Origin of the sequence: Frondihabitans cladoniiphilus (assembly GCF_039544345.1) — a bacterium.
Lineage (GTDB): Bacteria > Actinomycetota > Actinomycetes > Actinomycetales > Microbacteriaceae > Frondihabitans > Frondihabitans cladoniiphilus.
The window spans coordinates 165,821-206,572 of the sequence record NZ_BAABLM010000012.1 but is presented as its reverse complement, the minus strand read 5'-3'; the positions used below and the strand labels follow the sequence as shown (position 1 = coordinate 206,572).

At 69.4% G+C, this 40,752-nt stretch carries 36 protein-coding genes and 2 pseudogenes (1 of these 38 running past the window's edge); 18 read left to right on the top strand and 20 right to left on the bottom strand.

Annotated features, from left to right (window positions below; translation table 11 throughout):
• Positions 1-64: 64 nt before the first annotated feature.
• The 9 genes and pseudogenes from ABEA39_RS18670 to ABEA39_RS18630 form a co-directional block, all read right to left on the bottom strand.
• Positions 65-2,098, bottom strand: a complete 2,034-nt coding sequence (locus ABEA39_RS18670; protein WP_345377481.1) for an ABC transporter ATP-binding protein — start codon at positions 2,096-2,098, stop codon at positions 65-67.
• 181 nt (positions 2,099-2,279) lie between these two features.
• Entirely contained in the window at positions 2,280-3,686 is a 1,407-nt protein-coding gene (locus ABEA39_RS18665) for an MFS transporter (protein ID WP_345377480.1), read from the bottom strand.
• A 291-nt stretch (positions 3,687-3,977) separates the two neighbouring features.
• A pseudogene (gene ribA, locus ABEA39_RS18660) lies at positions 3,978-4,583 on the bottom strand (GTP cyclohydrolase II); the annotation flags it as partial.
• Positions 4,584-4,609: 26 nt separating this feature from the next.
• Positions 4,610-5,611, bottom strand: a complete 1,002-nt coding sequence (ribD, locus tag ABEA39_RS18655; RefSeq protein ID WP_345377487.1) for a bifunctional diaminohydroxyphosphoribosylaminopyrimidine deaminase/5-amino-6-(5-phosphoribosylamino)uracil reductase RibD — start codon at positions 5,609-5,611, stop codon at positions 4,610-4,612.
• A gap of 163 nt (positions 5,612-5,774) precedes the next feature.
• Positions 5,775-6,353, bottom strand: a complete 579-nt coding sequence (locus ABEA39_RS18650; protein ID WP_345377479.1) for a GNAT family N-acetyltransferase — start codon at positions 6,351-6,353, stop codon at positions 5,775-5,777.
• 8 nt (positions 6,354-6,361) lie between these two features.
• Positions 6,362-7,366, bottom strand: coding sequence for a tryptophan--tRNA ligase (gene trpS, locus ABEA39_RS18645; RefSeq protein ID WP_345377478.1), 1,005 nt, complete (start codon positions 7,364-7,366; stop codon positions 6,362-6,364).
• A 54-nt stretch (positions 7,367-7,420) separates the two neighbouring features.
• Positions 7,421-8,266 (bottom strand): exodeoxyribonuclease III, encoded by an 846-nt coding sequence (locus ABEA39_RS18640; RefSeq protein ID WP_345377477.1) that lies wholly within the window; start codon positions 8,264-8,266, stop codon positions 7,421-7,423.
• 84 nt (positions 8,267-8,350) lie between these two features.
• Positions 8,351-8,620 (bottom strand): HPr family phosphocarrier protein, encoded by a 270-nt coding sequence (locus ABEA39_RS18635; RefSeq protein ID WP_345377476.1) that lies wholly within the window; start codon positions 8,618-8,620, stop codon positions 8,351-8,353.
• 86 nt (positions 8,621-8,706) lie between these two features.
• Complete coding sequence (locus ABEA39_RS18630) at positions 8,707-9,477, bottom strand: DeoR/GlpR family DNA-binding transcription regulator (RefSeq protein ID WP_345377475.1); 771 nt, start codon at positions 9,475-9,477, stop codon at positions 8,707-8,709.
• Positions 9,478-9,715: 238 nt separating this feature from the next.
• On the opposite strand from ABEA39_RS18630, the gene ptsP reads away from it, so the two are divergent.
• The 4 genes from ptsP to ABEA39_RS18610 are packed head-to-tail and all read left to right on the top strand — an operon-like array spanning position 9,716 to position 14,623.
• Positions 9,716-11,374 carry a phosphoenolpyruvate--protein phosphotransferase gene (gene ptsP, locus ABEA39_RS18625; protein WP_345377474.1) on the top strand — a complete coding sequence of 553 codons (1,659 nt, stop codon included), beginning with the start codon at positions 9,716-9,718 and terminating at the stop codon, positions 11,372-11,374.
• A gap of 59 nt (positions 11,375-11,433) precedes the next feature.
• Positions 11,434-12,996: a PTS mannitol transporter subunit IICB gene (locus tag ABEA39_RS18620; RefSeq protein ID WP_345377473.1), complete on the top strand. Its 1,563-nt coding sequence runs from the start codon at positions 11,434-11,436 to the stop codon at positions 12,994-12,996.
• 23 nt (positions 12,997-13,019) lie between these two features.
• Entirely contained in the window at positions 13,020-13,457 is a 438-nt protein-coding gene (locus tag ABEA39_RS18615; RefSeq protein WP_345377472.1) for a PTS sugar transporter subunit IIA, read from the top strand.
• Positions 13,454-14,623, top strand: coding sequence for a mannitol-1-phosphate 5-dehydrogenase (locus ABEA39_RS18610; RefSeq protein WP_345377471.1), 1,170 nt, complete (start codon positions 13,454-13,456; stop codon positions 14,621-14,623). The genes ABEA39_RS18615 and ABEA39_RS18610 overlap by 4 nt, the downstream gene beginning before the upstream one ends.
• Before the next feature lie 109 nt (positions 14,624-14,732).
• Here the strand turns inward: ABEA39_RS18610 and ABEA39_RS18605 are convergent, their stop codons facing one another.
• Positions 14,733-15,704, bottom strand: a complete 972-nt coding sequence (locus ABEA39_RS18605; protein WP_345377470.1) for a hypothetical protein — start codon at positions 15,702-15,704, stop codon at positions 14,733-14,735.
• Between the two features lie 181 nt (positions 15,705-15,885).
• Between ABEA39_RS18605 and ABEA39_RS18600 the strand changes: the two genes are divergently transcribed.
• Both ABEA39_RS18600 and ABEA39_RS18595 read left to right on the top strand, forming a co-directional pair.
• Entirely contained in the window at positions 15,886-17,130 is a 1,245-nt protein-coding gene (locus ABEA39_RS18600) for a DUF6177 family protein (protein WP_345377469.1), read from the top strand.
• Positions 17,131-17,132: 2 nt separating this feature from the next.
• Positions 17,133-17,477 carry a hypothetical protein gene (locus tag ABEA39_RS18595; protein ID WP_345377468.1) on the top strand — a complete coding sequence of 115 codons (345 nt, stop codon included), beginning with the start codon at positions 17,133-17,135 and terminating at the stop codon, positions 17,475-17,477.
• Positions 17,478-17,490: 13 nt separating this feature from the next.
• Here the strand turns inward: ABEA39_RS18595 and ABEA39_RS18590 are convergent, their stop codons facing one another.
• The 4 genes from ABEA39_RS18590 to sdhC are packed head-to-tail and all read right to left on the bottom strand — an operon-like array spanning position 17,491 to position 21,004.
• Entirely contained in the window at positions 17,491-18,243 is a 753-nt protein-coding gene (locus ABEA39_RS18590; RefSeq protein ID WP_345377467.1) for a succinate dehydrogenase iron-sulfur subunit, read from the bottom strand.
• 1 nt (position 18,244) lies between these two features.
• Positions 18,245-20,059: a succinate dehydrogenase flavoprotein subunit gene (gene sdhA, locus ABEA39_RS18585; protein ID WP_345377466.1), complete on the bottom strand. Its 1,815-nt coding sequence runs from the start codon at positions 20,057-20,059 to the stop codon at positions 18,245-18,247.
• A gap of 56 nt (positions 20,060-20,115) precedes the next feature.
• Positions 20,116-20,577 carry a succinate dehydrogenase hydrophobic membrane anchor subunit gene (locus ABEA39_RS18580; protein WP_345377465.1) on the bottom strand — a complete coding sequence of 154 codons (462 nt, stop codon included), beginning with the start codon at positions 20,575-20,577 and terminating at the stop codon, positions 20,116-20,118.
• 4 nt (positions 20,578-20,581) lie between these two features.
• On the bottom strand, positions 20,582-21,004 hold the full coding sequence (gene sdhC, locus ABEA39_RS18575) for a succinate dehydrogenase, cytochrome b556 subunit (RefSeq protein WP_345377464.1): 423 nt from the start codon (positions 21,002-21,004) through the stop codon (positions 20,582-20,584).
• Between the two features lie 145 nt (positions 21,005-21,149).
• Here sdhC and ABEA39_RS18570 point away from each other — a divergent pair, with 145 nt between their 5' ends.
• The 10 genes from ABEA39_RS18570 to ABEA39_RS18525 all read left to right on the top strand — a co-directional run bounded on the left by ABEA39_RS18570 (position 21,150) and on the right by ABEA39_RS18525 (position 31,471).
• Positions 21,150-22,271 (top strand): mannose-1-phosphate guanylyltransferase, encoded by a 1,122-nt coding sequence (locus ABEA39_RS18570; RefSeq protein ID WP_345377463.1) that lies wholly within the window; start codon positions 21,150-21,152, stop codon positions 22,269-22,271.
• A 177-nt stretch (positions 22,272-22,448) separates the two neighbouring features.
• The gene (locus ABEA39_RS18565; RefSeq protein WP_345377462.1) at positions 22,449-23,537 is read left to right on the top strand and encodes a BMP family lipoprotein; all 1,089 of its coding nucleotides are present in this window, start codon (positions 22,449-22,451) and stop codon (positions 23,535-23,537) included.
• Between the two features lie 70 nt (positions 23,538-23,607).
• On the top strand, positions 23,608-25,179 hold the full coding sequence (locus ABEA39_RS18560) for an ABC transporter ATP-binding protein (RefSeq protein WP_345377461.1): 1,572 nt from the start codon (positions 23,608-23,610) through the stop codon (positions 25,177-25,179).
• A complete protein-coding gene (locus tag ABEA39_RS18555) occupies positions 25,176-26,465 on the top strand; it encodes an ABC transporter permease (protein ID WP_345377460.1) in 1,290 nt (429 codons plus the stop codon). Before ABEA39_RS18560 ends, ABEA39_RS18555 begins: the two co-directional genes overlap by 4 nt.
• Positions 26,462-27,751 (top strand): ABC transporter permease, encoded by a 1,290-nt coding sequence (locus ABEA39_RS18550; protein WP_345377459.1) that lies wholly within the window; start codon positions 26,462-26,464, stop codon positions 27,749-27,751. Before ABEA39_RS18555 ends, ABEA39_RS18550 begins: the two co-directional genes overlap by 4 nt.
• Entirely contained in the window at positions 27,748-28,182 is a 435-nt protein-coding gene (locus ABEA39_RS18545) for a cytidine deaminase (protein WP_345377458.1), read from the top strand. The genes ABEA39_RS18550 and ABEA39_RS18545 overlap by 4 nt, the downstream gene beginning before the upstream one ends.
• Before the next feature lie 46 nt (positions 28,183-28,228).
• The gene (locus ABEA39_RS18540; protein ID WP_345377457.1) at positions 28,229-29,524 is read left to right on the top strand and encodes a thymidine phosphorylase; all 1,296 of its coding nucleotides are present in this window, start codon (positions 28,229-28,231) and stop codon (positions 29,522-29,524) included.
• 77 nt (positions 29,525-29,601) lie between these two features.
• Positions 29,602-30,747 carry an adenosine deaminase gene (locus ABEA39_RS18535; protein ID WP_345377456.1) on the top strand — a complete coding sequence of 382 codons (1,146 nt, stop codon included), beginning with the start codon at positions 29,602-29,604 and terminating at the stop codon, positions 30,745-30,747.
• A 2-nt stretch (positions 30,748-30,749) separates the two neighbouring features.
• On the top strand, positions 30,750-31,199 hold the full coding sequence (locus tag ABEA39_RS18530) for a PTS sugar transporter subunit IIA (RefSeq protein WP_345377455.1): 450 nt from the start codon (positions 30,750-30,752) through the stop codon (positions 31,197-31,199).
• Positions 31,196-31,471: a PTS sugar transporter subunit IIB gene (locus ABEA39_RS18525; RefSeq protein ID WP_345377454.1), complete on the top strand. Its 276-nt coding sequence runs from the start codon at positions 31,196-31,198 to the stop codon at positions 31,469-31,471. Before ABEA39_RS18530 ends, ABEA39_RS18525 begins: the two co-directional genes overlap by 4 nt.
• Positions 31,472-31,718: 247 nt before the next feature.
• On the opposite strand, the gene ABEA39_RS18520 is transcribed toward ABEA39_RS18525, so the two are convergent.
• The gene (locus ABEA39_RS18520) at positions 31,719-33,521 is read right to left on the bottom strand and encodes a phospho-sugar mutase (RefSeq protein WP_345377453.1); all 1,803 of its coding nucleotides are present in this window, start codon (positions 33,519-33,521) and stop codon (positions 31,719-31,721) included.
• On the bottom strand, positions 33,518-34,351 hold the full coding sequence (locus tag ABEA39_RS18515) for a purine-nucleoside phosphorylase (protein WP_345377452.1): 834 nt from the start codon (positions 34,349-34,351) through the stop codon (positions 33,518-33,520). Before ABEA39_RS18515 ends, ABEA39_RS18520 begins: the two co-directional genes overlap by 4 nt.
• Positions 34,352-34,417: 66 nt before the next feature.
• Between ABEA39_RS18515 and ABEA39_RS18510 the strand changes: the two genes are divergently transcribed.
• On the top strand, positions 34,418-35,854 hold the full coding sequence (locus ABEA39_RS18510; protein ID WP_345377451.1) for an NAD(P)H-quinone dehydrogenase: 1,437 nt from the start codon (positions 34,418-34,420) through the stop codon (positions 35,852-35,854).
• Between the two features lie 71 nt (positions 35,855-35,925).
• Here the strand turns inward: ABEA39_RS18510 and ABEA39_RS18505 are convergent, their stop codons facing one another.
• The 4 genes and pseudogenes from ABEA39_RS18505 to ABEA39_RS18495 form a co-directional block, all read right to left on the bottom strand.
• Positions 35,926-36,183: an endonuclease domain-containing protein gene (locus tag ABEA39_RS18505; RefSeq protein ID WP_345377450.1), complete on the bottom strand. Its 258-nt coding sequence runs from the start codon at positions 36,181-36,183 to the stop codon at positions 35,926-35,928.
• Positions 36,184-36,666: 483 nt separating this feature from the next.
• Positions 36,667-36,804: pseudogene (locus tag ABEA39_RS18860) on the bottom strand (type IV toxin-antitoxin system AbiEi family antitoxin domain-containing protein); the annotation flags it as partial.
• Between the two features lie 249 nt (positions 36,805-37,053).
• The gene (locus ABEA39_RS18500) at positions 37,054-38,814 is read right to left on the bottom strand and encodes an acetyl/propionyl/methylcrotonyl-CoA carboxylase subunit alpha (protein ID WP_345377449.1); all 1,761 of its coding nucleotides are present in this window, start codon (positions 38,812-38,814) and stop codon (positions 37,054-37,056) included.
• A 94-nt stretch (positions 38,815-38,908) separates the two neighbouring features.
• Entirely contained in the window at positions 38,909-39,577 is a 669-nt protein-coding gene (locus tag ABEA39_RS18495) for a Maf family protein (protein WP_345377448.1), read from the bottom strand.
• Positions 39,578-39,610: 33 nt separating this feature from the next.
• Between ABEA39_RS18495 and ABEA39_RS18490 the strand changes: the two genes are divergently transcribed.
• Positions 39,611-40,752 carry the 5' portion of a class I SAM-dependent RNA methyltransferase gene (locus ABEA39_RS18490; RefSeq protein WP_345377447.1) on the top strand. 88 nt of this gene lie beyond the right edge of the window, so only the first 1,142 of its 1,230 coding nucleotides appear in the window; the start codon lies at positions 39,611-39,613; the stop codon falls past the right edge of the window.

Genomic DNA, 40,752 nt, shown 5'->3' with positions numbered 1-40,752 from the left:
GCCGCCGCCCGCCGCCCGCCGGCCGCCGCCCGCCCGGCGCGGACGCGCCAGGCGCCCCGCGCCCCTACACGAGCAACTGGTGCTTGGCCAGGTCTTTGTAGAGCGGAGTCGAGAGGACGAGCTCGGAGTGCGTACCGGTGCCGATCACGCGGCCCTTCTCGAGGACGATGATCTGGTCGGAGTCGACCACGGTCGAGAGACGGTGCGCGATGACGATCAGCGTGCGGTTCTCCGCCACGGCGTCGATCGCCTCGCGGAGCCGCTGCTCGTTGATGCCGTCGAGCGACGACGTCGACTCGTCGAGCAGGAGGATGGGCGGTGCCGCGAGCAGGGTGCGGGCGATCGCGAGGCGCTGCTTCTCGCCGCCGGAGAGCATGACGCCGTCTTCGCCGACCTGGGCGTCGAGACCGTGGTCGCCGCGCTCGAGCACGCCGGTCAGGTTGACCGCCTCGAGCACCCGCCGGCAGTCGTCGTCGGAGGCGTCGGGGGCACCGAGCGTGAGGTTGTCGCGGATGGTGCCGGCCAGGACGGGCGCGTCTTGCTCGACGTAGCCGATCTGGGCGCGGAGCTCGCCGCGGTCGAGGGTGCGGATGTCGACGCCACCGAGGCGGACGACACCGGCGGCCGGGTCGTAGAAGCGCTCGATCAGGGCGAGGATCGTGCTCTTGCCCGCACCCGACGGGCCGACGAGCGCGGTGCGCTTGCCCTTCGGGGCGGAGAAGGAGACCCCGTGGAGCACGGTGAGGTCGGACGGCTCGCGGACTCCGGCGAGAGCGTCGATGGCGCTGCCGGCGACGAGCGACGGATCGGAGGCGTCGGCACCTCCCGGGTAGGTGAACTGCACGTCGTCGAAGCTGATCGCCGCCGCCTCGACGGACAGGCCCGAAACCGAAGCGGCGTCCGACCCCGTCGCAGACGCGGAGACAGGAGACGAACCCGAACCTGAACCTGAACCAGCACGGGCACCCGAGCCCGTCAGCGACGCGGCCAGGGCCTCGTCGCCCGACGTCTCGCTCGGGATCTCGATGATCTCCTGGATGCGGCCGAGGGCGCCCAGCGCGGAGTTGACACTGGTGACCGCCCCGAACGCCTGGCCCAGCGGCATGATCATCAGGAACAGGAAGAGGATGAACGACACGAGCTGCGAGATCGTGTCGGCGCCGCTCGCGACGCGGTAGCCGCCGACGCCCAGGACGACGAGGAACGACACCTGCATCGCGACGCTGGCGATCGGCACCACGACGGCCGAAGCGCTGGCGACGTCGAGGCCGCGGTCGTAGGCCTCTTCGGCGTCGCGCTCGATGGCTCGGACCTCGCGGTCGGTGGCACCGGAGGCGCGGACCGTGCGAATCGACGAGATCGCGCGCTCGACGGCGGAGGCGAGGTCGCCGACCTTCTTCTGCGCCCGCTGGCTGGCGACCCGGATGCGCCGCGACAGGCTCACGACGACGACCACCGAGATCGCGACGACCAGCACGGTGAGACCGAGGAGGACGGGGTCGATGATCGCCATGCCGACGATGGCGCCGAGGAAGGTGAGCGAGCCGCCGATGGCCTCGACGAGGCCCTGGGTGAGGACCGCGCGGAGGAGTGTGGTGTCGCTGCCGACGCGGGAGACGAGGTCGCCGATGCGCCGGGAGTCGAATTCGCTGATCGGCAGGTGCAGCAGGCGGGACACGAGGCGGCGACGGCTCGAGAGCACGACCGCCTCGCCGGTGCGCTGCAGCAGGTAGTGCTGGAAACCGCTGAGAAGGCCGGAGATGACGACCAGGGCGACGAGCGCGATGACGAGGATGCCCAGCGGCTTGTGCTGCTGCACGAAGCTGATGACCTGCTGCACCAGCAACGGTTGGGCCAGCGAGGCGGCGGCCCCGAGCACGCTGAGGACGATGATGACCGCCATCATCTTCTTGTTCTCGAGGATGTAGGGCAGGAGCTGCGAGAATTTCGCCCGGGGGCCCTCGACGATGAGCTTGCCGTCGCGCCCGTACCGCGGCCCGGACGGACGGCGCGAACGGCGTGGCTTCCGCCCCGAGGACGCGGCGGGCGCTGCGGGCAGGGAGGGATCGGCGGGACGCGTGGTGGTGTCGGAGCTCATGGTGCCTTTCGGGGCCGGGTCCCTCTAGAATCTCACCTTTTCGCGGGGGCCGAGCACCCGCATCCCCCGCTTGTGGACAACTCGCGACAGCGAGCCGCCTGGGGAGAAGTCACCCGACTCGACAACGCACGAGCCCCCCGCCGAGCCGAAGCACAGCGAGGGGCCCGAGAACGGAACGCGATCAGTTCAGATTCGTCGCATAGTCGACGTCGCGGGTCTCGCGGCTGATCAGCAGGGCGACGAACGTGATGGCGGCCATGGCGGCGAGGTAGATGCCGACCAGGAACGTGCTCCCATGCGCAGCCTGCCAGAGCGCCACGGCGATGAACGGGGCGACGGCGGCACCGAGGATGCTCGACACGTTGTAGCTGATGGCCGAACCGGTGTAGCGGACGTTCGCCGGGAACAGCTCCGGAAGCACGGCGCCCATCGGCCCGAAGGTCAGCCCCATCAGGATGAAGCCGATGATGAGCAGACCCTGCGCGCCGGCGAATCCGGCGGAGAACAGCGGTGCGAAGACGAACCCGAAGACGAGGATCGCACCGGTGACGACGAGCAGCAGGCGGCGGCGGCCGAATCGCTCGGCCAGGGGGCCCGAGACGAGCGTGAAGATGCCGAAGAAGGCGACGCCGACGATCAGCATGAGCAGGAAGCTCTGGCGAGAGTAGCCGAGGCCGGGCACGAAGGCGGCCGCGTTGAAGGGCTTCCCGGCGGCCTTCGCCGCGGCTGCTGCGGTCGAGGTCGAGGAGGCGGTCGTGCCGTAGGTCAGCGTGAACGTGGTCATCAGGTAGAAGAGCGTGTACGTCGCCAGCATGATGAACGTGCCGAGGATCAGGGGGCGCCAGCTCGTCTTGAAGACGCGGGCGATCGGCAGCTTCGAGACGTTGCCCGACTCCTTGACGGCCTCGAACGCCGGGGTCTCGACGAGCTTGAAGCGGGCGTAGAGACCGACGATCACGAGCACCGCGCTGCCGAGGAACGGGATCCGCCAGCCCCACGACGCGAAGGCCGCGGTCGACATCGAGACGTTCAGGATCAGGAACAGGCCGTTGGCGATCATGAAGCCGATCGGCGCCCCGAGCTGCGGGAAGGTGCCGTAGATGGCGCGCTTGCCCTTCGGAGCGTTCTCGGTCGCGAGCAGCGCGGCGCCGCTCCACTCTCCGCCGAGGCCGAAGCCCTGAGCGAAGCGGAGGATCACGAGGAACGTCGGCGCGAGCACGTGGAAGCCGGGCACGGTCGCGGCCGGCAGGACGCCGATCAGGACGGTGGCGATGCCCATCGTGAGCAGCGAGGCGATGAGGGTGTTCTTGCGGCCGATCCGGTCGCCGAAGTGGCCGAAGACGATCGAGCCGACCGGGCGGGCGATGAACGCGACGCCGAAGACGGCGAAGGAGGCGAGCAGCGCGACGGTCGGGTCGGCGTTCGCGAAGAAGAGCGTGGGGAACACGAGCACGGCGGCCGTCGCGTAGACGTAGAAGTCGTAGAACTCGATCGAGGTGCCGATGAGGCTGGCGACGATGACGCGTGCGCGCGAATTCGTCGGTGCGGGGGAAGGAGCTTTCGCCGTGGCGAGAGTGGACGTGGACATGTGTGGAGGATCTCCGGGATACCGGGAGCGCTGGCGGCTCCAGAACGGTGGGAGACACGAAGGGGAGTGGGCGCACGGTGATGCGGAGGACTCCCGCGCATCGTCGCCACCGGGTAAGTGATCGGCCGCTTGTGACGGCCTCCCGGTGATGTTACAGGAAGATTACGGAATGCGACACGCCCGGCGCGTGAAAACCGACACCGGTGGTCGAAAACGACGGCGGTCGCGAAACGGGGGATGCACGACCCGGCGCCCGGCCGAGCAGCGGCCCGGGCATCCCCCGTCTCGCCCCTAGCTCGCTTCGTACCCGGTGTCGAGGTGGTCCGGCAGCTGGTGCCCCATCCGGTCGCGCTTCGTGTCGAGGTAGGACTCGTTGAAGGTGCCGACGCCGACGACGAGCGGGACGAGCTCGGCGACCTCGATGCCGTGCGCGGTGAGCTGGTTGCGCTTGTCGGGGTTGTTGCTGAGCAGGCGAACGGACTCGATGCCGAGGTCGCGGAGGATGTCGGCGGCCGCGACGTACTCGCGGGCGTCGGCGGGCAGGCCGAGCGCGAGGTTGGCGTCGAGGGTGTCGAGCCCCTCTTCTTGCAGCTTGTAGGCACGGAGCTTGTTGATCAGGCCGATGCCGCGCCCTTCGTGGCCGCGAAGGTAGATCACGACGCCGCCGTGGTTGTGGATCGTGTCGAGGGCGGCGTCGAGCTGCGGGCCGCACTCGCATTTGAGCGAACCGAAGGCCTCGCCGGTCAGGCACTCGGAGTGGACGCGCACGAGAGCGCCGTCGGTCGGCTGACCGGACACGATGGCCACGTGGTCGGCCCCGGTGTCGAGGTCGCGGTAGGCGCGCATGCGGAAGGTGCCGTGGGTGGTCGGGACGGTGGTCTCGACCTCGAAGGTGACGTGCGGACGCACGGCGGGGGTGTCGGTCATTCGGGGCTCCGGCTCTGGGTGCGGGCGAGGATCGCGAGATCGTCGCCGAGAGGAGTGATGCTGTCGATGTGGAGAGGTCGCTGATCGCTGATCGTGCCGACGCCGAGGTCGCCGAGCGCAGTGCGCGGGCCGCCGAGCAGGGTCGGTGCGAGGTAGATCAGGAAGTCGTCGGCGAGGCCGGCGCGGATGAGCTCGCTGGCGACCGTGGGGCCGCCCTCGACGAACACGCTGCGGATCTCGCGGTCGTACAGGTCGGCGAGCACGGCGGCCAGGTCGCGGCTGCCGGTCTCGACGAAGCCGCGCGGATGCCGTCGGAGGGCCGCGTCGGCGGGCACCGGGCGGGAGCCGACCACGACGGGCAGCGGCTGGAAGGGCAGGAGTTCGCCCGCGTCGCCTCGGGCGGTGAGCGAGGGGTCGTCGGCGAGAACGGTGCCCGTGCCGACCAGGATCGCGTCGTGGGCGGCACGCTGCTCGTGGACGTGCTGACGGGCCGCGGCGCCGGTGATCCACTTGCTCGTGCCGTCGGCGGCGGCGGCACGGCCGTCGAGCGACGACGCCCACTTGACGGTCACGAACGGGCGTTTGAGTTCTTCGGCGAGGAGCCACCGGCGAAGGAAGGCGGAGACCTCGTCTCTCAGCACCCCCTCGTCGACCTCGACTCCGGCGGCGCGGAGGCGCGCTCCTCCGCCGCTGGAGTGCTCGCCCGGGTCGGAGACGGAGTAGACGACGCGTGCCACGCCCGCGTCGATGAGCGCTTCGCTGCACGGGCCGGTCCGGCCGTGGTGGTTGCAGGGCTCGAGTGTGACGACGGCGGTGAGGCCGTGAGCGGCACCCGGAGCCAGCTTCGAGAGGGCATCGATCTCGGCGTGGGGCGTACCGGCGCCGCGATGCCAGCCCTCGGCCACGACGCCGCCCTCGTCGTCCATCAGCACGCACCCGACGCGCGGGTTCACCCCGGTGACGGGCCCGTGCGCCGCGAGCGAGAGGGCATGCCGCATGGCGTGCTCGACGCGCGCAGGCGCGGGGGTCGTGGTGCTCACGGGAGAGTCCGATCGGAGTGAAGAAGCGGGGTCTCCTTCGACCATAACCAACGCGCGAGCGCATGACGTATTCCTGCCGAGTGGCGTAACAAGCTCCTCACATTCGAGGAACGCGCCGGACTCAGGACGCGCGAGCCGTGATGCTCTCGGGCGGCCAGCCCTCTTTCGGCCCGCGATCGTCGTTCTTCGAGAGGCGGGCCCGCCAGCAGAGCGGATGCTTGCGTTCACGGTCGGGTTGCAGCCCCGGCTCGGTGCCGAGATAGGTGAACCCCGCCCGCCGGGCCACGCCTGCCGAGGCCGTGTTTCCCAGATAGCCCTCCCAGACGATGTCGTCGAGCCCCTCGACGTCGAAGGCCCAGTCGGCGACCAGGCGCACCGCCTCCGTCATCAGCCCGCGGCCCCGCGCAGCCGGCGCCGACCAGAACCCGATGTCGCGGTGCTGGAAGCGGATGCTGATCATGCCCACCAAGAGGCTCGACCCGGGCTCGCGCAGCCCCCAGGTGTATTCGCGCCCGGTCAGCCAGCCGCGCTCGACGATCTGCGCCACGAAGAACTGCGCGTCGCCGAAGGTGTACGGCACCGGAACCGTCGTGAACTCCTGCAGCACGGGGTCTTGGCAGGCGTCGAAGATGGCGACCGTGTCGGCCGTGCGGGGAACCTCGAGGCGGAGCCGCGGGGACTGGAGTTCGAAGGGCTGCATGGAGGTCGTCAGACCTTCCGGACGAATCCGATGCGGTCGTAGACGGTCGCGAGCGTGGCATTCGCGATCTCGGCGGCGCGGTCGGCGTTGTGAGCCAGGACCCGGTCGAGTTCGGCCGGATCGTCGAGGAGTTCGAGGGTGCGCGCGCGGACGGGCGTGAAGACCTCGACGACGGCCTCGGCCACGTCTTTCTTGAGGTCGCCGTACCCCTTGCCCTCGTACTGCTCTTCGAGACGGGGGATGCTCGTGCCCGTGAACGCGGACAGGATCGTCAGCAGGTTGGAGACGCCCGCCTTCTCACCGCGGTCGAAGCGGATCTCCCGGCCCGTGTCGGTGACGGCGGAACGGATCTTCTTCGCCGTCTTGGAGGGTTCGTCGAGCATCCACACGATGCCGGAATCGCTCGCAGCGGACTTGCTCATCTTCGACTCCGGGTTCTGGAGGTCGTAGATGCGGGCGGTCTCTTTGAGGATGTAAGGCTCGGGCACGGCGAAGGTCGGGCCGAATCGGGAGTTGAACCGGTTGGCCAGGTCACGGGTGAGTTCGACGTGCTGCTTCTGGTCGTCGCCGACGGGAACGAGCTGCGTGTTGTAGAGCAGGATGTCGGCGGCCATGAGGATCGGGTAGGTGAAGAGCCCGACCGACGCCGAGTCTGCGCCCTGCTTGGCGGCCTTGTCTTTGAACTGGGTCATGCGGCTGGCCTCGCCGAAGCCCGTGAGGGTGTTGAGCACCCAGGCGAGCTCGGCGTGAGCGGGCACCTGCGACTGGATGAAGAGGATCGACTTGGCCGGGTCGATGCCGCCGGCGATGTACTGGGCGGCCGTGCGGCGCGTGGTCTCGCGCAGGGTCGCGGGGTCTTGCGGCACGGTGATCGCGTGCATGTCGACGACGCAGTAGAGCGCGTCGTGGGTGTCTTGCAGGGCGGCCCACTGCTGGAGCGCACCGATGTAATTGCCCGCGTGGAGCGAGTCGGCCGACGGCTGCATGCCGGAGAAGAGACGGGGGAGGGGCATGGTGTTCCTTTGCGAAACGGGAAGACGGAGGAGAAGAGAGGAGAGGGGAGCGGCTCAGATGTCGTAGTCGACCACGACGGGCGTGTGGTCGGACCATCGCTTGTCGTACGACGCGGCCTTGTCGACGGCGTAGTGCGTGACGCGCTCGGCGAGGGCAGGCGTCGCCATCTGGTAGTCGATGCGCCAGCCGGTGTCGTTGTCGAACGCAGCGCCCCGCCAGGACCACCAGGTGTACGGACCCTCGACGTCGCCCGCAGCCTCGCGGCCCACGTCGACCCAGCCGAGGCCCTTGCCGGTGGAGCCGTCCGCGCCCTCGACCTTCTTGCCCGCGGGGCCGAAGAATCGGTCGAAGTGGGCGCGCTCGCGCGGCAGGAAGCCGGCTCGCTTGACGTTGCCCTTCCAGTTCTTGATGTCGAGCGGGGTGTGGCCGACGTTGAGATCGCCCACGACGACGGCCAGCTCGTTGTGCTTCTCGAGCTGGGGGAGGCGCCTCGACATGGCGTCGAGGAACTTCCATTTCTCGTCCTGCTTCGGGGTGTCGGCCTCGCCGGAGTGCACGTAGGTGCTGACGACGGTGACGATCGTGCCGTCGACGTCGTAGTCGGCCTCGAGCCAGCGGCCGGCGCTGTCGAACGTCTTGGCCCCGAGATCGACGCGGTGGATCTCGGCCTTCTTGCGGCTGGCGAGCGCCACCCCTGCGCGACCCTTGGCCGTCGCCTCGTCGTGGAGCACGTTCCACTCGGGCCCGAGGAGCCCTTGGATGTCGTCGGTGGATGCACGGACCTCTTGGATCGCGAGGATGTCGACGTCGCGCCCGTCGAGCCACTCGCCCATGCCCTTGCGGAACGCGGCACGGATGCCGTTGGTGTTGATGGACGCGAGGCGGAGACGAGAACCCATGCCGAAACACTACCGGCGGCCGCCGACAGTGGGTGTCGGAGGCCGCCGGGAAAGGGGGCGATGCAGTGCGTGCGGGGCGTCGTCTCAGGCGTCGTGGTCGGTGCTGAGGAACTCCACCAGCGAGTCGGCCGTGGTCTCGGCGTCGTCGCCGTCGACGGTCAGCGTGACCTCGTCGCCCGTCTGCACGCCGAGGCCGAGCAGCGCCAGGATGCTGGCGGCGTTCACCGACTTCTCGCCCTTGGCGATCGTGACCTTGTGCTTCGACGCAGTGACGGTCTGGACGAACAGCGAGGCCGGACGGGCGTGGAGCCCGGAGGAGGAGGCGACGGTGACGGTGCGGGTGGCTTCGGACATTGAGGATGCTCCAGTCGGTTGGTGAAGAGGGAAGTCGGCAGGGAAAGCGTAGAGCGTGCGGAAACGGAACGAAACGGGCGCGGTGGTCACGCCCGTCCGGGCCAGAACACCTCGGTGCCCGCTCCTTCGACCTCGCGGACGAGGTCGAGGTTGACGGCGGGGTCGGTGATGATCGTGTCGATCGCGGCGATCGGAGCCACGCGACCGAACTCCTCGCGACCGAACTTGGTGTGGTCGGCCAGGAGGATGCTCCGGCGAGCCGCCTTGATCAGAGCGGACTTCACGGCGGCCTCGGCGATGTTGTGGGTCGTGAGGCCCCGCTCCGGGGTGATGCCGCCGACGCTGATGAAGGCCACGTCGACCGAGACCATGCCCACGAGCTGGTGGGTCCAGGTGCCGACGCCGGCCATCGAGTCCTTGCGGATGCTGCCGCCCAGGAGGTGCAGGTCGATGCCCGGACGATTGGCCACGGCCATCGCCACGGGAAGGCTGTGGGTCACGACGGTCAGGCCCCGGTCGGCCGGGAGGATCTGCGCCAGGAGGATGGTCGAGGTTCCGGCGTCGATGATGATCGACCCGTTCTCGGGGATCTCGTCGACAGCGGCCTGGGCGATGACCATCTTCTCCGCCGTGTTGATGGTGCCGCGGTCGCCGACACCCGGGTGGATCGTCATCCGCTCGACGGGGATCGCCCCGCCGTGCGCCCGGCGGACGAGCCCGCGTCGCTCGAGGCTCGTCAGATCGCGGCGGATGGTCTCGGGGGTGACGGCCAGCAGGTCGGCGAGGTCCTTGACGTCCACGCGCCCGTGCTGGCGGGCTTCCTCCACGATCCGGAGGTGGCGTTCGGGTGCGTACATCGGTCCCCATTGACGAGAAATGGACATTTGACGGCCCATGTCACGACAAATGCGGCTCGAAAAGGGCAATCAAGCACAAACGGAAGTTTGTTGGTGCATTTTTAGCTCTGATTTTGTTTGTTTGTCAATTCAGATCGTTGTATGGTCTTCCCAGCGCGACACCACCGCGCCCCGACGAAATCGTCATCGACGAACAGTCACCCAGACAGACACCCGTAGAGAGATGAAGGAGTCTCGGATGCCCGAACTTGCCGGAGTAGGCGTCGGACGAGGTACTGCGAGCGGACCCGTGCTGCGCATGGCCGATCCCCTCGGCGAACCCGATGCGTCCCCTCTCCAGGGCGACGCGGCCGCTGCCAAGGCGGAGGTCGGCGAGGCACTCGCGTTCGTGGCCGACGAGCTCGGCAAGCGCGGCGAAGCAGCGGGCGGGGATGCCCAGGCCGTCCTCGAAGCGCAGGCCCTGATGGCTCAGGATCCCTCGATCCTCGACGACGTGCACGCGCAGATCGACTCGGGCGTGAACGCCGAGCGTGCCGTCTACACGGCCTTCAAGTCGTTCCAGGACATCCTCGCCGGGATGGGCGGCTACATGGGCGAGCGCGCCGCCGACCTCGGCGACGTCGCCCAGCGCATCATCGCCCGTCTGCGCGGCGTCTCCGCACCCGGCGTGCCCGAGTCCGACACTCCCTTCGTGCTCGTGGCGCACGACCTCGCTCCGGCCGACACGGCCCTGCTCGACCTCACCAAAGTCCTCGCCCTCGTCACCCGCGACGGCGGCCCCACCTCGCACACGGCGATCCTCGCCCGCGCCAAGGGCATCACCGCGATTGTCGGCGTCTCCGAGGCCGACAAGCTGTCCGACGGCGACGTCGTCGTGGTCGACGCGGCCGCCGGCGTGGTCGTCACCGACCCGACCGCCGAGCAGGTCGCCGACGCCGAGCAGCGTCGCGTCGAGCGTCTCGCCGCCGCGTCCGCGCCGCTCACGCCCGGCACGCTCAAAGACGGCACGCTCGTGCCGCTGCTCGCGAACCTCGGATCTCCGAAAGACGCCGCCGCGGCGGTCGAGCTCGGAGCCGAGGGCGTCGGTCTCTTCCGCACGGAGTTCCTCTTCCTGGACGCTCCGTACGCACCCGACGTCGCCTCGCAGAAGGCCTCCTACAAAGAGCTCCTCGAGGCGTTCCCCGGCAAGAAGGTCGTCGTCCGAGCCCTCGACGCCGGCGCCGACAAGCCGCTGCCGTTCCTCACCGACAAGAACGAGGAGAACCCGGCCCTCGGTCGCCGCGGGCTGCGCGCCCTCCGTCACCACGAGGAGATCCTCCGCGACCAGCTCACCGCACTCGCCCAGGCCGACGCCGAGACCGAGGCCGACCTGTGGGTCATGGCGCCGATGGTGGCCGACCTCGAGGAGACCGTCTACTTCGTCGACCTCGCGCGCGAACTCGGCATCCGCACCGCGGGAGTCATGGCCGAGGTGCCGTCGCTCGCGCTCATGGCCGACCAGGTGCTCACCTCCGCCGACTTCGTCAGCATCGGCACGAACGACCTCACGCAGTACACGCTCGCGGCAGACCGCATGCTCGGCACCGTCGCGGCGTACCAGGACCCCTGGCATCCCGCCGTCCTCCGCCTCGTCGCCCAGCTCGGCGCCGCCGGCAAGGCTGCGGGCAAGGGCGTCGGCATCTGCGGCGAGGCGGCCTCCGACCCGATCCTCGCGGTCGTGCTCGTCGGCCTCGGCGCCACCACGCTCTCGATGACGCCGGCGGCCCTCGCCGACGTCCGGGCCGAACTCCTCGGGCACACGCTCGACGAGGCTCGCGCCATGGCGCAGGCGGCCCTCGCCGCCCCGTCCGCCGCAGCGGCCCGCGCCGCCGTGGCGTCCGTCAGCTCCGCTTCCTGACCCAGCCCCTCCCGACCCACCCCTCCCGCACCTCCCACCTCAGAAGAAAGATCCAGAAAATGACAACGACGTCTGTCGCCACACCCAAGAAGGAGTCCGGGGGCGCCCGCGTGGGCGTCCAGAAGTTCGGCGCCTTCCTGTCCGGCATGGTGATGCCGAACATCGCCATCTTCATCGCCTGGGGCCTCATCACGGCCTTCTTCATCCAGACCGGCTGGACCCCGGTCGGGATCCTCGGCGGCTTCGGCAAAACGGACGGAGTCGCCAACGTCGGCGTCGTCGGTCCGATCCTCACGTACCTGATCCCGCTGGCGATCGCCATCCAGGGCGGCCGGATGATCTACGACATCCGCGGTGCGGTCGTCGGCTCGGTCTTCACGATGGGTGTGATCCTCGGATCCGACTCCACCATGATCCTCGGCGCCATGATCTGCGGGCCGCTCGGCGCCTACCTCGCCAAGCAGATGGACCGCCTCTGGGACGGCAAGATCAAGCCCGGCTTCGAGATGCTCGTGAACAACTACTCGGCGGGCATCCTCGGATTCGGTCTCTTCATGGCCGGGTTCTTCTGGCTGTCGAAGCTGTTCGGCGTGATCGTCACCGCTCTCGGCAACGCCGTGCACTTCCTCGTCACCGAGCACCTCCTGCCCCTCGCCAGCATCTTCATCGAGCCGGCCAAGGTGTTCTTCCTCAACAACGCGATCAACCACGGCGTGCTCGACCAGCTCGGTGCGCAGCAGGTCCAGCAGTCCGGCAAGTCGGTTCTCTTCCTCCTCGAGGCGAACCCCGGCCCCGGTCTCGGCATCCTCCTCGCCTTCACGTTCTTCGGCGTCGGCGTGGCCCGCTCCACCGCTCCCGGTGCGATCCTGATCCAGTTCTTCGGCGGCATCCACGAGATCTACTTCCCGTTCGTCCTGCAGAAGCCGATCATGTTCATCGCCGTCATCCTCGGTGGCGCCACCGGCGTCGGCACCAACGTCGCCTTCAACTCCGGCCTCGTGGCGCCCGCCTCACCGGGTTCGATCATCGCGGTGCTCACCTCGACCTCGAAGGACAGCTACGTCGGCGTCATCCTCTCCGTCGTCCTGTCGGCCGCCGTGTCCGGTGTCGTCGCGTCGTTCTTCCTCATCGCCACCCGCAAGCGCGACCTCGCCAACGGCGGCGGCGACATGACCGAGGCCCTCGCCAAGATGCAGGCCAACAAGGGCCGTGACGCCAACGCCGCGACCGCCGGTGTGTTCGCCGGTGCCAGCGCCCCCGCCACCGACGAAGAGGTCGAGTCCTCCTTCGGCGGCGTCGGCAGCCCCTCGGCTCCCGGCAACACGACCACCGCCACTCGCGTCGAGAACATCGTCTTCGCCTGCGACGCCGGCATGGGATCGAGTGCGATGGGCGCGAGCGTCCTCCGCAACAAGATCAAGAAGGCCGGCATCGAGGGCGTGACCGTCGTCAACAAGGCCATCGCCAACCTCTCCGGCGACGAAGACCTGATCATCACGCAGGAGCAGCTCACCGACCGGGCCAAGGGCATGAACCCGGGCGCCCAGCACGTGTCCGTGGGTAACTTCATGAATGCGCCGCAGTACGACCAGGTCGTCGAGCAGCTCAAGTCCCAGCAGTAATAACCAGTAAGGAACCTCAGCCGATGACCACTTCCGTCCTCCAGAAGAGCCAGATCCGTGCCCAGGGCACGGCCACCACGAAGTTGGAGGCCATGCGCGAAGCCACTGACATCCTCGTGGAGGCGGGAGCGGTCACGGCCGAGTACCTGCCCGCCATGATCGAGCGGGAGAAGACCGTCTCGACCTACATGGGCAACTTCCTCGCGATCCCGCACGGCACGAACGAGGCGAAGGGGTCGATCCTCCGTTCGGCCCTCTCCTTCGTCCGCTACGCCGAGCCGATCGACTGGGACGGCAACCCCGTCCACTTCGTCGTCGGCATCGCCGGCATCGAGAACGAGCACCTCGAGATCCTCTCCAAGATCGCCATCGTCTTCTCCGACGACGACCAGGTGGCCGCCCTGCAGGCCGCCGCCGACGTCGACGCGATCTACCAGATGCTCGAAGAGGTCAACGAGTGAGCACGGAGACTCCCGGCACGGCGGTGCACTTCGGGGCCGGCAACATCGGCCGCGGCTTCGTCGGCCTGCTCCTGCACGACGCCGGCTACGAGGTCGTCTTCGCCGACGTCAACGCCGCCCTCATCGACGAACTGGCCGCGGCCTCCTCGTACACGGTCCACGAGGTGGGAACGGGTGCCGTCGACCACGAGGTCACGCGCTTCCGCGCTCTGAACAGCGCCGCGGACGAGGATGCGGTGGTCACCGCGATCGCGGAGGCCGACATCGTCACGTGCGCGGTCGGCCCCAACGTGCTCCGCTTCATCGCCCCCGTCATCGCCAAGGGCCTTGCGGCTCGCCCGGCCGATGCCGCCCCGCTGGCCGTCATGGCCTGCGAGAACGCGATCAACGCGACGGACCGCCTCGAGGAGTTCATCGTCCAGGCCCTGCCGGGCGGCGCATCCGACGAAGCTCTGTCCAAGGTCGTGTTCGCGAACACCGCCGTCGACCGGATCGTCCCCGCGCAGGCCGCCGACGCCGGGCTCGACGTCACGGTCGAGACCTATTACGAGTGGGCGATCGACCAGCGTCCCTTCGACGGAGCGACCCCGAGCATCCCCGGCGTGCACTGGGTGGACGGCCTCGAGGCCTCCATCGAGCGCAAGCTCTTCACGGTCAACACCGGTCATGCGACCACGGCGTACTACGGGTTCCTCGCCGGGGCCGACAAGATCTCCGACGCCATCGCTCTGCCCGAGGTGCGGGCCGCGGTCGAGGCGGTGCTGGCCGAGACCAGTGGGATGCTCGTGGCCAAGCACGAGCTCGATCCGGGCGTCCACGCCCAGTACGTCGCGGCCATCCTCGGTCGCTTCGAGAACCCGTACCTGCCCGACACCGTGACCCGAGTGGGGCGCCAGCCGCTCCGCAAGCTGTCGCGCGACGAGCGCTTCGTCTCGCCGGCCGCCGCGATCGCTTCGGGCGGGACGACTCCGGTCGCCCTCCTCGACGCGATGGGAGCCGCCCTGCGGTTCGACGTGGCCGACGACGAGCAGAGCGTCGAGCTGCAGGCACTGCTGGCCGACTCCGCTCGGAGCGACGTCGATCTCGCCACGACGATCACCGGGCTCGAGGAGTCGCACCCGCTGGTCGCGCCGTTCGCCGAGCGGGTGGCGGCGGCTCGCGGCTAGTTCCCTTTCACGCTGAACACCCGTCAGCGGCACGAACACCTCGCCTAGGAGGTGGACTCGCGCCGCTGGCGGGTGTTTCGTCTGTCCGGCCTGCTGCCGGCGCGCGCCGTCAGCCGCGCAGGCGGGCCGTGAGGTTCGAGCGCACCAGGTCGCCGATCACTCCGTAGACCCCTGCCTCGACGGCGAGCAGTGCGGGCGTCGAGTGGGCTCGGGCCGCCACGAGGGTCTCGTCCGCGTCGAGGGTCTCGCTGTCGGGGACGTCGGGGAGCAGCCGGAGCGCGACCGCTTCGGCATGCAGCCGGAGGAGCGTGGCGAGGCGGTGCGGCTCCAGCACGTCGGCGACGACCGCGCTCAGCACCTGCTGGCCCAGTGCATCCACCTGGCTCGCCCCCAGCGGGCCGTCGTGGCCGGCCGCGGCGAGGGCGGCCGTGGTCTGTTGGGCGACACCCGCGAGCACCCCGGGCCAGCCCCACGCCGTGCGCAGCGGTTCGTACAGCCCCGAGACCACGACATCGGTGGATGCGGCGCGCGGCCGAGCCCAGAGGGGCACGTACCGCGGCGAGCGGGGGTGGCGCGCGAGGTCGCGGGCGTATGCGTCGTCGTCGGGGACGTCGCCGAGCTGACCCGGCGCGAACGGCGAGGCGGGGTTGTCGTAGACGCGTCGGTCGTAGTTGAAGCGAGACGTGAAGGAGCCTCCGGAGGCCAGGGTCAGGGTCATCGAGAACCAGGCGCCCTTGTCGGGGTCGGTCATGGCGTCACGGAGTCGGCGGCCGAGCGCGTCGATCGACTCGGGCACGTCGTGCTCGCGGGCCACGCCGGTGGCGTCGACCGTCTCGAGCCGTTCCGAGGCGACGGAGTCGACTTCGGCCCAGAACAGCGTGCCCTCGGCCCAGCCCTCGTCGCCCAGCACCCGCGCCACTGCGGCAGCCATCTCGCTCTGGAGTTCCGGCCAGGTCGGCTCGGTGGGCGGCGTCGGAGCGGTCGCCGCCGCCTTCGCAGCCGCTGTCGGTGTTGTCGCCGCTGTCGCCGCGGGGGAGTCCGCCGCCGCCGGATCGCTCGTCACGTCGGTGTCCATGGCCATGGCCTCTCGGTCGCGGGGCCCCGTCGCCTGATGATCGGGGTCCGTCGAGCCTACCGAGGCTGCGTCGGCCGCGGCCAGAAGGCTTCGGCGAAGGTCACGCGGGCGAACGTCTGACGCGGCAGTTGCGAGCCGACACCGAACCACCCGGTCCGCCACAGCGGGCGCGGTGTTCAATGGCCGAGTGGGTATCAAGATCCGTCACCCGCTCGTCGACGAAGTCCTGAAGACGGTCGTCCGAGTCGACAGCCGAGCCAGCGTGGTCCGGCTCAGCCCGGCGCTCGCCGAGCTGCTGGAGCGGCGCCTGCCCGCACGGCGGACGGTCGTCCTCGTCACGCCCGAGACCTCCCGCCTCACGATCGGCCTGCGGACCGCGCTGGTCGCCGCCGGGGGCAGCTGGACGGTCACGACGGCGCAGGGCTTCCGGGACGGCCTGACGGGGGTCGACCGCCTGACGGTGGAGGTGCATCCCCCGCTCTCGCGGCCCGGCGCAGCCGCCCCCGGCCTGCACGAGCCCGACGGCGGCCCCGACGGTGCCGCCGACGCAGAGCACGACGACCCGCCCCTCGAACCCACCTCGCGCGATGCCAGTCCCGACGAGATCACGGCCCAGCTCAGCCTCGACGTGACCCTGCTGCACGAGGCCGCCGAGAGCGACACCTACCTGGGCGAGGCCCTCGAAGCCATGGCCGCAGCCGTCGGGGTCTCCGAACCGCGCGCGTGGGGGCGCACCGAGCCCCTCGACCACGCCTGGGACCGCTGGGCGATGACGCAGGACGCCCGCCATCACTACCCGGCTGCCTCGCGGTACGTCGTCGAGGGCGAGCACCTCTCTGCCTCGGTCACGGCTCGGCTCACCGACCGCGGCGTAGAGGAGACCATCGCGCTGACGCTCGACGTCCCCGACGGCACGGACGGCCTCGACACCGCGATCGCACGCCTCCGCGAAGGCCTCTCCGGCCTCACCCGTACGGCCACGCCGACCTTCGCCCTCGTGCTGGCGCGGATGGGCGAGCACGACCGCTCGTTCCGCGCCGTCACCTACCCGCCGCCGAACCCCGTGGCGCTGCTCATCGGCGCCCCGTCGGTGGCCGAGCTCGGCCTGCACGAGCAGATCTTCGCCGAGTCGCAAGACGTGGTCGTCGTCGGCGCCCCGACCTCGCCCGCCTACCTCCTGCCCCTCGGCGGCAGCGAACTCTCGGGCTGGGACGCCCTCCACGACGCCCTCGACTCCGTCGGCAACGCCCGTGTCACGACCCTCGTCGAGCCCCCGCTCCTCCAGGCCTGGGAGGACGACCTGCACGACGGACTCGACCGCACCGGCGAACCGCACCCGCACGATGCGCCCGCATCGGGAACGGGTCGCGCTGAACCGCGAGACGAGCCGAGAGCGTGGGATGCACGCCCGCACCCCGAGGGAGGCCGCTGACCATGCCCCGCGAGATCACCATGCTCAGTCCGACCGAACACGACCTGCAGGCCCTGGCAGACGCCGCCGAAGGGGTCGGGCGCGCCAGCGAGGTTCGCGAGATCGACGGCGGGGCGGCTCTCCAGGTGGTGACGCCGGACGGAGTAACCCTGCTGACCGTCTACCGGCCGCGCCTCATCTCGACACCCGGCGAGGTCGAACGACTCCTGCCGTCGGCGCCCGCCGTGCAGGTGCCCGTGTGGTGGACCGACGCGGTCGCGCCCCTCGACGCCGAAGGCGAGACCGGAGTGTCGATCGCACTCCGTCTCGCCCTTCGTCGTGATGCCGTGTGTCTGGTGGAGGACTAGCTCCGACCCGTGATCAGGCGTGTCCGCGGAGAACCGCGGCCTTGACCTCGGCGATGGCCTGCGTCACCTGGATGCCTCGGGGGCATGCCTCGGTGCAGTTGAAGGTGGTGCGGCAGCGCCAGACGCCCTCTTTGTCGTTGAGGATGTCGAGGCGGACGCTGGAGGCCTCGTCGCGCGAGTCGAAGATGAAGCGGTGCGCGTTGACGATCGCCGCCGGGCCGAAGTACTGCCCGTCGGTCCAGAACACCGGGCACGACGAGGTGCAGGCGGCGCAGAGGATGCACTTGGTCGTGTCGTCGAAGCGGGCACGCTGCTCGGCGCTCTGCAGGCGCTCCTTGTCGGGCTTGGACGACGCCTGCAGGAACGGCTGCACCTCGCGGTAGGAGGCGAAGAACGGCTCCATGTCGACGACGAGGTCCTTCTCGAGGGGCAGGCCCTTGATGGCCTCGACGTAGACGGGCTTCGAGATGTCCAGGTCTTTCATCAGCGTCTTGCAGGCCAGGCGGTTGCGGCCGTTGATCCGCATCGCGTCGGAGCCGCAGACGCCGTGGGCGCACGAGCGACGGAACGTCAGCGAGCCGTCCTGTTCCCACTTGATCTGGTGGAGCGCGTCGAGCACGCGGTCGGTCGGGAGCATCTCGACCTGGAACTCCTGCCAGCGCGGCTCGTCGTCGACGTCGGGGTCGAAGCGGCGAATCGCGACGGTCGCCGTGAACTTCTGGATCGCATCCGCTGCGGCGGGACGCTCTTCGAGGACAGTGCTCATGTCAGTACTTCCGTTCCATCGGCTGGTAGTTCGTGATGACGACAGGCTTCGTGGAGAGCTTGATGTGGTCGCCGGCATCGGCGGAGTGCGCGTCGCCCGTCAGATAGGCCATCGTGTGGACGAGCCACTTCTCGTCGTCGCGCTTGGGGAAGTCCTCGCGGAAGTGACCGCCGCGGCTCTCCTGGCGGGAGAGGGCGGAGTAGACGACGACTTCGGCCAGGTCGAGGAGGAAGCCCAATTCGATCGCCTCGAGGAGGTCGGTGTTGAAGCGCTTGCCCTTGTCCTGCACGGAGATGTTCAGGAAGCGCTCGCGCAGCTCCTGGATCTTCTCGGTGACGGCGAGGAGGGTCTCTTCGGTGCGGAAGACCTGGGCGTTGTCGTCCATCGACTCCTGCAGCTCGCGGCGGAGCGTGGCGATGCGCTCCGTGCCGGTCGCCGTGCGCACCTGCTGGATGAGGCCCTGCACGAACGTCGCGGAGTCGTCCGGCAGCGGTACGAACTCGGCCGTCTTGACGTACTCGACGGCGTTGTCGCCGGCTCGCTTGCCGAAGACGTTGATGTCGAGCAGCGAATTGGTACCGAGGCGGTTCGACCCGTGGACGCTCACGCAGGCGCACTCGCCGGCGGCGTACAGGCCCGGCACCACCGTCGTGTTGTCGGACAGGACTTCGGCCTTGACGTTGGTCGGGATCCCGCCCATCGCGTAGTGAGCCGTCGGGAGGACGGGCACCGGCTCAGTGTAGGGCTCGACGCCGAGATAGGTGCGCGCGAACTCGGTGATGTCGGGGAGCTTGGCGTCGATCACCTCGGGGGAGAGATGCGTGATGTCGAGGTAGAGGTAGTCCTTGTTCGGGCCGGCACCTCGGCCCTCGCGGATCTCTGTGCGCATGCAGCGGGCGACGATGTCACGTGGCGCCAGGTCTTTGATGGTGGGGGCGTAGCGCTCCATGAAGCGTTCGCCCTCGCTATTGCGGAGGATGGCGCCCTCACCGCGGGCCGCTTCGGAGAGGAGGATGCCCAGGCCCGCCAGCCCCGTGGGGTGGAACTGGAAGAACTCCATGTCTTCGAGCGGCAGGCCCTTGCGCCAGATGATGCCGACGCCGTCTCCGGTGAGGGTGTGGGCGTTCGACGTCGTCTTGTAGATCTTGCCGAAGCCGCCGGTCGCGAAGATGACGGCCTTGCCCTGGAACACGTGGAGTTCGCCGGTCGAGAGCTCGTACGCGACGACGCCGGCGGGCCGCTTCTGGCCGTCGACCTCGACCATGATCAGGTCGAGCACGTAGAACTCGTTGAAGAAATTGATGCCGAGCTTGACGCAGTTCTGGAACAGCGTCTGGAGGATCATGTGGCCGGTGCGGTCGGCGGCGTAGCAGGCCCGGCGGACGGGTGCCTTGCCGTGCTCGGAGGTATGGCCGCCGAAGCGGCGCTGGTCGATCTTGCCCTCGGGTGTGCGGTTGAACGGCAGCCCCATGTTCTCGAGCTCGAGGACGGCGGTGATCGCCTCCTTGGCGAGGATCTCCGCGGCGTCCTGGTCGACGAGGTAGTCGCCGCCCTTGACCGTGTCGAAGGTGTGCCACTCCCAGTTGTCCTCCTCGACGTTGGCGAGGGCTGCAGCCATTCCGCCCTGGGCTGCGCCCGTGTGGGAGCGGGTCGGATAGAGCTTCGAGATGACCGCGGTCGACGCGCCCGCGCCGGCCTGGATGGCGGCCCGCATGCCGGCACCGCCCGCGCCCACGATCACGATGTCGTGCTGGTGGTAGTGGACGCCGTCCTTCGTGACGGTCGGGGCGGTTGCGGAGTCGGGGATGTTCGTCACGGGAGCTTTCCGTCAGGTTGATGCAGTGAAAAGGAGCGGGGGCCTGGGGTCTGGCGCTACTGCGCGGGGCAGAACGAGGGCAGGTCGGACGGCAGGGCGTTCGCCGGGCACGGCGAGAAGGTCCAGACCACGAGGGTGCCGAGCAGGAGGAGGATGACGCACGAGGCGAGAAGGGCGATCAGCATGACGCGACGGACCTTCGTGTTGCCCACGTAGTCGTTCACGATCGTGCGCATGCCGTTCGAGCCGTGGATCAGGGCGAGCCAGAGGAGCAGGGTGTCCCACACCTTCCAGAACGGGCTGGCCCACTTGCCGGCGACGAAGCCCCAGTCGATGGCCTTGACCCCGCCCTGGTGGGCGATCAGGTTCGTGAAGAGGTGCGCGAAGACGAGCACGACGAGCAGCACGCCGCTGCCGCGCATGTAGAGCCAGCCCCACTTCTCCCAGTTGACGCCGCGGCGGACGACGCCCTTGGAGCGGGGTGCTTCGATGGTGGGTGTTCCGGTGTCGATGGCCATGGCGCTACTCCGAGAAGACGTTCATGAGCTGGCGGGGGACGAAGCCGATGAGGAGGATGATCCACAGCGCGATCACGATCCAGAACATCAGGCGCTGGTACTTCGGACCCTTGGGGAGGAAGTCGATCAGGATGATGCGCAGACCGTTGAAGGCGTGGAAGCCGATGGCGGCGACGAGAGCGGTCTCGCCGAGCCCCATGATCGGTGTCTTGTAAGTGCCGATGACCGCGTTGTAGGCGGCCGGGCTGACCCGCACGAGAGCCGTGTCGAGGATGTGCACCAGGAGGAAGAAGTAGATCGCCACCCCGGTGATGCGGTGGAGGACCCACGACCACATGCCCTCCCGCCCCCGGTAGAGCGTGCCGGAGGACACCCGAGTCGCCTTGGGTGGTGTGATCGTCACTTGCGTCGTTGTCTGCTCGGCCATGAGCAACCCTCCATGCGGATCGGGGTGTGTTCTCAGAACTTCCTCAGTCTAGGCAGACGCAACTCCGCTCCGCCGCTAAGGCCGACCTAACTGTCTTGATGCCGAGAGACCGTTCAGAGGACTCCGCGCCGATAGGGTGTCCTGCATGACGACAGCACAGGAGAGCCTCGCCCGGTTCTACAGCATCATCCCGGCCGGCGGCATCGGATCTCGGCTGTGGCCCTTGAGCCGCGCGGACGCCCCCAAGTTCCTCCACGACCTCACGGGTTCCGGGTCGACCCTCCTGCGGGGCACCTGGGACCGCCTGGTGCCCATCAACGGCGAGCAGCGGATCATGGTCGTCACCGGCCGCTCGCACCGCGCCGCCGTCGAGGCCCAGCTCCCCGACCTCGCCGACCACAACGTGGTCCTCGAGAGCGAGCCGAAAGACAGCACTGCCGCGATCGGCCTCGCCGCGGCGATCCTCGCCAAGCGCGAACCCGACGTCATCATCGGCTCGTTCGCCGCCGACCACGTCATCGCCGATCAGCGCGGCTTCGTCCGTTCGGTCCACGAGGCGATCGTCGCTGCGGACGCCGGCTACATCGCCACCATCGGCATCACTCCGACCGAACCCGCCGTGGGCTTCGGCTACATCCACGCCGGCGCGTCCCTCGACATCGAGGGCGCCCCGAACGCCAAGGCCGTGACCTCGTTCGTCGAGAAGCCCGAGCTCGAGACCGCCGAGGCGTACCTGAAGGACGGCAACTACCTCTGGAACGGCGGGATGTTCATCTCCCGCGCCGACGTCCTGCTGAAGCAGCTCGGCGAGACGCGACCCGAGCTGCTGGCGGGCATCCTCGAACTGGCCGACGCGTGGGACACCCCGGCTCGCGGGGCCGTCGTCGACAGGATCTGGCCCGAGCTCGAGAAGATCGCCATCGACTACACCGTCGCCGAGCCCGCCGCCGCGCAGGGGCGACTCGCCGTCATTCCCGGCGACTTCGACTGGGACGACGTGGGGGACTTCGCGTCCATCGCCAAGCTGCACTCGAAGGGCCGCGCCTCCGACCTCGCCATCCTCGGCGAGAACGCCCGCGTGCTCGCCGACTCGTCGAGCGGCATCGTCGTCAGCCAGGGGGATCGCCTGATCTCGTTGATCGGTGTCACCGACATCGTCGTGGTCGACACGCCGGACGCCCTCCTGGTGACCACGAGCGCCAACGCCCAGCGGGTCAAGTCGGTCGTCGACGCCCTGAAGCTCTCGGGCCGCAACGACGTCCTCTGAGGCGTAGCAGATTTCGCGTTTCGGCGTGATTTCCACAGGATCGCGAGTCGGTAACGCTTCTCACAAGCCGCCGAGGTCTGGCCGATAGCGCGCGTAACTTTGGGTAACCTGTCAGGCATTGTGCTCGGCGGCAGATGCCGAGCCACGTCTTAACGAAGACATGTCTTGGAGGACACATTGACTATCACCGCGCGAAAGGCCGTCCTGACCGGCCTTGCCATGGTCGGCGCGACCGCGATCCTCGCAGGCTGCGGCACGGCGCCGTCCGCAACCAGCACGAAGTCGGCCGGCAAGTCGAGCTACGTTCCCTGCATGGTGTCCGACGCCGGCGGGTTCGACGACAAATCGTTCAACCAGCTCGGCCTCGAGGGGCTCGAATCGGCCGCCAGCTCCATCGGCGCCACCCCGAAGAAGGTCGAGTCGGCCGACCAGACCGTCTACGCCTCGAACATCTCCAGCCTCGTCAACCAGAAGTGCAACCTGATCATCACGGTCGGCTTCCTCCTGGCCGACGCGACGAAGGCCGCCGCCTCGGCGAACCCCTCGATCGACTTCGCCACGATCGACGACTCGTCGACCACGGCTGACAACGTGCGTCCGATCACCTTCGACACCTCGCAGGCCGCCTTCCTCGGTGGCTACGCGGCCGCCGCCTACTCGAAGACCGGCGTCGTCGGCACCTTCGGCGGCGCCCAGATCCCGACCGTCACCATCTTCATGGACGGCTTCGCCGACGGCGTCGCCTACTACAACAGCCAGAAGAACAAAGACGTGAAGGTCGTCGGCTGGGACGTCGACAGCCAGAAGGGCGTCTTCACCGGTGGCTTCGACGCCGGCACCGCTGCGAAGCAGGCCGCTCAGACCCTGATCGACCAGGACGCCGACGTGATCCTGCCCGTCGGTGGCCCGATCTACCAGAGCGCCGCACAGGCGGCCAAGACGGCCAACGCCTCCGGCAAGAGCATCGTCCTCGAAGGCGCCGACTCCGACACCTTCGAGACCGACCCGGCGAACTCGTCGCTCTTCCTCACGAGCGTCGAGAAGGGCATCGCGCAGGCGACCAAGGCCGTCGTCCTCGACTCCGCCAAGGGCTCGTTCACGAACACGCCCTACGTCGGCACCCTGAAGAACGACGGCGTCGGCATCGCCCCGTTCCACGACTACGCCAAGAAGATCCCGTCGACGCTCCCCGCCGAGCTCGACAAGATCAAGGCCGGCATCATCGACGGTTCGATCACCGTCAAGTCGCCCGCCGTCAGCAAGTAGCACTCCGAAGGGGCCCGAGGCGACTAACGTCGCTTCGGGCCCTTCGCCCTGGACACCACAGGAGAAACCGATGAAGCTCGAACTGCGGGGCATCACCAAGCGCTTCGGCGCTCTCACGGCCAACGACCACATCGACCTCACGGTCGAGCCGGGCGAGATCCACGCCCTGCTGGGCGAGAACGGCGCCGGCAAGTCGACCCTGATGAACGTGCTCTACGGCCTCTATCAGGCCGACGAGGGCGAGATCCTCCTCGACGACGTCGCCCAGCACTTCGACGGCCCGGGGGACGCCATGAAGGCCGGCATCGGCATGGTGCACCAGCACTTCATGCTGGTCCCCGTCTTCACGGTCGCCGAGAACGTCATGCTCGGCCACGAGGAGACCGCGTTCGGCGGGCGCCTCGACCTTCCGGGGGCCCGCGCGAAGGTGCGCGAGATCTCGGCTCGGTTCGGGTTCGACGTCGACCCCGACGCGCTCGTCGAAGAGCTGCCCGTCGGTGTCCAGCAGCGCGTCGAGATCATCAAGGCCCTCTCCCGAGACGCGAAGGTCCTCGTGTTCGACGAGCCCACCGCCGTGCTCACTCCGCAGGAGACCGACGAGCTGATGGCGATCATGAGGCAGCTCCGCGACGCCGGAACCGCCATCGTCTTCATCACCCACAAGCTGCGCGAGGTCCGCGAGGTCGCGTCGCGCATCACCGTCATCCGCCTCGGTCAGGTAGTGGGCGAGGCATCCCCCGATGCGTCGAACGCCGAGCTCGCCTCGCTCATGGTCGGCCGCTCCGTCGAGCTGACGGTGCAGAAGGAGCCCGCGACGCCCGGCGACGAAGCCCTCGTCGTGGACGATCTGCGGGTCGTCGACGCGATCGGGCAGGTCGTCGTCGATCATGTGTCGTTCGAGGTGCGACGGGGCGAGATCCTCGCCATCGCCGGCGTGCAGGGCAACGGCCAGACCGAACTCACCGAGGCGATCCTCGGCCTCCAGCCCCGGGTGGAGGGGCGGATCACGCTCGACGGCAAAGACATCACCGGCCTCAGCGTCCGCAAGGTCCTCGACTCCGGCGTCGGCTTCGTGCCGGAGGACCGCACCGAAGACGGTCTGGTCGGCGAGTTCACCATCGCCGAGAATCTGATGCTCGACCGGTCGCAGTCGGGCCCGTTCGTCAAGCGGGGCTGGCTCAAACTCGTCGACCTGGCCGCGTTCGCCACCGAGAAGGTGCGGGAGTTCGACATCCGCAGCCAGGGCATCTCGACGCCGGTCGGACGGCTCTCCGGCGGCAACCAGCAGAAGGTCGTCCTGGCCCGCGAGCTCTCGCGCGACCTGCGGCTCTTCGTGGCCGCCCAGCCGACCCGCGGCATCGACGTGGGCTCGATCGAATTCGTGCACAAGCGAATCGTCGCCACCCGCGACTCCGGTGTCCCGGTGATCGTGGTCTCGACCGAACTCGACGAGGTCACCGCTCTCGCCGACCGTATCGCCGTCATGTACCGCGGCACCATCATCGGCATCGTCCCCGCCGACACCCCGCGCGACGTCCTCGGCCTCATGATGGCCGGGGAGGTCCCCGAAGCGGCCGAGACCCGGGCCACGGCGTCCGCCGGCGCCGCCCCCAGCACGACCGGAACGGAGCCCGTCGCATGAGCGACACCACCGAGAAGACCGAGGCCGAGGCGACGACGCCCGAGCCCCACGAGCGCGAGACGACCGACGAGCGCGGGGCGAGCATCCTGCGCCAGGTGGTGGGCAGCAACGCCGCCATCTCGATCCTGGCCGTGGTTCTCGCGCTCATCCTCAGCGGGATCCTGATCGCCGCGACCGATCCGACCGTGCAGTCGACCGCCGGCTACTTCTTCGCCCGGCCCACCGACCTGTTTGGCGCCGCCTGGAGCTCGGTCTCGCTGGCCTACACCTCGATCTTCCAGGGCGCGATCATCAACTTCCAGGCCGTCGGGTTCGCTGCGGCCATCACGCCGCTCGCCAGCACGCTGAACTTCGCGATGCCGCTCATCGTTGCGGGTCTCGGCGTGGCACTGTCGTTCCGCACCGGCATGTTCAACATCGGCGGTCAGGGCCAGATCCTGATCGGCGCCGCGTGCGCCGGCTGGGTCGGCTTCTCGTTCGACCTGCCGATCGGCATCCACATCCCCCTCGCCGTGATCGCCGGCATCGTCGGCGGCGCGTTCTGGGGGGCGATCGTCGGCTTCCTCAAGGCCCGCACCGGCGCGCACGAGGTGATCGTGACCATCATGCTGAACTACGTCGCGCTCTACCTCATCTCGTTCATGCTGCGCACACCCGGCCTCCTGCAGGCGAAGGGGTCGACCAACCCCCAGTCGCCGGCCACCCTCCCGTCGGCCATCCTCCCGAACCCCTTCGGCGCGCACTTCCCGCTCAGCCTCGGGTTCCTGATCGTGATCGCCGCGACGTTCTTCGTCTCCTGGCTGCTGAACCGTTCCAGCCTCGGCTTCCGCTTCCGCGCAGTCGGCGAGAACCCGCACGCGGCCCGCACCGCCGGCATCAACGTCAAGAACGTCTACGTCTGGGCGATGCTGATCTCCGGCGCGCTGATCGGCATCGCCGGTGCCACGCAGGTGCTGTCGACGCTGACGACGGGCTTCTCCTCCGGTATCGACGCCGGCATCGGGTTCGACGCGATCACCGTGGCCCTGCTCGGGCGATCACGGCCGTGGGGCGTCTTCGGCGCCGGCATCCTGTTCGGTGCGTTGAAGGCCGGGGGATACGCGATGCAGGCCGCGAACGGTGTGCCCATCGACATCGTCCTGGTGGTCCAGTCGCTAATCGTGCTGTTCGTCGCGGCCCCGCCGCTCGTCCGCAGCATCTTCCGCATCCCCGCGCCGGGAGCGAAGCCGCGACCGACCCGTTCCGCGAAAGCCGACTCGAAGAAGATGGCGGTGGTGACCAAATGAGCACCCTCACACCCGACGTGGCGGTCCCCGTCGCCGAGACCCCCGGCCTCGCGATCACTCGCACTCGCACGTTCAAGGCGCCCATCGCGCTGACGCTCTTCACCGTCATCGGCCTCCTGCTGTTCGTCGTCGCGGGGCGGACGGGCCACTCGACCTTCCGGCTCTCGACGTCGAGCGACTTCTTCACTCTTCCCAACGCCGTGCTGCCGACCGCCGCCACGGGCGTCGTGCTCACGATCGTGCTGGCTCTGATCACGGTGTACTCGTTCCTGGCCGCCTCCCGCTACCGCAAGACGCCGCTGTGGCTCGTCGCGGTCTTCGGCGTCCTGTTCCTGGTCGGATTCCTCACCTGGGCCGGGGCCGGCAGCTCGATCCTCGTGCCGGGGCTCCTCGTCGGGTCGTTGGCCCTCTCGACGCCGCTGATCTTCGGCGCTTTGGGCGGCGTGATCTCCGAGCGGGTCGGGGTCGTGAACGTCGCGATCGAGGGGCAGCTCCTCGGCGGCGCCTTCGTCTCGGCCGTCGTCGCGAGCATCACGGGGTCGCTCTGGATCGGCCTCGTCAGCGCCATGATCGCCGGGGCGCTCGTCTCGATGGTGCTGGCCGTGTTCAGCATCCGCTACCTCGTCGACCAGGTCATCGTCGGCGTCGTGCTCAACGTGCTCGTCACCGGCCTGACGAGCTTCCTGTACTCGCAGGTGCTGTCGAAGACGCCCTCGCTCAACAAGGGGCTGCTGTTCAGTGCGTTCGACGTGCCGGTCCTGTCGCGCATCCCTCTCATCGGGCCTCTGCTCTTCCAGCAGAACGTCGTCGTCTACTTGATGTACGTGGCGATCTTCGCCGTCTGGTTCGGGCTCTTCAAGACCAAGTGGGGTCTCCGTCTCCGCGCTGTGGGCGAGCACCCGCAGGCCGCCGACACCGTCGGTATCAAAGTGAACCTGTCGCGGTTCTGGAACGTGTCGCTCGCCGGTGCGATCGCCGGTCTCGGCGGGGCGTTCTTCACCCTGGGCGACCTCGGCTCGTTCCAGAAGACGATGACCGCCGGCGCCGGATACATCGCCCTGGCCGCGGTGATCTTCGGTCGCTGGGATCCGATCCGCGCCACGCTCGCCGCCCTGCTCTTCGGCTTCGCGAGCAACCTCCAGAGCGTCCTCAGCGCCGTCGGGTCGCCCGTGCCGAGCGAGTTCATGCTGATGCTGCCGTACGTGGTGACGATCCTCGCCGTCGCCGGGCTGGTGGGGCAGTCGAGGGGGCCGGCCGCCTCCGGGAAGCCGTACATCAAATCATGAGCCCCCTCGTCGCCCCCTCGTCGTCCGAGATCGACTGGACCGCCCTCCGTGCCGCGGCCACGACGGCCATGGAACGCGCCTACGCTCCGTACTCGAACTTCCCGGTCGGAGCCGCCGCGCTCACCGACGACGGTCGCATCGTCTCCGGCTGCAACATCGAGAACGCCTCGTACGGGGTCACCCTCTGCGCCGAGTGCGCCCTGGTCGGCGACCTCGTGATGGGCGGCGGTGGCCTCCTGATCGCGTTCGCGTGCGTCGACGGCCACGGCTCCGTGCTGATGCCGTGCGGCCGCTGCCGGCAACTGCTGTACGAACACTCGGCCGAGGGAATGGTGCTCGACACGGTGTCGGGCTTCAAGACCATCGACGAGGTGCTGCCCGACGCGTTCGGGCCGCGGCAGCTGACCGAGTACCGCGACGCGCAGGCGTGAGCCCGAGCATCCCCCCTTTTCTGTTTCGCCTCTCACTGGAGTCCGCATGAGCACCACCGCCGTCGAGCCCTTCGACACCGTCGACCTGATCCGCGTGAAGCGCTCGGGAGGTGCGCTGTCGACGCCGCAGATCGACTGGCTGATCGACGCCTACACGCGCGGTTACGTGGCCGACGAGCAGATGTCGGCCCTGACGATGGCGATCTTCTTGAACGGCATGGAGCGCCGTGAGATCCGCGACATGACCCTGGCGATGATCGCGTCGGGCGAGACGATGGACTTCCGGAGCCTGTCGAAGACGACGGTCGACAAGCACTCCACCGGCGGCGTGGGCGACAAGATCACGCTGCCGTTGGCTCCGCTCGTGGCCTCGTTCGGAGTCGCGGTGCCGCAGCTCTCGGGCCGTGGGCTCGGGCACACCGGTGGCACGCTCGACAAGCTGGAGAGCATCCCCGGCTGGCAGGCCTCGATCTCGAACGAGCGGATGCGCGAGATCCTCGACGAGGTCGGCGCGGTCATCTGCGCGGCCGGGTCGGGTCTCGCTCCCGCCGACGGCAAGCTCTACGCCCTGCGCGACATCACGGGCACCGTCGAGTGCATCCCCCTGATCGCCTCGTCGATCATGTCGAAGAAGATCGCCGAGGGCACCGCCGCGCTGGTGCTCGACGTGAAGTTCGGCTCGGGCGCGTTCATCCAAGACCGAGCGCAGTCGCGCCTGCTGGCGCAGACGATGGTCGACCTCGGCACGGATGCGGGGGTCACGACGACCGCGCTGCTCACCGACATGAGCGTCCCCCTCGGCCTCACCATCGGCAATGCGCTCGAGGTGCGCGAGTCGCTGGAGGTCCTCTCCGGTGGCGGCCCCGCCGATGTGCGGGAGTTGACCGTCGCCCTGGCACGCGAGATGCTCACGCTCGCCGGCCAGCCCGACGCCGACGTCGAGGCGGCGCTCGACGACGGGCGCGCCATGGACACCTGGCGACGGATGATCGAGGCGCAGGGCGGAGACGCCTCCGCACCGCTGCCGACCGCTCGAGAGACGCAGGTCGTCACGGCGCCGCGCTCCGGGTTCCTCGTCGAGCAGGAGGCGCTGCCCTTCGGCATCGGGGCCTGGCGGCTCGGCGCCGGGCGTGCGCGGAAGCAGGACCCGGTGCAGGCGGCCGCGGGAATCGAGCTGCACGCGAAGCCCGGCGATGCGGTCGTGGAGGGGCAGCCGCTGTTCACGCTGCACACCGATGAGCCCTCGCGATTCGCCCGGGCACTCGAGGCCGTCGAGGGAGCCTGGTCGATCGGGAACGCGGCACCTGCCGCGCGCACCCTCGTCGTCGAGCGGATCTCGTAGCGAACGTCCACAGTTCGTTCGAGAGGCTTGTGGCTGCCGTTCAGAGTTCGGTCGTGCCCCACTAGTACGGTTGAACCATGAGCGCACCGGACCAGGAATATCGCCTGCCGAACGGCGGTCCGAGCATCGCGGCTCTGCCCAAGGTGTCGCTGCACGACCACCTCGACGGCGGGTTGCGGGCGTCGACCGTCGTGGAGTTGGCCGGTGGGGCGGGCACGGCGACCGGCTCGGTTCTCGAACTGCCGGCGTTCGACGCCGCCGAACTCGACGCCTGGTTCCGCGCGCAGAGCGACAGCGGCTCGCTGGTCGACTACCTGAAGACCTTCTCGGTGACGGTCGGCGTGATGCAGACCGAAGAGGCGCTGCGACGCGTCGCGCACGAGTTCGTGCTCGACCTCGCGGCCGACGGAGTCGTCCACGGCGAGGTCCGCTGGGCGCCCGAGCAGCACCTTCTCGGGGGGCTGACACTCGACCAGGCCGTCGAAGCGGTCCAGACCGGACTCGACGACGGGGTCGTCGATCTGGCCGAACGCAACCACGAGATGACCGTGGGGCAGATCGTGACCGCGCTCCGTTCCTCGGATCCCACCGTCTCGCTCGAGATCGCCGAGCTGGCCCTGCGTCACCGCGAGAACGGTGTGCTGGGCTTCGACCTCGCAGGCGACGAGGCGGGCTACCCGGCGTCGGCGCACGCAACCGCGTTCGACCTGTTGGCTCGGGAGTTCCTGCCCGTCACGGTGCACGCCGGCGAGGCCGACGGGCTCGACAGCATCAGGGGCGCCCTGCTCGACGGCCGAGCGCTGCGTGTCGGGCACGGGGTGCGCCTGGCCGAAGACGTCAGCATCATGAATCGCGACGGCGACAGCACCACGGTCGGGCTGGGCCCCATCGCCTCGTGGGTGCGCGACCGACAGATCGCTCTCGAGCTCGCGCCGTCGTCGAACCTGCAGACCGGGGCCATCGCGCAGTGGGGCACCGAATTCTTCGAGCACCCGTTCGACCTCCTCTACCAACTCGGCTTCCGGGTCACCGTCAACACCGACAACCGCCTGATGAGCGGCACGAGCCTCAGCCGCGAACTCGCCCTCCTGGCGCAGGCGTTCGACTACGAGCTCGCCGACCTCGAAGCGTTCCAGCTCAACGCGGCGGCCGCGTCCTTCCTGCCGCTCGAAGACCGTGACGATCTCGCCGACCGCATCGCCGCCGGATTCGCGGAGGCCTGATCGTGACACTCCCTCCCCTCCCCGACGAAGCCATCGTCCTCGGCGACCCGGCCGGCGACTGGCGGCAGGCCGTCCGCGCGGCGGGGCGGGCGCTCTTGGCCTCCGGCGCCGCACGGGCCGGGTACGCCGACGAGATGATCCGCATGATCGACGAGCACGGCCCGTACGTCGTGATCGCTCCCGGTCTCGCTTTGGCCCACGCTCGGCCCGACGACCAGGTCGTCCGCACGGGCCTGTCCGTGGTCACGCTGGCGTCGCCGGTGCTGTTCGGGCACCCGTACAACGACCCGGTCCGCGTCGTCCTCGGGCTCGCCGTCGAGTCGGTCGGCGGTCACCTCGAGTCGATCGCCGGGCTGGCGAACGTCTTCAACGACGCCTCGGTGATCCCCGCTGTGGCCGCGGCCGGATCGGCCGACGAGGTTCGACGACTGCTCGGAGCGTCGGCCTCGTGAAGATCGTCACCATCTGCGGCGCCGGCATCGGTGCGAGCGGAATCCTCAAGGTCAACGCCGAGCGGGTCCTGGCCCGGCTCGATCTGGGGACGGTCGAGGTCGTCGCGGCGGACGTCGCCAGTGTTCGCACGGTGGCGGACGACGCCCAGATCATCCTGACGTCGGCCGAGTTCGTCGACGCCATCGGGCCGACGTTCGCCGACGTCATCGTGATCGTGAACTACTTCGACCAGCAGGAACTCGCCGAGAAGCTGCAGGCCGCGCTGGGCTGAGGCCGGGTCGGCGCCTTCGGTCCGGCGGGCCCCCTTGGGTTCGGCGGGGCCCCTTGGGTTGGGCGGGGCCCCTTGGGTTGGGCGGGCCCCCTTCGATTCGGCGGGCGGGCGCGCACTGGGCAGACCTGGCCCTTCGAATCGGCGAGGCCCCCACGAAAGTCCTCAGGGGTCGCGCCGATTCGACGGGGCGAAGGTGCGATCGGGCCGCATCCCACCGACCGCCCCACGCCAGGACGTGTGCCGCGCGCTACGCCAGCAGCTGCCGCACGCCCGCCTCGAGCTCGGCCACGACCGCGTCGGCGGCCACCCGTCGCGCTGCCGCATCGCCGGTCGTGCTCCAGGCGTCGATGTAGACCTTGAGCTTCGGCTCGGTGCCGCTCGGACGCACGATCACGCGCGAGCCGTCGTGGGAGGCATCGCCGCCCAGCCAGTACCTCAGGATGTCGCCCGCGGGGAACTGCTCGAAGCCGTTCAGGAAATCGTCGGTGCGCTCGACCTGGTGCCCGCCGATGTCGGCCGGGGGAGCGGAGCGCAAGGCGGAGGTGATGCGGGGGATGTCGGCCAGATCGGAGACACGAAGCGACACCTGCGACGACGCGAATGCGCCGAAGCGGGCGTCGAACTCCTGCAGATGCTGCTCCAGCGTGGTTCCCGCCGTCATGAGCTCGGCGACGAGGGAGAGCATGTCGATCGCCGCGGAGATTCCGTCTTTGTCGCGGACCTTGGCAGGATCGACGAGGTAGCCGAGTGCCTCCTCGTAGCCGTAGACCAGGCCGTCGACGCGAGAGACCCACTTGAAACCGGTGAGGGTATCGGCGTAGGGGAGACCGTACTGCCTGGCCACCTCGCGTAGGGCCGGCGACGAGACGATGCTCGCGGCGAGCGTGCCGGTGCCGAGTCCGCTGTCGCCGCGGTCGCCGTCGCCTGCTTCGCCCGCCTCGCCTGCGTCGCCCGCGACGCGAGCGGCGGCACGCCATCCGAGGAGGGCACCCACCTCGTTGCCGGACAGGCGTCGCCAGGTGGTGCGGTCGCCCCCGACGGGAAGGGCGACGGCCAGGCGGTCGGCGTCGGGATCGTTCGCCAGGATCAGGTCGGCCTCGACGCGCGCGGCCGTGGCGAACGAGAGGTCCATCGCGCCGGGCTCTTCCGGGTTCGGGAATGCCACCGTGGGGAAGGCCGCATCGGGAGCGGCCTGTTCGGCGACCGGGATCGGCTCGGTGAAACCCGCCGTGGCGAAGGCGCGCCGGGCGACCTCCCACCCGACGCCGTGCATCGCCGTGTAGACGACCCGGGGCTGGATCGTCCGTGCCTGCGGTGAGCCGGCCACGGCGGCGGTGAGCCGTACGTAGTCCATGACGAGATCGTCGCCGGCCGTGGCGTAGTCATCGGAACGGGGGATGCTCGCGACCGACGATTCGGCAGCGACCTCGATCAACGCGGCGATCTCGCCGTCGACCGGGCTCACGATCTGGGACCCGTGATCGTCGCCCCCGAGATAGACCTTGTACCCGTTGTCGCGTGGGGGGTTGTGGCTGGCCGTCACCATGACGCCCGCACTCGACGCGAGATGCCGGACAGCGAAGGCCAGGACGGGGGTCGGGAGAGCTCGAGGGAGGATCGTCGCCGAGACGCCTGCGGCCGCCATGATCTCGGCGGTGTCGCGAGCGAAGACGTCGCTGTTGGTGCGGCCGTCGTAGCCGATCACGATGCTCGGCTTCTCTCCGGTCGCGGCCCGACCGACGAGGAACGCGGCGAAACCGGCGGCGGCCTGCGCGACGAGGACGCGGTTCATCCGAGCGGAGCCGGCGCCGAGCTCGCCTCGGAGACCGGCGGTGCCGAATTCGAGACGCCCGTCGAACCGGGAGGCGAGATCGCGAAGGGCGTTCTCACGCTGGTCGGAACGCTCGGAGTCGTCCGCCGTGATCTGCTCGAGCAGGTCCGTCAGCTCGGCTCGGGTCTCGGGATCGGGGTCCTGGTCGCGCCAAGCGGTCGCCCGAGCGAGCAGCTCGCGCTCTGCTCGGTCGCGCTCGGCCCTGTCGTGCTCGGTCACAGCGCCTTCACCACGCGCGCGAGCAGGTCGCTGATGACGGGCTCGGCTTCGCGGCCGGCCTGGATGACCTCCTGGTGGGAGAGGGGGGTCTTCTGAATGCCGGCGGCCAGGTTGGTGATGAGGGAGAAACCAAGGACCTCGAGACCGGCCTGGCGAGCCGCGATGGCCTCGAGGGCCGTGGACATCCCGACGATGTGGCCGCCGATGGCCTTGGCCATCTGCACCTCGGCCGGAGTCTCGTAGTGCGGTCCGCGGAACTGCGTGTAGACGCCCTCGTCGAGGGTGGGGTCGACGGACCGGGCGACGTCGCGCAGACGCGTCGAGTAGAGATCGGTGAGGTCGATGAAGGTGGCGCCCTCGAGGGGGGAATCGGCGGTGAGGTTGATGTGGTCGCTGATGAGGACAGGGGTGCCCGGCTTCCAGGTCTCTCGGATTCCGCCCGCCCCGTTGGTCAGGATCATGATCGCGGCACCGGCGGCGGCGGCCGTGCGCACGCTGTGCACGACGCGTCGGACCCCGTAGCCCTCGTAGTAGTGCGTACGGGCCCCGATGACGAGAGCGTGTCGGCCGTCGGGAAGGCGGACGCTGCGCAGTGAGCCCGTGTGGCCGACGACGGCCGAGGCCGTGAACCCCGTGATCTCGGAGGCGGGGACCTCGGCCACCGTCTCGCCGAGGAGGTCGGCGGCCTTGGCCCACCCGCTGCCGAGAGTGAGGGCGATGTCGTGCCGGGGGATACCGGTGGCCTCCGCGAGTTCGCCGGCAGCGGTGCGGGCGATCTCGAACGGGTCGGCCGAGGGGTCGTCGAGGGGGTTCGAAGAGGTCGAAGGCATGCGAACCACTCTAAGGGCGGCACCCGCCACCGAGTGGCGACCGGGCCGACCCGGATAATGGGGTCCATGAGCTACGAGTTCGAGCGGAAGCAGCGTCTGGCCATCCTCGGGGGCGGGCCGGGCGGGTACGAGGCGGCACTCAGCGGAGCTCAGCTCGGCGCCGACGTCACCCTGGTCGAACGGGTGGGCGTCGGTGGTTCGGCGGTCATCACCGACGTGGTGCCGTCGAAGACGCTGATCGCCGTCGCCGAGGCCTCGAACGCCATCGGCGAGGCGGCCGACCTCGGTGTGCAGTTCTTCACCCGCTCCGACAGCGGGCGCCCCGTCCGGCCGCAGGTCGCCGTCAACCTGCAGGCCGTGAACGAGCGACTCGTCCGTCTCGCCCGGCAGCAGTCCGAGGACATGCGGGCACAGCTGGTGAAGGCGGGCGTGCGGATCATCACGGGGGAGGGGCGCCTCGACGGACCCTCGCGCATCGTCGTGTCGACCGGGCGTGGACCGACGGCGGCCGACTTCGACGAGGTCGAAGCCGACACCGTCGTGATCAGCGTCGGTGCCCGACCCCGGGAGCTCGACTCCGCCAAGCCCGACGGCGAGCGGATCCTCACCTGGACCCAGCTCTATTCCCTCCGCGCCGTGCCCGACCACCTCATCGTGGTCGGCTCCGGCGTCACCGGGGCCGAGTTCGCCAGCGCGTACACGGCCCTCGGCGCGCGGGTCACGTTGATCTCCAGCCGCGACCAGGTGCTTCCGGGCGAGGACGCGGACGCCGCGCGTGTCATCGAGGACGTGTTCCGGCGCAACGGCATGGAGGTCCTCTCGAAGTCGAGGGCCCAGTCGGTCGAGCGGACGGAGGACGGCGTCGTGGCGACCCTGGCCGACGGGCGCCGCATCGAGGGAAGCCACTGCCTGATGGCCGTGGGCTCGATTCCGAACACGGCGGGCATCGGATTGGAGGAGGCCGGGATCCAGGTGAGCGAGACCGGCCACATCCGGGTCAATCGCGTGGCGCGCACCTCGGTGCCGTCGGTCTACGCCGCGGGGGACTGCAGCGAGTTCATGCCGCTGGCCTCCGTCGCGTCGATGCAGGGGCGGACCGCCGTCTTCCACGCGATGGGAGACGCCGTGACGCCGATCGAGATCCGCAACGTCACGTCGAACATCTTCACCCAACCGGAGATCGCGACAGTCGGCTGGACGCAGCAGCAGATCGAGGACGGGATCGCCCAGGGGGAGATCTACAAGCTGCCCCTGGCTTCCAACCCGCGGGCGAAGATGATGGGGATCAAGGACGGCTTCGTGAAGATCTTCGCGCGGACCGGTTCGGGCACGGTGATCGGCGGGGTGATCGTCGCGCCCAAGGCCTCCGAGCTGATCTTTCCGCTGGCGCTCGCCGTGGAGCACCGCCTGACGGTCGACCAGGTGGCGCGGGCCTTCACCGTCTACCCGTCGCTCTCGGGAAGCATCGCCGACGCGGCCCGCGCCATGCACATCGTCAACTGAGCCCCTGCGGCGCTGTGCGACGGCGCCGGTCGCACGAAGTGCACCACGATCCCGGCGGATCTCCGCGCCGCTCATCGATGAATCCGAGAGAGCGTCGCGAACACCGTGGACTCGACCCAATCCCAATCCTCCCGGACCTGGACTGCCGTGAATCGAAGGGTCGTGAAACCGCGAGCCTGTGCTTCGGCGCTCCTCCTGCGGTCGTCGGCGAAACGAGCCGGGCTCGAGTGGAAGCGATAGCCGTCGAACTCGATGAGCAGCGGCGCCCCGACGACCTTGAGATCGACTCGACCGACACCCGGTACGGGGTACTGCAGATCGAATTCCAAGCCGCACCTTTCGAATCGGCGCCGGCCGATCGATTCGACCCCCGAGCCGGCGCCACTCCGACAGGTTCGGACCAATGCCTGCAGAGTCGGCGAGCCCTCGGTTCGCGTGAGTAACTCCGGAAGATCGATCAGACCGGCCGACAAAGCCGTCTCCACGACTGCAGCCGCCGTCTCGGAGTCGTTCCACCGCAACGTTTGGAGCACACACCGATCGGCCGATACTCGCCAGCACCATCGTCGGTCTCGCCGGTCGTCGTTCCAGTGCACCACGAACTCTCCGACTGCAGGGTCGTGCCGCCGCCCCGGAGCGTGGGTCGCCGGGCGTCGACCCCCTACCAGTGCTGCGTTGCCCCGGACGGCCAGAGTCAGCGGGTGCTCCCAGCCCGCCCAGATGCCGAAGCTGTCCGCGGCGCTGAGACCGGCGAGTCGGCCTCCCAGACGAAGTGCGTGGCCGCCGCTGGGCAGCGAACTCGGCAGGCCGTAGTAGCCGCGCCGATGACGCACGATGCGACCTTCGGCGAGCAGCCTTCGAATCGTGCGTGAGTCGGCGCCGGCGACAGTGAGCTCGTCGGACGTGGCGAAGCCGCCACCGGCGACGAAGGCGTTCTGCAGGGGTCCCATCGGGCAAGCGTGGCCGCGCGAAGGGCTCTAGCGCGCCTGCTCGATGTGTTCTGTGGATGACGACCCCGTGCATCCCCCGTTGTGGAGAAGAGGTGGCGTGGGATGCGCAGGTCGCTAGGCGAGGAACCCTGAGAGGGAGGTCCTCAGCCAGGTGCGCCTGCGGCGCCTTCTTCCTTGGGAAAGTGCGCCTACAGGTCGGAAGTCCTCACTTGCGGTCAGGATTTCCTCATCGAGCAAAACGCGGCAACGCTAGTCGCCGATCGACAGCAGCACGTGCCCGGACGACACCGTCTCGCCGACGGTCGCCGCGATGCCGGAGACCGTGCCGTCGCGGTGCGCCGACACCGGCTGCTCCATCTTCATGGCCTCGAGGACGAGGACGAGGTCGCCCTTGACGACCTTCTGCCCCTCTTCGACCGCGAGCTTGACCACCGTGGCCTGCATCGGTGCGATCACCGAGTTGCCGGTGGCGGTGGCGACCGACGTGCGGGCCGCACCGCGGCGGCGCGGGGGAGCGGCGGTGACGGGGGCCCGGGTGCCGAGAGCTGCGGGGAGGGTGACCTCGATGCGCTTGCCGTCGACCTCGACGACCACGGTGCTGCGTTCGGGCTCGACGCGGGGCGCCTCGGCCTCGCCGCTCCAGGGCTCGATGCGGTTGTCGAACTCGGTTTCGATCCATCGCGTGTAGATCGAGAAGGGGGCGCCGTCGGCGGGGGCGAACGCGGGGTCGGAGACGATAGCGCGGTGGAACGGCAGGACGGTCGGGAGGCCGGCGATGTCGAACTCCTCCAGGGCGCGGCGGGATCGCTCGAGGGCGTCCTCGCGGGAGGAGCCGGTCACGATGAGCTTGGCGAGGAGCGAGTCGAACGCGCCGCTGATCTCGTCGCCGGCCTGAACTCCGCTGTCGACGCGGACGCCGGGGCCGCCGGGCGCCTTGAACACGTGCACGGGGCCGGGGGCCGGGAAGAAGTTGCGGCCCGGGTCTTCGCCGTTGATGCGGAACTCGAACGAGTGCCCCTTCGGGGTGGGGTCGCCGTAGTCGAGGGCGCCGCCCTCGGCCACACGGAACTGCTCGCGCACGAGGTCGATGCCCGTGACCTCTTCGGAGACGGGGTGCTCGACCTGAAGCCGGGTGTTGACCTCGAGGAACGACACCGTTCCGTCTTGGCCGATCAAGAACTCGCAGGTGCCGGCGCCGACGTAGCCGACCTCGCGGAGGATCGCCTTCGAGGCGGCGTAGAGCTTGGTCTGCTGCTCGTCGGTGAGGAAGGGTGCGGGGGCCTCTTCGACCAGCTTCTGGTGGCGACGCTGGAGTGAGCAGTCGCGCGTCGACACGATGACGACGTTGCCGTGCTGGTCGGCGATGCACTGCGTCTCGACGTGGCGGGGCTTGTCGAGGTACTTCTCGACGAAGCACTCGCCGCGACCGAAGGCGGCGACGGCCTCGCGGACGGCGGAGTCGAACTGCTCGGGGATCTCTTCGCGAGTGCGGGCGATCTTCAGGCCTCGGCCGCCGCCGCCGAAGGCCGCCTTGATGGCCACGGGGAGACCGAACTCGTCGACGAAGGCGAGGATCTCGTCGGCGCCGGAGACGGGGTTGAGCGTGCCGGGGGCGAGGGGTGCGCCGACCTTCTCCGCGATGTGGCGGGCCGAGACCTTGTCGCCGAGCTTCTCGATCGCCTCGGGCGACGGGCCGATCCAGATGAGGCCGGCCGCGATGACGGCTCGGGCGAAGTCGGCGTTCTCGGCGAGGAAGCCGTAGCCGGGGTGCACGGCGTCGGCGCCGGACCGGCGGGCGACGGACAGGATCTTGTCGATGACGAGGTAGGTGTCGGCGCTCGTGGTGCCGCCGAGCGCGTACGCCTCGTCGGCGAGGCGGGCGTGCAGGGCGTCGCGGTCCTGGTCGGCGTAGACCGCGACGGAGGCGATGGAGCTGTCTCTCGCGGCCCGGATCACCCGGACCGCGATTTCTCCCCGGTTGGCGATGAGCACCTTCGTAATACGCGGCATGGAGGTCAAGCCTACGGGGCCCGCCCGTCGCGCCTTTGGCTGCCATGCACAAAAAGCGGGGGATGCACGCGGCCGAGTCCTACAAGGGGCCGCGCTATGTCAGACCATGGCCCGTGGTCCAGAGTTCGTGCCACTCGACGTCGAAGTGCTCCCGGAGCAGTCGACGCAGCAGGGGGATGGACAGCCCGACGACTGCGCTCGGGGTGCCGACGATCTCGGTGATGAAGGCGGCCGCCAGCCCGTCGATCGTGAACGCGCCCGCGACCTTCAGGGGCTCGCCCGTCGCGACGTAGGCCTCGATCTCGGCGTCCGTGATGTCGGGGGCGAACGTCAGGTCGGCCGAGGCGGTCGCCGTGACACCCTGCCCGGGTCGTCCGCCCCGATGGTCGATCAGGTGGTGGCCCGAGTGGAGGACGCCCGATCCGACCCGGATCATCTGCTGCCACCGCTCGAAAGCGGTCGCGGGCTCGTGCGGCTTGCCGAGGACGTCGCCCTCGATCTCGAACGCGGAGTCGCCGCCGAGCACGAATCCGTCGAGGGGCCGCCCGTCGACCGTCGCGCCGAGCACCGCTTCGGCCTTGGCTCGAGCGAGGAGGGCCACCGTCTCGACCGCGTCGAGACGCCGACCGAGGCGGCCCTCCTCGACGGCGACGGCCTCGTCCTCGTCGACGCCGGGGGCGAGCAGCACGGGTTCGATGCCGGCCGCACGGAGGAGCGAGAGGCGGGCGGGAGAGGTGCTGGCGAGATAGAGCCGGACGGTCATGAGGACAAGCGTGCCATGCGGGAGACTGGACGCATGGGAACACTTGAGGGCCAGGACGTCGAGCTCGACGTCACCTCCATCGCGCACGGCGGTATCTCCGTCGCCCGCCTCGACGGTCGCGTGGTCTTCGTGACCGACGCCATCCCCGGCGAGAAGGTCGTGGCGCGCATCACCGACGACCGCAAGAAGTCGTTCTGGCGAGCCGACACGGTGTCCGTCCTGGAGGCGTCGCGGTACCGGCAAGAGCACGTCTGGGTAGCGGCATCGATCGACCGCGACCCGGCCGTGCGCGCCGGCGGGGCCGAGTTCGGCCACATCGCGCTCGCCCACCAGCGCACGTTGAAGGAGCAGGTCCTTCGCGACGCCCTGGAGCGCATGGCGCACATCACGCCCGAGGTGACGGTCGAGGCCCTCCCCGGCGACGACGAGGTGTCGGGCACGGGGTGGCGTACGCGCATCCGCCTGCACGTCGACGACTCCGGCCGCCCGGGCCCCTTCGCGGCACGCTCGCACACGGTCGTCGCAGTGGACGACCTGCCCCTGGCGACGGCAGCAGTCGAAGAGGTCGCCCCCCTCGACCAGCGCTTCCCCGGCGAGGAGACCATCGACGTGCTCTCCCCGAGCGAGGGCGGCGCCCGCCTGATCATCGGCAAGCAGGCGCGCACCGTCGTCACCGAGAAGGTGGGCGACCGGGAGTTCCGACTCGACGACGCCGGTTTCTGGCAGGTCCATCACGGTGCGGCGGCGACTCTCACCGCCGCCGTCCAAGACCTGATCGACCCCGAGCGCTTCGACCCTCGAGCGGCCAACCTCGACCTCTACGGCGGGGTCGGCCTCCTGGCGGCCGCGGTCGGCGACCGCTTCGGCCAGGCCACGCGGATCACGAGCGTCGAGAGCGACTCCCGGGCCACCGACCATGCCGCCGAGAACCTGCAGGAGTGGATCGGCGCGTCGGCCGTGACAGGCCGGGTGGAACGGTGGATCCGAGAGCTCACGTCGAGTGCGACGGCGACGGAACGAGCACGGCTGGCAGGCGCGACGATCGTCCTCGACCCGCCCCGATCGGGCGCCGGCAAGGAGGTCGTCGAGGCCATCGCAGGGCTCGATCCGGCTCAGGTCGTCTACGTCGCGTGCGACCCGGTGGCCCTGGCTCGCGACGTGGCCCTCTTCGCCGA

Bases quoted from the DNA above. Each gene is read 5' to 3' on its own strand.
- ABEA39_RS18670 (WP_345377481.1), bottom strand. From the start codon at position 2,098: ATGAGCTCCGACACCACCACGCGTCCCGCCGATCCCTCCCTGCCCGCA.
- ABEA39_RS18665 (WP_345377480.1), bottom strand. From the start codon at position 3,686: ATGTCCACGTCCACTCTCGCCACGGCGAAAGCTCCTTCCCCCGCACCG.
- ribD (WP_345377487.1), bottom strand. From the start codon at position 5,611: ATGCGGCATGCCCTCTCGCTCGCGGCGCACGGGCCCGTCACCGGGGTG.
- ABEA39_RS18650 (WP_345377479.1), bottom strand. From the start codon at position 6,353: ATGCAGCCCTTCGAACTCCAGTCCCCGCGGCTCCGCCTCGAGGTTCCC.
- trpS (WP_345377478.1), bottom strand. From the start codon at position 7,366: ATGCCCCTCCCCCGTCTCTTCTCCGGCATGCAGCCGTCGGCCGACTCG.
- ABEA39_RS18640 (WP_345377477.1), bottom strand. From the start codon at position 8,266: ATGGGTTCTCGTCTCCGCCTCGCGTCCATCAACACCAACGGCATCCGT.
- ABEA39_RS18635 (WP_345377476.1), bottom strand. From the start codon at position 8,620: ATGTCCGAAGCCACCCGCACCGTCACCGTCGCCTCCTCCTCCGGGCTC.
- ABEA39_RS18630 (WP_345377475.1), bottom strand. From the start codon at position 9,477: ATGTACGCACCCGAACGCCACCTCCGGATCGTGGAGGAAGCCCGCCAG.
- ptsP (WP_345377474.1), top strand. From the start codon at position 9,716: ATGCCCGAACTTGCCGGAGTAGGCGTCGGACGAGGTACTGCGAGCGGA.
- ABEA39_RS18620 (WP_345377473.1), top strand. From the start codon at position 11,434: ATGACAACGACGTCTGTCGCCACACCCAAGAAGGAGTCCGGGGGCGCC.
- ABEA39_RS18615 (WP_345377472.1), top strand. From the start codon at position 13,020: ATGACCACTTCCGTCCTCCAGAAGAGCCAGATCCGTGCCCAGGGCACG.
- ABEA39_RS18605 (WP_345377470.1), bottom strand. From the start codon at position 15,704: ATGGCCATGGACACCGACGTGACGAGCGATCCGGCGGCGGCGGACTCC.
- ABEA39_RS18595 (WP_345377468.1), top strand. From the start codon at position 17,133: ATGCCCCGCGAGATCACCATGCTCAGTCCGACCGAACACGACCTGCAG.
- ABEA39_RS18590 (WP_345377467.1), bottom strand. From the start codon at position 18,243: ATGAGCACTGTCCTCGAAGAGCGTCCCGCCGCAGCGGATGCGATCCAG.
- ABEA39_RS18580 (WP_345377465.1), bottom strand. From the start codon at position 20,577: ATGGCCATCGACACCGGAACACCCACCATCGAAGCACCCCGCTCCAAG.
- sdhC (WP_345377464.1), bottom strand. From the start codon at position 21,004: ATGGCCGAGCAGACAACGACGCAAGTGACGATCACACCACCCAAGGCG.
- ABEA39_RS18570 (WP_345377463.1), top strand. From the start codon at position 21,150: ATGACGACAGCACAGGAGAGCCTCGCCCGGTTCTACAGCATCATCCCG.
- ABEA39_RS18560 (WP_345377461.1), top strand. From the start codon at position 23,608: ATGAAGCTCGAACTGCGGGGCATCACCAAGCGCTTCGGCGCTCTCACG.
- ABEA39_RS18555 (WP_345377460.1), top strand. From the start codon at position 25,176: ATGAGCGACACCACCGAGAAGACCGAGGCCGAGGCGACGACGCCCGAG.
- ABEA39_RS18550 (WP_345377459.1), top strand. From the start codon at position 26,462: ATGAGCACCCTCACACCCGACGTGGCGGTCCCCGTCGCCGAGACCCCC.
- ABEA39_RS18545 (WP_345377458.1), top strand. From the start codon at position 27,748: ATGAGCCCCCTCGTCGCCCCCTCGTCGTCCGAGATCGACTGGACCGCC.
- ABEA39_RS18540 (WP_345377457.1), top strand. From the start codon at position 28,229: ATGAGCACCACCGCCGTCGAGCCCTTCGACACCGTCGACCTGATCCGC.
- ABEA39_RS18535 (WP_345377456.1), top strand. From the start codon at position 29,602: ATGAGCGCACCGGACCAGGAATATCGCCTGCCGAACGGCGGTCCGAGC.
- ABEA39_RS18515 (WP_345377452.1), bottom strand. From the start codon at position 34,351: ATGCCTTCGACCTCTTCGAACCCCCTCGACGACCCCTCGGCCGACCCG.
- ABEA39_RS18510 (WP_345377451.1), top strand. From the start codon at position 34,418: ATGAGCTACGAGTTCGAGCGGAAGCAGCGTCTGGCCATCCTCGGGGGC.
- ABEA39_RS18500 (WP_345377449.1), bottom strand. From the start codon at position 38,814: ATGCCGCGTATTACGAAGGTGCTCATCGCCAACCGGGGAGAAATCGCG.
- ABEA39_RS18495 (WP_345377448.1), bottom strand. From the start codon at position 39,577: ATGACCGTCCGGCTCTATCTCGCCAGCACCTCTCCCGCCCGCCTCTCG.